The following is a 56,393-nucleotide window of genomic DNA, read 5'->3' as shown; positions in this document are numbered from 1 at the left end:
CCGCGATCCAGATTTCCCGGTGCTGGACAAGGAAGTCGACGTCAAACCGGCCGAGTTGAAGATGGCCGGCCAGGTGGTCGAGTCGATGACCGACGATTTCAAGCCAGAACAGTTCCGCGATGACTATCAGGAACAACTCCACGAGCTGGTGCAGGCCAAACTCGAAGGCGGAGAAGCCTTTGCAGTCGAAGAGCAGCCCACCGAGCTCGACGAGACCGAGGACGTCTCCGACCTACTGGCCAAACTCGAGGCCAGCGTGAAAGCCCGCGGCGGCGCCAAGGAAGCGGAGAAGAAGGAACCCGCGAAGAAGGCGGCTGCCCACAAAACACCGGCCAAGAAGGCCCCGGCGAAGAAATCCGCGGCCAAGAAAGCTCCGGCGAAAAAGGCTGCCGCCAAGAAATAGCTCAGCGGCGGCAGTCGAGGTCGACGTACACCGTGGTGTACTGCAGGTTCTGTCCCGGGTTGAACGACGTGATGCTCGCCGCGCCCACCGGCACCTGCGGTCCGGTGACCGAACGCCCTTGCCGGACGGCACTCACCGCGCACTCGTCGATGGCCTTGGTACCCACCTTGCTCAATATCACCCGGTACCCCTGGCTTTCGAGGTCGCTGATGGTCTGACGCGCCTCCGACTCCGTGGGCGCAGCCACCGCAGGCGTCACCGCCACCGTTGCCAGCCCACCCAGCGCGGCGCCGGCGACACACAATCCCTTCACGTTACGTTTCACTGAATTCTGCCCGTCCTTTCGGTTTCGGCGAGGTGGGCTAAACCGTAAACGGCCGAATTCCGTTGTCGGACAGACTCATACTGAATCCATACCGGTTAATACGCAGCCAATACCGCCGAAACACGGCGTTAACATAGGGCTCGGAGAACGCCGCTAAACGCCCACGTCGACCCGCAACGCCTCATGCTCGTCGAGCAGGCGCCGCAACGCGGCATCCATCGGATGAGCGGACTCCAGATCATGGCTACACCGACGATCGACCGCGACCACCGTGCCCGGACGCAAGGCCGTGTGCTCGATCTGGTCGACGAGCGCGTCGAACATCGGCCGCGGAGTGGCCAGGTAGTAGTGGCCCTGCCGGGCATCGGCGAACCGCGCGCCGTACATCAGGCCGCACTGGGTGAAGACGAACAGTTCCGACGCGGCGTGGCCGGCATGCCCCAGCTCTTCTGAGCCCCACACCTCGGCAGCCAGACGAGCCTGAGCCAACCGGTCTTGCACGTCGTCAGTGCAGGCCAGCAGGCGATGCACGAGCGTGGTCGCCGTCAGCGGGTACCGATCGATCGCGGGCCGGAAATGCCGCGCGAAGAGGTCACCGAAGAAGTCATATCGTTGCTGGGTCATCACGACTCCCCACATTGAACCGACCTCTTTATTGTGCGCTTGTGACGGCGGCCGCGGACAGGCTTTCCCGTAGCCCGATCGACTAGAACATGTTTCAGAATTGCGCACCTAGGCTGACTAAGTACTGCTACGGTGGCGCCCAACAAGGGAACGGAGTGTAGGTGATTCTGGACAGATTCCGACTCGACGACAACGTTGCGATCGTCACCGGGGCCGGGCGGGGACTGGGGGCGGCGACTGCGGTCGCGTTCGCCGAGGCGGGTGCCGACGTGCTCATCGCGGCCCGCACCGAGACCCAGCTCGAAGAGGTCGCCGCCCAGATCGCCCAGACCGGCAGGCGGGCACACATCGTCGTCGCCGATCTGGCCCATCCCGAGGCCACCGCGGAACTCGCGGCCGCCGCAGTGGACGCCTTCGGGAAACTCGACATCGTGGTGAACAACGTCGGTGGCACCATGCCCGCGCCGTTGCTCAACACCTCGACCAAGGATCTGCGCGATGCCTTCACGTTCAACGTGTCGACCGCGCATGCCCTGACGTGTGCGGCGGTCCCGCTGATGCTGGAGCACTCCGGCGGGGGCAGCATCATCAACATCACCTCCACGGTGGGGCGGCTGGCCGGCCGCGGGTTCGCTGCCTACGGCACGGCCAAGGCCGCGCTCGCCCACTACACCCGGCTGTCCGCGCTGGACCTGTGCCCACGCATCCGCGTCAACGCCATCGCGCCGGGCTCGATCCTGACCTCGGCGCTCGACATCGTCGCCTCCAACGACGCGCTGCGCGATCCGATGGAAAAGGCCACGCCACTGCGCCGGCTCGGCGATCCGGCCGACATCGCCGCCGCGGCGGTGTACCTGGCCTCCCCGGCGGGCAGTTACCTGACCGGCAAGGTGCTCGAGGTCGACGGCGGCCTGAACATGCCCAATCTCGACCTGCCCATCCCCGACCTCTGAGGAGAACTGTGACCATCCGTGTAGCGGCGATCGGTACCGGCAACGTCGGCAGGCACGCCCTGGCCCAGCTCGTCACCAACCCGGACTACGAACTCACCGGGGTGTGGGTCTCCTCGGCGGACAAGGCCGGCAAAGACGCCGGAGAGCTTGCCGGCCTTGATGTTTCGACAGGCGTGCAGGCCACCGACGACCTCGATGCGATCCTGGCCGACAAACCGGACTGCGTGGTCTACACGGCGCTGGCGGACAACCGGCTGCCCGAGGCGCTCGAGGATTACCGGCGCATCCTGGCGGCCGGGGTCAACGTGGTGGCCAGCTCCGCGGTGTTCCTGCAATACCCCTGGCAGGTCCTGCCCGCCGAGCTGATCGAGCCGATCGAAACCGCGGCCCAGCAGGGCGGGGTGAGTCTGTTTGTCAACGGCATCGATCCGGGTTTCGCCAATGACCTGCTACCCCTGGCCCTGGCCGGTACCTGCCAGCAGATCGAACAGATCCGCTGCATGGAGATCGTCGACTACGCGACGTACAACAGCCCGGCGGTGATGTTCGATGTGATGGGTTTCGGCAAGCCGATCGACGAAACGCCGATGCTGCTGCAACCGGGCGTGTTGAGTCTGGCCTGGGGTTCGGTGGTGCGTCAGCTCGCCGCGGGTCTGGGTGTCGAACTCGACGAGGTCACCGAGGAACACACCCGGGTGCCGGCTCCGGAGGACTTCGACATCGCCGCCGGGCACATCACCGCCGGCACCACTGCGGCACTGCGGTTCGAGGTGCGCGGCATGCGCGACGGCAAGCCGGCCGTGGTGCTCGAGCACGTGACGCGTCTGCGCGACGACCTGTGTCCGGACTGGCCACAGCCCGCCCAGGAAGGTGGCTCGTATCGCGTGGTCGTGACGGGTGAGCCGTCCTACACGCTGGACCTGTGCCTGAGCAGCCCCAACGGTGACCACAACCATGCCGGCCTGGTGGCGACGGCGGCGCGGGTGGTCAACGCGATCCCGGCGGTGGTGGCCGCCGAGCCCGGCATCCGCACCACGCTCGATCTGCCCCTGGTCACCGGTCGCGGGCTTTACGTCGGGTAGGCCGAAGCGCACGGTGCCGACATAGACTGGCTTCGACGATCGGAGCAGTCATGGTCGACGTGAGTCGTTGCCTGGCGGTGTTGCTGGCCCCGCCGTGCTTGGCCATGCTCACGGTGCCGACGAGCGCCGCCGCGCCGAGGTGCACCGACCTTGCGCCGCGCACCACGCAGTGTCAGACCGGCGGCAGCACGCAGATCGTCACCTCACCGCCCGGGATGGATTACGTTCCCTGGTACGGAAACGACATCTTCGGCTCGGGAGGCGTACCCATCGGATGATGAAACTTGTTGTGGGCGCGGCAGTTCTGGCCATCACCGCCGGACTGGCGGTCGCTGCGCCGGCGTCGGCCGATCCGGAGTGCACGGATGTCGGCGGTGCGACGCGGTGCTCGAACCCCGGCAATGTGCAGATCAACGCGACGCCTCGGCAGACCGGGCCGGCCTTGCCGTATGGCTGTGATCCGGCGTATGCCGCGCTCTGTTACGACGGCATCCCCGGCATCGCGATCGACATCGGCGGCGGCGGGGACCACCACGACGGCGGCGGCGGACGTCACCCCCGCCGTTAACAATTCCCGAGGTTTCGGCTACCCTAACTTTTCTATTCGCATACCCGGATAGGAAGCTGGGTCGTTGTTGGACATGAAACCGCGCACGTCGCCGAGCTGGTTGCTGCTCGGTCCGGCCTTTGTCGCCGCGATCGCCTATGTCGATCCGGGCAATGTCGCTGCCAATGTCAGCGCCGGCGCCCAGTTCGGCTACCTGCTCGTCTGGGTGATCGTGATGGCCAACGTCATGGCCGGTCTGGTGCAATACCTTTCAGCCAAGCTGGGCCTGGTGACCGGCCGCTCCCTACCGGAAGTGGTGGCTGACCACACCCGTACCCCAACCCGGATCGTCTACTGGCTGCAGGCCGAATTAGTCGCGATGGCAACCGATCTCGCCGAAGTGGTGGGTGGGGCGATCGCTCTGCACCTGCTGTTCGACCTGCCCCTGCTGCTGGGTGGCGTGATCACCGGAGTGGTGTCCCTGCTGTTGTTGGGGGTGCAGAACCGCCGGGGCCAGCGCATGTTCGAGCACGTGATCTCCGGCCTGCTCATGGTCATCGCGGTCGGGTTTCTGACCAGTCTGTTCGTCGAGACTCCGCCGCCGGGCGAGGTGGCGGCCGGTCTGATCCCCCGCTTCGAGGGTGCCGAGAGCCTGCTGCTGGCCACCGCGATGCTGGGTGCCACCGTGATGCCGCACGCCGTCTACCTGCACTCCGGCCTGGCCCGGGATCGGCACGGCCACCCCGAGCCGGGACCCCGCCGGCGGCTGCTGCTGAAAGTGACGCGCTACGACGTCGGCCTGGCCATGTTGGTGGCCGGCGCGGTGAACCTGGCCATGCTTCTCGTCGCGGCCACCAACCTGCAGGGCCGTGACAACACCGACTCCATCGAAGGCGCCCACGCCGCCGTCCGCGACACCCTCGGGCCGACAGTGGCCCTGCTGTTCGCCATCGGTCTGCTGGCCTCGGGGCTGGCATCCACGTCCGTCGGCGCCTATGCCGGTGCGATGATCATGCAGGGCCTGCTACGGCGTTCCTACCCATTGCTGTTGCGGCGGTTGGTCACTCTGATTCCGGCCCTGGTGGTCCTGGCCATCGGCGTCGACCCCAGCCGGGCCCTGGTGCTCTCACAGGTCGTGCTCTCGTTCGGCATACCGCTGGCCCTGATCCCGCTGGTGCGGCTGACCAGCAACGCGACTCTGATGGGTGGCGACGTCAACCACAAGGTCACCACGGCACTCGGATGGGCCGTGGCCGGGTTGATCAGCGTGCTCAATGTCGTGCTCATCTATCTGACCGTCACCGGGTGAGCCCGGCGACCGTTGCCGACGCCAACTCGCTTATCACGTCGGCGATTTCGCCTCGGCGCCGCCAGGCCCGGCGCTGACGCATCGCGCCGTTGCCCTCGGTGACGACGCGGCCGAGCTCGTCGGTCACCATGTCGTAGTCACCCAACTCCTCAAGCGCCGGTCGCACCGTCTCGACGAAGCGGCCCAGCAGTTCCCGGGCCGGCAGCACCGACGGCTCCCCCAGCAGATACAGACCCTCACCGTCCAGTCCGTCATGCGCCGCCTTCCAGTGTGCGACGCGGATCTCGCAATCGGTCAGGCGCCGAGGGGTTTCCCCGTCATCGTGGGCGCGTACCGCCGTCATCACCCCGGCGCGGATCAAGGTGGCGAGCAGCACCGTCTCGTCTACCGTGGCCGGCACGTCGGACACCCGCACCTCGACGGTGGGAAAGTTGGCCGACGGGCGGACATCCCAATAGATCATCCCGTCGTCCAACGCTGCGCCGGACCGCTCCATCATGGCGACAATGGCGTCGTAGTGGTCGGCCGAATCGAAGTGTGGCGGCGGTCCCGCACTCGGCCACCGCGACCACAGCACACTGCGGAAGCTGGCATGTCCGCTGTCGGCCTTGCGGTAGATCGCCGAATTGGCCGTCAATGCCACGAACACGTGCAGCCATGGCCGCAGCCAGTTGCTGACGTAGATCGCCACATCCCGGTCGGGCACCGCGACGTGGACATGGCACCCGCAGATGCCCTGTTCATGGGCGATCATGCCGAAGCGGTCGGCGATTCGGCGGTAGCGCGGCGTCGGCGTCACCGGGAACTCGTGCGGCACGGTCGGCGGCAGCCCCGCCGCCAACAACTGCGCCCCGTTGGCCACGGCAGCCTCGGTGGCCACGCGACGCAGCCGCAGCAGCTCGGAGCGCAGCGCACTGCTGGTGTCCATCACTTCCGTGGCGGTCTCCACCTGACAGCTGGTCAGCTCCAGTTGCAGCTCCACCCCGTGCTCGGCGGCAGTGGCGGCAACCTGCTTGTTGCGGGCGATCGGTTCGCCGCCGTCGGGCTGCACGAGAAGGAACTCCTCCTCCACACCCATCGTCGGATGACTTGTCACGGCTGAGAATTGCCCACCGCAGTCACTCCCAAACGTCAGGCGATGGTGCCTAAGATCGGGTGATGCCCAAGGATTTCCGCTTCGGCGTCAGCCTGCGCACCGCCGAGTCCCAGTCCCAGATCACCGAGGCGGCGCGCCGCGCCGAAGCCCTCGGGTTCGACGTGCTCAATGTGCCGGACCATCTCGGTGCCCCGGCACCGTTCCCGACGCTCACCGCCGTCGCCGCGGCGACCAGCACGTTGCGGCTCGGAACCTTCGTGCTCAACGCCTGCTTTTACAAGCCCGCGCTGCTGGCCCGCGACGCCACCGCGCTGAGCGATCTGTCCGGCGGACGGTTCGATCTGGGCCTGGGAGCCGGATACGTACGCGAAGAGTTCGAGGCCGCCGAACTGCCGTTCCCGAGTGCGCGCGAGCGCATCGACTACCTGCGGCACACCACCGAGTATTTCCGCGAGCACGCCGCCGACATCCCGATCCTGATCGCAGGCAACGGAGACCGGCTGCTGACCGTGGCCGCCGAGACGGCCGACATCATCGGCCTCACCGGCGGTGATCACGTCGACGGTGATCCGTTGGCCGAGCGAATCACGTTCCTGCGCAACGCCGCCGGCGACCGCTTCGACCAGATCGAGCTCAACATCGCCGTCACCGCGATGCCCGCCCCGGGCAGCGAGACGCCAAATCTGAAGATGCCCCGGCATTACCTGCCGGGTCTGAGCGACGAAGAGTTACTACGTCATCCCGGGGTGCTGTCGGGGTCGGTCAGTGCCATCGCGGATCATCTGCGCCGGCTGCGGCAGGACTACGGGATCAGCTACGTCATCGTGCAGGCCGCCCATGCCGAGGCGTTCGGAAAGGTGATCGCCGAGCTCCGTTGAGTGCCACCCGCCGCTTCAGCCGGGCGCTACGCAGAATCTGGATCGCCATGTTGGTCGAGGTGAGCATCGGGAACACTCCGAGAAACGTTCTCTCCGAAGGTGTGTGGCCATGCAGTTGCTCGAGGCTGCCGAACACGTAGAAGCACCCGATACAGAACAGGGTGGCCGGAACCGCGAGCGCCATGACGCTGCCACGGTCGGCAAGAACTTCTCGGGCCAGGCGCAATTCATCGTCGGTGAGGACCTCGCGCCGGCGCACTTTGCGCAGCGTCGCCGGCAGGGTACCGATGCCGAGTTCCGCGACGACGTGGCGGCGCTCCCTCATCCGCCTGGTGAACACGAAGGCCACCGCGGCGCACACCCAGATCAGCGCGAAGGAGACGATCGACAGGATGCCGAACAGGGTCGAGGTCGTCATGTCACACCGCCTGCCGCTGTGGTGACGGCTGGTGCCGTAACGGACGCTGACGGATGAACGTCGGCCACCAGAACCACGGCCCGAGGAAGCGCAACAGACACGGCACGACGAACGAGCGCACGATCAACGTGTCGAGCAGCAGCCCGATGCAGACGGTCGAACCCACCTGACCGATGGTGCGCAGATCGCTGATCAACATCGCCAGCATCGTGAACGCGAACACCAGGCCCGCCGATGTCACCACCCCACCGGTACTCCCGAGCGCACGGATCAGCCCGGTGTTCAACCCCGCACCTGACTCCTCCTTGACCCGGGAGATCAGCAGCAGGTTGTAGTCCGAGCCGACCGCCACCAGGATGATGAAGGTCAGCGGCAACACCAGCCAGTGCAGGTGAAGGCCGATCAGGTGCTGCCAGACCAGGATTGACAGCCCGAACGCACCGGCATAGGAGAAGGCGACCGTGCCGGGAATCACCATGGCCGCCACCAGACTTCGGGTCAGATACAGCATGATCAGGAAGATCAGGACGAAGGCGGCGATCGCCACGATGAGCAGATCGGAGGCGGCGTAGGCCTTGATGTCCTTGTTGTTCGACCCCGCGCCGCCGATGTAGATCTTCGAGCCGGCCAACGAGGTTTCCTTCAGCGCCGCCTTGATCGCGTCCGGGAATTGTTCGACGTGGTCGATCCCTTCGGGGCCCATGGCATTGCCATCATGCGTGACGATGAACCGGGCGGCCTTGCCGTCGGGCGACATCATCAATTGCATGCCGGTCTTGACGTCCTCGTTGTCGAACGCCTCCCTGGGGATGTAGAAGAAGTCGTCGCTGCGCGATTGGTCGAAGTCGTTGCCCACGTTGATCAGGTCGTAGAACGTCTGATCGGTCTGCGTGGCCTGCAGATGCGCGGGGCCGTAATTGTTGGTGATGACGCCCAGCAGTGCCCTGCTGTCAGACATCATCCGCTCCAGCTGCGAGATCATCTGTGGCAGCAGGCGATCGATAGCCTCGAAAGACGTGACGGCGTCGGCGATCTGGGCGTCGAGGCTGTCGATACCGTCGAGCGAGTCGAACAACGATCGCATCGCCCAGCACGCCGGGATGTCGAAACAGTGCGGCTCCCAGTAGAAGTAATTCTTCAGCGGACGCAGAAAGTCGTCGAGATTGGAGATCCCGGCGTTCATGTCATCGGTGACCTGTTTCAGGTTCTCCAAGGTGAGCACCGTCGAATGCAGTTCGTCGGCCATCTGCTGAGTCAACCCGATCACCTTCTGAAGCACTTCGACCGAACGCGCCTGGATCTCGGCCTGCTTGTCGGTGTTCTCGTTCTGCTGTTGGGTGAACGGCAACTGCTGACCGCTGCCGCTGCCCTGGGTGGTGAACAGATACGGAATGGTGGCGTGCTCCAACGGCCGGCCCAGCGGCCTGGTGATGCTCTGCACCATGGCCACACCCGGAAGCCGGATCAGGCTCTTGGCCGCCCGGTCCAGTGAGATGAAATCAGCGGAATTGCGCATGTCGTGATCGCTCTCGATCATCAGCATCTCGCTGAACAACTTGCTCTGCGAGAAGTGTCGATCGGCGGCCTCGAAGCCGAGATTGGCTGAGGCATCAGTGGGTTGGTATGTCCGATCGTCGTAACTGACCCGGTAGGTCGGCACGAAGACCGCGCCGATCATCACGATGGCGGCACTCGCCGCGAACACGGGTTTCGGCCACCGCACCACACTTGTGGCGATCCGCCGGTACAGATGGCCCTTGGTGACGCGTTTCGGGTCGAACAGGCCGAACAAGCTACCCAGCGTGAGCAGCGACGGCGCCAGCGTCAGCGCGGCAGCGATGGTGAACAGCATGCTGATGGCGACTGCCGGTCCCATGGTGTGGAAGTAGTCCAACCGAGCCAGGCTCAGGCAGTAACACGCGCCGGCGATGGTCAATCCCGAGCCGATGATGATGGGGGCGACGCTGCGATAGGCGGTGTAGTACGCGTCTTCGCGACTCTCGCCGGCCTGTCTGGCCTCCTGGTACCGCCCCAGCAGGAAGATGCCGTAATCCGTTCCGGCGCCCAGCGTCAGCGCGACGACGATGTTTACCGCGAACGAGGACAACGGGATGATGCCGAAGTGCCCCAACGTCGCGATGACCCCTTTGGCGACAAGCATTTCGATCAGCACGCTGACGAGCGGCACCAGCAGGTTGGGGACCGAGCGGTAGACCACCAGCAGCATGATCACGATGAGGATGATCGTCAGGATCGTGATGTTGTTGAGGCTGGAGTTGGCGATGGTCAGCGTGTCCGCCGCCAGCGGCGCCGCCCCGCTCACGTACACCTTGAGTCCCGGCGGCGGGGTGTCGTCGGCGATGATGTCCCGCACCGCGTTGACCGACTCGTTCGCCTGCAGCTGCCCGATATTGCCGGCGAGCCGCAACAGCACGAACGTCGCTTTACCGTCCACACTTTGGGCACCGGCCGCCGTGATGGGCTTGCCCCACAGATCCATCACGTACTGCACGTGGTCGGGATCCTGCTTGAGCCGGTTCATCAGGTCGTCGTAGTACCGATGGTCGCCGTCGTCGAGAGGGCGGTCGGCCTCGAACACCAGCATGGTCAGGCTGGTGGAGGTGGACTCCTGAAACTTCTCCCCGATGCGCAGCATCGCGACCTGTGACGGTGCGTAACTGGGGATCATCGAGCCCGCCAGTTCCTCGGCGACCCGTTCGACCTGCGGGATGAACGTGTTCGTCACGACGGCCAGAAGCGCCCAGAACACGATGATCGGCACCGCCAGCACGCGCACCGACCGCGCGACGAAAGGTCTTACCCGATGCGTACTCACGCGGACTTCACCCTGCACGTGACATCGGCTTCAGCGTGGGTGGACGACTGTTCATCGCGCACAATGTCATTCACCAACATCCGGCAGCCCACCTCTCCCCCGTCGACTTGCACGGAGATGCTGCCCGACACCACGGTCAGCGTCGTCGTCTCGGTGTGCGTCCAGGGCAGCTCGGTGAGTTCGACAGTGTGCGGGTGTCCGTCGATGTCGACATAGCTCAGCATCCCGCCGTCACCGACGGAGCCGAACACCTCATAGGTCAGCGATTTCGGCGTGAACTGCTCGGGTGCCTGCGCGGCGAGAACCGTCGGGACCGGTCCCGGCTCGGACATCTGATGCACCTTCCAGACCCCAAGCCCTCCCACGCCGAGCGCGATGACGGTGACGAGGGGAAGCCATCCCTTCGCCAGCGCCGTGAGGCTGCGTGGTCTGCGGTCGCCTCTGGGCTGCTCCCCGATCATGATCGACAGATATATCGCATACAGGATGCATCTATCAACCCGGCAGCCAAGGCCGTCTGCGCATTCACAGCAGATTGCCAGGCCGAGTAATGCGTTGCTGGCGTGATTTACAGTCGCTTCTCGCGCTCTTCAGCGCCCGGGCCGCCGTTGCACCGCAGCAACGGTATTCCAGATTACTTCCTATATCTGATATAAATAAGCGGTGCGCAGTGAGTCCGTCGACAGCAGTGTGGAAGCGGTTTCGGCGATGCTCGTGGCAAGCGCCGACCTGATGTGGCGACATCTCGCCGACCGCAAGGGGTTGAGCGCGAGCGCGACACTGGTTCTGGTCCGCCTCGACCGCGAGGGGCCCATGCGGGTCACCGCGCTCGCCGAGGCCGAGGGCGCGAGCCAGTCCGGCATGACGCAGCTGGTGCAACGCCTGGAAAGCCAAGGGCTGCTGGAACGTTGCAGCGATCCCGACGACGGCCGGGCGTGCCTGGTCAAGGTCAGCGAGGGGGGCCGTCGCCTGTGGGAGGAGCGCGCCGTCGTCCGCAAACAACGCATCGCCGCGCTGTTGGCCGACTTGCCCGAGGACGACCGCACGACGCTGTGGCTCGCGGCTCAGGTCGCGACTCGCCTCGTCGACCAGATGCGTGAGATCGCCGACAGCACCGCTGGCTAGGGTAAACCCGGAGACCGTCATACACCGACGATCACACCGGCCACCGTGGCGCCGAACCCCGGAAAACCCGTAGTCCCGGTCCACACCGGTGTTAGGTTGTCGCCATCGCCCCGAGGAGGCCGACGCAATGCCCATGGAAGGCTCGGTAACCGTGCGGATGTCTGCCCCGGCGGACCGCATCTGGAACCTCATCTCCGACGTCCGCAACACCGGTAAGTTCTCGCCAGAGGTGATGGAAGCCGAGTGGCTCGGCGGCGCCACCGGGCCTGCACTCGGCGCGCGCTTCCGCGGACACGTGAAACGCAACGAGATCGGCCCCGTCTACTGGACGACGTGTGAGGTGACCGCCTGTGAGCCCGGACGAGAGTTCGGTTTTGCGGTCTTCGTCGGTGACCGAGCCGTCAACAACTGGCACTACCGCTTGGAGCCGGCCGGTGCCGAGACCGACGTAACCGAGTCCTTCCGGATGACGCCAGGGGCCTTCACCACCGTGTTCTCGGTGCTCGGCGGTCAATTGCGCACGCGCCGCAATATTCGCGACATGCGCAAGACTCTCGAACGGATCAAGGCTGTGGTGGAGGACGGCGAGCAGTAGCCGTGCGTCACATCGGCCAGTTCTCGGAGGGATGTCCGATGTGCCCGCTTATTGGCGACTTTCCAGCGACAATCGCCACACTAGTGTCGTTGTGCCTCGCCAATCCCATTGTCGCTCGGCGATTTTGACACTCAGGCACCACGGGCCTCATGCGCATCATTCGTCCAATGCCCGGCTATCAGCGACTCTGTCGCTGGATGGTGAGACACGAACCGCAGTCCCACGCCCCCTCTCGTTCGCGAAGGCGCGTATGTCCCCAAGTGCATCCTCGGCCCGCCCACCCAGGACCGGATCGCCGAGCAACCCTTCGAGTCGACGGACCACGTCGGGGCTTGCCGCGCGATGAAGTCGCCCGATGTGTCCCATGCATGTGACAGCCAGCTCTTTCATCTCAGGATGCATGCCCGGCGACGAAAGTTGGCGCAAGAGGACGACTTCGACGGCTCGACGATCCGGATCGCCGTAGGTCAGCTCCAACAGCGCCCTGGTAGCCGCGGTCACGTCCGGCCCGTGCAGGTCGGACATGACCGCTGACCGCCATTCTTCGAGCTCCCGCTCTCTACCATCCACCTCAGTTCCTCCCTACAGGGCGCACCAGGTCCTGACAGCCCGCGATCGCCCCGATACCACCTATTCGGCACTCACCGACTACCATGAATCGTCCCTATGGGTTTTCGACACCTATTTCGATAGGTCCCGGCCCCCGTAGCTCAGGGGATAGAGCACGGCTCTCCTAAAGCCGGTGTCGCAGGTTCGAATCCTGCCGGGGGCACTCTTTATTTTTGCAGGTCAACATGGTTTCTCGTCGCTCCCTGTGGTCGGTGCTTGGTCGGTGTCTAATTGGTGTCAGGAGATTCGTACTGTTTCGCAATGGTCTGGCGAGCAGTCTGGTCAACGCGGGCAGCAACGTCATCGAGGTCGCTCGGGACGCGGCCGGTGAGGGGGACCCATTCGGTGGTTCAGTGGCGTCGCCTGTGCGACCCTCAATGGCCCGAGACCGAGAGGTAGATACGCGATTCTCCCGACGGGAGTTGCGCCGAAACCACGTTGAGGCCATCAGCACTCTTGAGCAGCACTGCCGCACGGTGCAAATCCTTCGCCATGCCGCAGTCCAAGCCGTCAGGCAGGTCATACCACCGCAGTTCCTGGCATGTCGTCAGCGTCATCTTTACAGGTGACGAATCGACCTCAATAGGTGCGGCCGGCGAAGGCGATTTGAACACGCCGTCATAGCTGGCTCCCCCTGAGCCTGGAGGCGGAGCCTTCGTCATCGACAGCTGCGTATAGTTCTCGGGCAACGTTATCCCCATGCCCTGCAACTCGGTTCGAGTCTGCCTCTCGTCCAGAGGGTTCTGCTCGAACGTAACCTCGTTCGAGCAGCCCGACAAGGCGAGCACGGCCAACACGAGCGCCGTGAGGATCAGCCGCACCGTCACCACCTATACCTCGATTTCCTCGCTAAGGGTACGTACGAATGCTGCTGGTCCCTGTGGTGTCGAAACCCCGCGCCCAACCGATGTCACGCAACGTCGCTAGGCCATCGATGGCCGATCGCTTAATACTCTCGATCGGGCCGCCGCCGCTTCCTTGTGGATGCGCATAGTCCGTGTAGTCGTATACAAAATAGCGTTGGCGGACCACTGGCTCCTGGCCGGGCGCTGCTTCCACCTGAGTCACGACTTGCACCGAGTAGCGGCCAAACGCGTACACATTATCGGGATCGCTAGTACCCACAGGATTCCAGCCCCGGCCCATCTGCTGGCTCATCGGGTCGCTACCAAGTACTTCGGTGTAGACGGGTTGGTTTGACTGCGCGGCATTCGCGATAGCCGTCTGCCTCGCATTCTCCAGGATCGTTGGCAACGACTTGTTGCCTTGATATCCGCTAGAAGCATCGTCGGCAAGAGCATCGGCCTGTGCAGTGCTCAATCGGAATGGCTTAGCCATTGATGGGTCGCGTCCCCCAGACTCATTCCCGAGGTAGTGGGTGATGACGTCAGCAGCAGTATGCCAACCACGTGCCCGCAAATAGAGGACTGCGGCCTCACCCTCTGCTCTGGCGTCAGTTCCCTCCAGAAACCGCTGAGCAGCATTCTTGTCAGAAGTGGCGAACTGTTCGTCGCGTGCCTTCAGATTCGGCGGAAAGACCGGTGATTCGCTATTGATCGCATCGTCACTCACCTCGATACTGCCACCAAAAGGCGCTGGTTCTAGCGGAAATGGGACCTCAAGAGGCGTTTCTTTAAACGGGTGGTTCACAAGCTGGACCGTTGAGTCGCCGACATGCTCCTCCGCAGAAAACCTGATCCCTTCCAACTCAAGCGCCTTCTGCTGAAGTCGCTGCCCGACGAAAGTGTCGGTCTGTACAAGCCGCTCGGCGTACCAGTGGATGTCAGCGGCATGTTCAGTGGCGGCCTTATTGCGCTCGATGATCGTGGTGATGTCGTAGCGACAAGCGTCGGTCACTGACAGGTTTTCGTGAACCGTGAACCCGGCCGCCTCGGCCGCGGTGATCGCAACGAGTGCTTCGCGCTTGGCCGCGTTGATATCGGCGATACCGTTCTCTGCGATGTCAGCGGCTTCCCGCAACATGTCCCCGTGACGGCGCACCACCGCCGCGTCGACCGTTGCCCGATCCATGGCAGCGTCCTTGGCGTCGCCTTCCCACGTCGTACCGCCGGGGGAGACGATGTTTTGTCGGTGCTGCTCGAATGCCTCCTCGCTTTTGGTCGCCGCTTGCCTCCACGCCGGTGACGCCGCGGACAAATCGGCGGTGCTCCACCCGTCGATCTTCGACCGACTGACCGCGTCAACGTCCCCGGATGGGACTGCGCTCACACCGAAACCGTCGCGATGGCAGCGGCGCTGGCGGCGTCCTCAGTGTCATACCTTGCACCGGCCACCGAGAGGTCGTCAGCCTGGCCAGTCATACGCCTCGACTGACGCGCCTGCACTCTGAACAGCGCAGCGTTGACCGCCGCCACGCCGGCGCTGCTGGGCTGCGACGCAGAAGGTCCGCCGAGACATGTTCCCGCGAGTGCCTCGGCCGTCAGATCACTACCGAACGCCGCTGACCGCAGACCGTCCGCATCCACTTCCAAATCGTTTGCCACGTTGATCCCCCAACTTGCCGACTTGCTGGCAGCGAGGTTACCGCAGCGTTGCTAACGCACACATCCCGCAAGCCGGGGGCGGGCGCCGATTCCTCTCCGGTCGCGGACTTCGCATCCGTGCGGCTTGGTGTGATCACGCACCGCCCCTGTTCGGAACGGCCCCGTCGTCGAGCGCCAACGACAGACTGGTCACGCGCGCAGGAACGGCGGTGGTTTTCACATTCGCTCGGTGATGGAGCCCCTGATTGCAGCCGGGGCTTCGCTCGTTTGTGAGAGGAATCGGACGCTGATCTGTGGTCGGTGCTTGGTCGGTGAATCCGCGACACGGAGCGGTATCGGTTGGTGCGAGATGGCGTTAAATAGCCAAACCAGAATACCTTTCGGGACCACGACGACGAGGGCTTGCAGGCTCTCCTAAAGCCGGTGTCGCAGGTTCGAATCCTGCCGGGGGCACTCACGACATCTTCGGCTTGAGTACCCAGCCCGGAACCCAGTGCGTGACGGTCTTGACCTCGGCGCCGTACCGGATGGGGTAGGTGACGAGGCCCCACCACTGGCCTTGCTCGCACAGCGCCCAGCACGTGAGCCTGCCTTCGACCACACGGCTCATCTGAATGCCGAAGGGGTGGTAGCGGCCGGCACAGTGCGGCTCCCGGGGGAACAGGGCGACCAGATCGACCAGCACCACCGCCGGTGGCCGAACGACGCGGAACACGTCGCGGACCGGCTGTCCGCCGTAGCCGATGGCTTGCATATCGCCCACGTATCGATCATATGTTCGAACCACCCGGCCGTGGACAAAAGGGGTCAGTTCCGGATGAGCGGACGACCACTGGCCTGCCAGGCCTTCATGCCGCCGTCGAGTTCCACCACGTCGGTGTAGCCCATCGACGTCAACGTCGCGGCTGCGGTTGCGCTCATGGGCCCGGTCCGGCAGTAGATCGCGATCGGCGCATCGTGATCTTTGGGCAGCAGGTCTGACTGCTCGGCAATCCGGTCGAAGGGAATCGACAGGTCCGTCCCGGCGATGTCGCCTTCGTAAGGCACGTGGACGTTGATTGTCAGCGTATCGGCTTCACCTACCGCGGCAGCGAAGTCCGCGGGTCCGACGAGCCGATGGTGCGCCGTGCCGGATTCGGCCGGGACGGGCGGCGCGTCCGTCGATGCGCCGCACGATGCCAGCGACACCGAGGCCATGACGGCCAACGCGGCCAGGCCAATCCTCGTGAACATGGCGACAGCATACCCCCAGGGGGTACTTGCGCGCCGATCACCGACGGTGTTACCTTCACGCCGTTCGATACCCCCAGGGGGTATACACACGAGAGGGAGCGACATCATGACCAGTTCGTCTACACCGGTCGATTGGCATTTGCGCGGAGAATGGTTCGACGTCTGCAGCTGCAAGTTGCCGTGCCCGTGCAGCTTCGCCCAGGAGCCCACGCACGGAGATTGTCTGTTCACCTTGGTGTGGCACGTCCGCGAAGGCCACTACGGCGACATCGATCTGGCGGGCCTGAGCGTGATCGCACTCGGTGAGTTCGCCGGGAACATGTGGATCGGCGATCCGAACGCGACGATGAAGTTGATGTTCTACATCGACGAGAAGGGCGACGCCGCCCAGCGGGATGCGCTGGAGCGCATCTTCACCGGCAAGGAAGGCGGCTGGCCGGCCCAATTCGCCAGCCTGATCTCCGAGATGCGCGGCATCGAATACGCCCCGATCAGTTTCGAGTCCGCCGAGGACCTTGCCTATTGGCGCGCGGAGATCCCGGGCAAGGTCGACCTGAAGATCGAGGCCCTGACCGGCCCGACGGCCGACCCGAACCGTCGGGTGACCACGATCAACGCCCCGGGCGCCGAGGTCGGCCCCGGCCAGGTCGCGACGTGGGGCGTGGTCAAGCAGGACCACGCCGTGGGCTTCGACTGGTCGCACGAGCACACCGGCGGGTCGAGTAAGCATTTTCCGTTCGACTGGCGCCCCAGCTCCGAGCCCACGGAGCCTGCCGAGACGAACGACCAAGCACAGTTTTCGGCGTCCTGCAGCTGCGGCTGCTGAGTCCGACGCCGGCAGCGAAACTCGCCACCGGAAGCGGACGTACCAGCAGGCCAGCGCCTCCCCCAGGGCAGCTGGCAACACTCCGAGAAACGGTCGGCGAGACCTGATCGATATGGCAAATGGATGCAATGCCCTGACCGGGAAGACTTCACCGAGAGCAAATTGGCTGCACGACGGGGTGACAGGCGGTTCTCAGGAAGATGATGAGATGCACTAATGTTATCTACAGACGGGGGTTCTGAGCACGTACTAGCAAACAACCCGGAGGTGAAAATGATCCGTTCGAAACTGATGAGGGCCGCAGCGGTCGGACTCGGTGCGTTGGCGGTACCGGTCGGCGTGGCAGTTGCCGGTGCAGCTCCGGCCTCAGCAGGTCCGAACATTTGCGCAACGGGGCCGTACGGCTATGTGCAGGCTTGCGTCGAAGGCCCCGGATGGGGCTGGTATGACCACGGCCCGCGTTGGCACGGTCGCGGACACGGCCACGGTCACGGTCACGACGACTGAGACGGCTTGATCACGGGAACGCCGTGACGGAAATCCGAGCCAGGGTTTTCGTCACGGCGTTTCCCGTTTCCGATACCCGCACGTCGACCGCCCGCGGCGTCCCGTTCAGCACGCCTTTGATGCGGTGAAACCGTCGAAAAAAGCATCGAAAATTTTCTGGCACTCTCCTGTGTCGAGTGCTAATGTCGGCGGTGCACAGTGATTGGCTGCCCGCCAGGGTGGCGGGCTCTGAGACGTTACGGGAGGTGAATTACTGTGCTTCGTTTTGATCCTTTCAGTGACCTTGACGTGTTGACCAGGAGTTTGCTGTCGAGTGAAACCGGGTCAACGCGCACACCCAGATTCATGCCGATGGACCTCTGCAAGATCGGTGACCATTACGTTCTGACGGCCGATCTCCCGGGCATCGATCCCGGCTCGGTGGACGTCAACGTCGACAACGGCACGCTGACCATCTCGGCGCATCGCACCGCACGCTCGGAGGAATCGGTCCAGTGGCTGGCCAACGAGCGGTTCTTCGGCCGTTATCGACGCCAACTGTCGCTCGGCGACGGGATCGATACGTCGGCGATCTCCGCCACGTACGAGAACGGCGTCCTCACCGTCACCATCCCAGTGGCCGAACGTGCCCGGCCCCGCAAGATCGAAGTTGCGCACGGCACCGACCGCAAGTCGATCGAAACCACCGTCGACGCGGAGTAACCGGTACGGCCAGGCTGGGGCCTCACTCTCAGGAGGCCCCAGCCACTCCCCTCCGCGCGGTCAGTGTTGTACGACAACCCGTTTCATCGCTGCGGCCCACGCTCTTGCGCCAGTGATCGAGCCAGCCTGAAATTGAGGTTGGCCCGCACCGCCGGCCATTCGATATCCAGGATCGAGTACACGACGGTGTCACGACGCGAGCCGTCCGGCAGCAACTGGTGGCTGCGCAGGATTCCGTCGAGCTTGGCGCCGAGCCGCTCGATGGCACCACGGCTGGCGAAGTTGAAAAAATGGGTGCGTAATTCGACTGCGACACAGTTCAACTGGTCGAAGGCGTGACCGAGCATCAACAGCTTGGTCTCGGCGTTGACCCCGGAACCGCGAGCCCCGGCCGTGTACCAGGTATGCCCGATCTCCAGCCGCCGGTTGGGACCGTCGACATGCAGGTAACTCGTCGACCCCACCAGCCTGCCGTCGAGCCTGCGCACCGCGAAACTGACGCCGTGATCGGCCGCACGCAGGTCGTGCATGTGCTGCACCCACTCGGCGGCCCGGCCGGGCCGCGGCGGCGTGGTGTACCAGAGCGAACCCAGCTCACCGTCGGCGGCGACGGCGTCGATCTCGGGAATGTGCTCCCGGGTCAAGGGCTCCAACCGCACCCAGCGCTGCCCGGTCAGCTCCACGGGCGTCACAAAGTCGCTCACGGCTTACCCACCGTCGACAGGAAGGACCACACTGAGCACACCGCGGCGAGCACCGCCATGACGCCGCCGACGTAGAGGCCATAACCGGCGGCCACCGGCGGTTTCACGTTGAGTGTGTAGTACCAGACCGTCAGCGCCAGCAGCGCCAGCGAAATCACCAGTGCGGCAAAGGAAGCCCACCGCCGGGACAGGCCGCGCCCGGCCATCGCCCCGGCCACGATCAGACACGAACCCAGCAGAACGATCATCTGCCCGGCACCGAAACGGTGCGGCAGGACAATGCTGCCCACTGCTCCACCGATGGCGTTGGCCCGTCCGCCGCCGTTGGCACTGGTGGTCAACCATGGCAGCCAGGCCACGACCACCAGAACCGCGGCACACAGCGCAACCAGCCAGCCTGGACGCAGACGAACCATAGCGACGAGACTATCGGGTGTGACCGAACTACCCGACTGGGCCAGGCAGCTGGACCTCGCTCCGCATCCCGAGGGCGGCTGGTACCGAGAGACCTGGCGCAGCGAACTGACGGTGAGCCAGGCCTCGCTTCCATCGGGCTACTCCGGGCCGCGCAGCGCCGGCACCGCGATCCTGTTCCTGTTGATGCCCGGCCAGCAGTCAGCCTGGCACACGGTGCGCAGCGCGGAGTTGTGGTTCCACCATCGCGGCAGCCCCCTGATCCTGGAAGTCGGTGCGGAAAAGGACACGGCCGCAAGCGTTCTGCTGGGTCCGGACATCACCGGCGGCCAGCACCCGCAAGTGCTCGTCCCGCCCGGGCACTGGCAGCGCGCCAGACCCCGCGACGACGAGCCCGTACTGGTCAGCTGCGTGGTGGTGCCGGGGTTCGACTTTGCCGACTTCGCCCTCAGCTCTGCAGGGACGACAGATTGAACCCGGCCCCGGTCGGGTCGGTCACCGCGGCCAAACGCCCGTAGGGAGTGTCCTCGGCGGGGCGTACCACTGAGCCACCGTTGGCCACGATCAGCTCGATGGTCTTGTCGACATCGTCGGCTCCGAAAAAGGTGGTCCACGTCGACGGGACGCCCTCGGGGATGAACGCCGATCCGTCCATCACACCGACGAGTGCCTCGCCGTCGAAGTTGGCCGTGCTGTACCGGAATTCGTCAGTGTCGGAAACAGTCTCGGTGTTCCAGCCGAACACCGTGCGGTAGAAGTCCAACGCCTTGGCATAGTCGCTCGTGGTCAACTGGTGATACACCGGCGCACCGGCCTCGTTGAACACCGCGAAGCCGTCGTGCCCGGCCGGCTGCCAGATACCGAAGAACCCGTTTGCGGTATCAGACAACATCGACATCCGGCCCTTGGCCGGGATGTCCATCACGCCACCGCAGTTCCCGCCGCCGGCCGCGGTGGCCGCCTGGACCGTGGCGTCGGCATCCGCGGTATGCAGGTAGGTGGTCCAGGCGTCCGGAGCGTTCCACTGCGGATCGTTGCGCATCAGCCCGGCGACCACGTTTCCGTCGACGAATGCAGTGACGTAGCCGCCGTACTCGGGGCCGCCGGTCTCGAACGTCCAGCCGAACACCGCACCATAGAACTGCTGGGCACGTTCAAGGTCCGACGTGGCCAGATCGATCCAGGTGGGGGCGCCCAACGGCGCGCTCTGACGGGTAACCACGATAGTTCTCCTTCACGGTGAGTGGTCGGTCATTCGTATCGACCGCCGGCACCGCAGAAACTCATCGCCGGCTCGCAGCAATCCTGGCGCGGTGTTCAGCTGGTGAGCCGAACAACGACCGGTTGAGCGCGGCCCGCTTGAGGTACACGTGCACGCCGCTCTCCCAGGTGTAGCCGATGCCGCCGTGCAACTGCATGGCCTTGCCGGCCACGTCGACGGCGGTCTCGGTCGCATAGGCCTTGGCCATGGAGACCGAGCGGGGCCCCGGGTCGGCGATGGCCGCGCTCACCAGTTGGCGGGCCACCGAAATCTGCACCAGCATGTCGGCGCAGGCGTGCTTGACGGCCTGGAACGAGCCGATCGGGCGGCCGAATTGGCGGCGCACGCCGGTGTAGGCCACCGTGGCGTCGAGCATGGCCTGCGAGACACCGAGGCTGTCGCAGGCCACCGCGAGCGCGGCCCGCTCGGTCAGCGGGTGCAGGCCGGTCTCGGCGTCGAACCGCCACACCGAGTCGTCGTCGACGTCGACGCCTTCGGCAGTGACGGTTGCCACGCTTCGGGTCTCGTCGAGCACCGGCTGCTCGGTGACGGTCAGCCCGGGGGTCCCGGCAGCCACGTCCACCAGCACGGTGATACCGTCGGCGTCGCGTGCGGGCAACAACAAGCGCTGGGCACCCATGGCGTCGAGCACAAAGGTGGCCTGGCCACGCACACGCCCGGCGGCCACCTCGAATGGCACGTCGCCGGCTCCGGACAGCGCGACCGCGGCGCGGGTGGTTCCGGCGACGACCGCCGACAGCAGTGCGTCACGAGATGCGCTTTCCTGCAACGCATTCAACGCACCGATCGCCAGTACCCCGCTGCCGAGGTAGCCCGTGGTCGCGGCGGCTCGGCCCAGTTCTTCGCAGATTACCGCGACCTCGGCGAAGGTGACGCCGGCACCGCCGGCCTCCTCGGGCGCATCCAGACCGACCCAGCCGGCCGAGATCAACAACGGCCAATCGACACTGTCCTTGGCCAGCAGATCGACGGCCACCGACCGCAATTCGTCGTGTAGTTCTGAAAACTGGCTCATCACACCGCACTAGGTTCTCGGGGCAGGCCCAGACCACGCTCACCGATGATGGTGCGCTGGATCTCACTGGCGCCGCCGGGGATGGTCCATTCCCACGAGCCGATGAAGTCGAGCATCCAGGCGCCGGATTCCCAGCCGCTGGAGGCCGGTTTGGCCAGCACGGTATGGGCGTCCAGGCCACCGATCTCCGCGCCGAACCCCGTCATCCGCTGCAGCAGTTCGCTGTAGTACAGCTTCACGATCGAGGCGTCTGCGGGCCCGGCCTTCCCGGCCTCGGTTCGCTCCACCAGATCCCGGCACAGTCCGCGCAGACCGGTCAGTTCGATCTCGAACTGTGCCAATCGGTCTGCCACCACCGGATCATCGATTGGCGCGGCGTCGAGCAACCACCGGAACCCCGCATTGCCCAGCCGCTCGGACAGTTCCAGCATGGTCATACCGCGCTCGGCGCCGAGGGTGGCCTGGGCGACCTGCCAGCCCTTGTTCAGCGGGCCGATGAGGTTGGGGGCCGGGACTGCGACGTCGTTGAGGAAGATCTCGCAGAAGTGCGAATCGCCCACCGCGTTGCGGATCGGCCGCACGTCGATGCCCGGTGTTCTCATGTCCATCAGGAAGTACGAGATGCCGTGGCGCTTGGGCGCTTCCGCATCGGTGCGGGCCAGCAGCAGACACCAGTCCGCGTGCAGGGCACCACTGGCCCAGAGCTTCTGGCCGTTGACGATGAAGTTGTCCCCGTCGGCCTTGGCGGTGGTGCGAAGTGCTGCCAGATCCGATCCGGCCTCCGGCTCGGAGAAGCCCTGCACCCAGATCTCGCCGTCGAGGATGGCGGGCAGGTGCTTTTTGTGTTGCTCGTCGGTGCCGGCCGCCAACAGAGTGGACGCGGCGTGGTGAATGCCGACGAAGGCCAGGACGAGTCGGGGTGCATCGTGGGCGGCCAGTTCCTGGTACAGCACGATCTGCTCGGCGACTCCCATGCCGCCGCCCCACTCGGCGGGCCAGTGCGGCACGGCATATCCGGCGGTGTGCAGTTCGGCGAACCACGACTTCTGGAAGGCCACGAACTCGTCGGCGTCGACGCCGGTCTGCTTGGCACGCCAGTCTTTCGGGACGTGCGCGGCGCACCAGTCTTTGACGGTGGCCCGGAACTCGTCGAGATCGCTCATGAGAACAGCCCGGTGAGTCCGCGTCGGCCCAGCCGCGCGGTCAGCGTGTCGCGGGTCTTCGACACCCCGAAGGGCAAGCGGCGCAACGGCTGGCTGTAGCGCGACAGCCAAGACAATGTGGTCTCGTCGCAGAAGCCGACGGCTCCGTGCAGTTGATGGCACACCCGGAACACCACCTCTGCGGCCTCGATCGCGGCCAGCCGCAAGGCCAACGCGCCGTTGATCGCTTCGTCGGGCCCGTGGGTGGCCAGGCTCCACAAGGCGTATTTCGCGAGCATGTCGACCCCGCTGCGCTCCACCTCGGCATCGGTGAGCTGGAACTGGACCCCCTGGAAGGCCGACAGTGGTTGGCCGAACTGCTTGCGCAGGCTGACGTGGGCGACGGTCAGGTCGATGGCCCGGTCCAGCATGCCCAGCAGCGTCCATGACGGCAGTACCAGGGCCAGCGCCACATCATCGAGGCCGTCAGAATCGAGCGCGGCCAGCTCCAGCGCCGTGGCGAACGACGGGCCCGAAGCGGCGGTGTGGGTCACCGTGCTACGTTGCCCGTCCAATGTCACAGTGGCCCAGCGATTGTCGAGTCCCTGCAACGCGGCCTCGGGCACGTCGGCATCGATGACGACGAGCCCGTCGACCTCCACGCCCGCCGGTCGTGCCAACCGCTCGGCCACGGGGTACGGCAGCGCCCAATAGCCCGCGCTGCGGCACACCGCCGCCGCGGCCTCCAATGAGTCGGCGTCACCGCGGGGTTCGAGTTCGAAGACCCCCAGGCCCTCCAGCACAGGCACGACGAGTCCGGCGCGGGTATCGGGCTTGGCGTCGGCCTGTGCCAACAACTGATCGCCACCGGCGGCCTCGAAAGCCTTGAGCGCCTGGCGGCCATATTCCTTGGCGTCCTCGCCGAGATCGAGAATCATCGTCGTCACGCCTTCCCGGCCAGCATGGTCCGCGACAAGAGGATGCGCTGCATCTCGATGCTGCCCGAGGACACCGTCGACGCCTGCGAGTACCGCCAGTGGTCTTCGACCTCGGCGCGGAAGTAGTCAGCGCTTTCGGTCCCGCGCGGGATCGCCGCGACAATCTCCATGAGCACCTCGGCGCTCTCCTGGTCCAACCGCGTCACCGCAATCCGATATGCCGCGGAGTCACCGGGATTCACCCGACCGGTGGCCTGCATCGACACCACCCGGTAGGCCATCAGCCGGGCGCGGCGGCAGTGGGTGAGCATCCGGGTCCACCGACCGCGCAACTCGGCGGGCAGCTGCTCCCACGTGTCGCCGAGTACCTCGGGTGCGGCCTGCAACAGCCGTTCACACCGTGCGTACCGGGCAATGCCGACGCGCTCGAAGGACACCACGTCCTGCACGATCGACCAGCCCTGGTCCACGGTTCCGAGCACGTCGGCCTCGGTGACCTTGAGGTCATCGAAGAACACCTCGTTGAGATGGTGCGGACCCATCATAGTCCGGATCGGACGCACCGTGATCCCCGGGGAGTCCATCGGCACCAGGAAGATCGTCATGCCCTGTTGTTTCTTCTGGGTTGCGCCTTCTCCCACCTTGGAAGTCCGGGCCAACAGGAAGATCCACTGTGCCATGGTGGCGTAGGACGTCCAGATCTTCTGACCGTTGACCCGCCAGCCGTCGTCCTCTCGGCGCGCGTAGGTCCGCAGCGAGGCCAGGTCCGAACCGGACTCCGGCTCGGAAAACCCTTGGCACCAGATCACTTCACCGTTGGCGATCGGCGGCAGATGTTTGCGCTGCTGTTCTTCGGTCCCGTGGCGCATGATGATCGGCCCCACCCAGTTGACACCCATGTACTGCGCGCCGCGCGGCTCGTGGTGGGCCCACATCTCCTCGCGGACCACGGTCTGCTCCCACACCGAGGCATCCCCGCCGCCGAACTCCTTCGGCCACGACATGCACAGGAGATGCTTCTGCGCCAGGGTGCGGCAGAACTGTTGAGCCACCGCCAGATCGGCGGGGTCATCGGTGAACGCCCCGAGAAAATCGGCGGGTACCTCGTCGGCGATCAACGCACGCAGTTCACCGCGTAACGTGTCGGCCGCTTCACCAAAATCGAAATCCACTCCTGACCTTCCTATCGCGGCCCGAGCTCGGCCAGCACCTCGTCGGTGTCGGCGCCCAGTTCCGGTGCGTACCCGGCGATCCGGCCGGGCGTGCGGGAGAACCACGTCGGCACCCCGGGCATCCGCACCCGGCCGTGCGGCGTGTCGACGGTTTCGAACAACCCGACCGCGTTGAGGTGCTCGTTCTCGAACAGGGCGTCGGGGGTAAGCATCGGCGCGGCCGGAATCTCCAACTCCGCGAACAGATCCAACCATTCGGCGGTGGTGCGCTCCTTGAGCGTCTGCGCCAACAGCCCGTAGACCGTGTCGATCTGGCGAGCCCGCTGTTCGAGGGTGTCGTACGCCGGGTTGTTCCAACTCGGTTGCACCCGGTCGATGAACGCGTTCCAGTGCTTGTCGTTGTAGATCAGGGCGGCGATGTGGCCGTCCTTGGTCTCGTACGGCCGGCGGTTGGGGGTGACCGCCCGCGGGTAGACCGCAGGCCCGAGCGGGGGGTCGAACATGGCGCCGTTGGCATGTTCGACCAGCATGAAAGAGGCCATGGTCTCGAACATGCTGACCTCGACCTCCTGGCCCTCACCGGTGCGCTCGCGGTGGAACAGCGCCATGGTGGTGGCGTAGAGCGCGGTCAGTCCGGCCACCTTGTCGGCCATGATCGTGCCGACGTAGGAGGCCTCCCCCGTCAATTGCTGTTGCACGGCAGGCAATCCGCACTCAGCCTGGATGGTGTCGTCGTAGGCGGGCCGGTCGGCGTCCGGACCACGACGGCCGTAGCCGTAGCAGTTGGTGTAGACGATGCCCGGATTGATCGCGGCCACCTCGTCGTAACCGAAACCGAGCTTGGTGATGGCCTTGGCCCGCATCGAGTGGATGAAGACGTCGGCGTCGGCGATCAGGGCCCGCAAGGTCTCCTTGCCCGCGTCCGACCGCAGATCCAGCACCACGCTGCGCTTGCCGCGGTTGACGTTGACGAACACCCCGCTCATACCGGGCGCCGGGCCCACCGAGATGTAGCGGGTGTTGTCCCCCGCCGGGGTTTCGACCTTGATGACGTCGGCGCCCATGTCGGCCATGATCTGTGTGCAGTACGGACCCATCACCATGGCGGTGAGGTCGACGACCCGAACACCGTGCAGTGGACCGGTTGTCATGACGCTGCCTTACTGAAGCTGTAGCGGATGTGGTCGGCATGCCCGTCGGGAACCACCGGGAAGATCACCGGCGCGCAGAGGTCACGGATACCGTCCATCTGCTTCCCGACCTCCTCGACGGTCCATGACGGCTGGTATACCCCCGGCGACTCCGCGATCGCCGCCCGCGCGATGCGCCCCGCGATCGCCACGAAGTATTCCCCGGTGACTGAACAGGATTCATGGGCCAACCACCCGACGGTCGGCGCCACCAGGTCCGCACCCATCGGCGGGTACGCCGAGGTGTCCAAGCCCTCGGCCATCCGGGTCACCGCGCCGGGCACGATCGCGTTGCACATCACCCCGTCGGCGGCACCTTCCAGTGCCACCACATTGCACAGCCCGAGGATGCCGGCCTTGGCCGCGGCATAGTTGGCCACCTCATGGTTGCCGTAGAGCCCGCCGATCGAGCTCGTCAGCACCACCCGGCCGTACCCGGCGTCGCACATCAGCGGAAACGCCGGGCGCACAACGTGGAATGCACCGCGCAGGTGCACGTCGAGAACGGCTTCGAAATCGTCGTAGCTCATCTCCTTCAGCGAGCCACGGCGCACTGTGCCGGCGTTGTGGATCAGGATGTCGAGCCGGCCGAATGCGTCGATGGCTTTGCCGATGATCGCCTGGCCACCTTCGGGTGTGGCCACCGAATCGGTGACAGCGACGGCTTCGCCACCCGCCGTGATGATTTCGTCGACCACTTGCTGCGCCGGGGTGGTGTCGGTCCCGTCGCCGGTGAGGCTGGCGCCGGGGTCGTTGACGACGACCTTCGCTCCCCGCGACGCCAGCAGCAGCGCGTATTCCCGGCCCAGCCCCCGCCCGGCGCCGGTGATGACGGCGACGCGATCGTCGAATCGCAGAGTGCTCAAGCGAAGGGCTCCTCGCCCTCGAGCTTGGTGCGCTGCAACAGCCGGCCCGATGCGGGGTCATACGGTGTGGCCCGGTGCATGGTTCCGGTGTTGTCCCAGATCACCAGGTCGCCGACGGTCCACTTGTGCCGGTAGGTGAAGTCCGGCTGAGTGGCCCAATCCCGCAGCCGCACCAGCAGTTCGGCGCTCTTCTTGAAGTCCACAGCGGTGATGTGCCGCGCGGTAGCGCCGAGCACCAGCGACTTACGACCGGACTGATGCGTCCACACCAGCGGCAGTTCCCGGTCGCCGATGGCCATCATGCGACGCAACGTCTTGGTGTCGGGTTCGGGGTCGTAGTAGAACAACGTGTTCCACGCCGAGTGCATCACCCGCAGGCCCTCGATCTCGGCCTTGTCCGCATCCGACAGCGCGTCATAGGCGGCGTAGGTGTTGCAGAACTCGGTGTCGCCTTCGTCGGGGTTACCCAGCGCCACGCTCTGCAGCAGTGAGGCGAGGATCGGGACCTCGTTCATGGTCCCGTCGATGTGCCAGTACAGCGAGCCTTTGAGGTAGTCCGCCTGCTTGTTCACCTCGGTGTCCAGCGACACCTTGTACAGCTTCTCGCCCTGGTGTTCGGGGGCGAAGGTGCCCAGCGTTTCGGTGAAGGCGATCTGCTCGTCATCGGTGAACCCGATCTGCGGGAACACCAGCACCCCGCGCTGCTCGAGCAGTTCGCGAATCCGGCCGGCATGCTCACCGGACAGCAGCGCAGCCTTGTCGGACCGGATCTCGGTTCCGATGTGGGGCTTGATATCCCGGGTTTGCAGAGCAGTCGAGGTCGTCATGAGGTGAGCTCCAGACCCTCCAGGTCACCCTTGTCCCGCCATTCGGCAATCAGCTCGTCGAAGGCGTAGAAACCGGGCGAGTAGAAATCGCCGAGGAAGGCACCGTTACGTTCCGCTCCCCCGCGGCCCTCGTTGTTGTAATAGCCCGGCGTGCAGGACAGTTCGAACGCCGAGTTGTCGATCGACAGTTCACGGACCGTGGCCACCCAGGCGTCCTGACCCTCCTGGCTGGGCTCGACCGTGGTGGCGCCCCGGTTCTGCGCCTCGGCGATGAGGTAGGCGATGTGCTTGGCCTGCTGTTCGAACATCGCCGTGGTGTTGGCCGATACCCCGCCCTGGATGAAGCCCATGAAGAACTGGTTGGGGAATCCGCGGCTGGTCATGCCGTGCAGGGTCTTGTAGTCGTTCTGCCAGTAGTCGAACAACGACAGCCCATCGCGGCCCACGATGTTCTCGATCGCGAACCGGCGGCTGATCTCGGTGGAGATCTCGAAGCCACTCGCGAAGATCACGCAGTCGACCTCGTATTCGACGCCGTCGGCGACGATGCCCTTCTCCGTCAGCCGCTCCACACCCTTGGAGGCCGACACGTCGACGAGCGTCACATTGGGGCGGTTGAAGGTTTCCAGGTAGTGCTCGCTGGACGTCGGCCGCTTGCACATGAATCGGTAGTACGGCTTGAGCGCCTCGGCCGTCTCGGGATCCTTGACGATCTCGGCAACATGGCGGCGCAGCCGCTCCATGATCTTGAAGTCTTCTTCCTCGCGGAAGGCCATGATCTGCTCGATGGTGACTTCTGCGGGGTTCTCCGTGGCCGCGATCCGGGCGGTCAGGTTCCGCCCGAGCTCAGTCCAGAAGTCGCACACCAGGTCTGGTTCACCGAACACCACGCCGACGAACGGCGACCAGTTGTGGAAGTTGCGCTTGCGCTCTTCCTGCCAACCGGGCTGCAGCGACGCGGCCCATTCTGGGTCGGTGGGCGGGTTCGTGCGCGCATCGACCGACGACGGGGTGCGCTGGAAGACGAACAGTTCTTTGGCGTCGCGGCCCAGGTGCGGTACCAGTTGGATACCGGTGGCGCCGGTGCCGACGAGTGCGACGCGCTTGTCGGCCAGTTTGTGCAGGCCACCGTCGGCATCACCGCCGGTGTAGTCGTAATCCCAACGGGCGGAGTGGAACACGTGACCGGTGAAGTCCTTGATTCCCGGGATGCCTGGGAGCTTGGGCCGGTTGTAGGAGCCTTGAGCCATCACCACGAACCGGGCCCGGATGTCGTCACCCCGGTCGGTGCTGATCTGCCAGCGCTGCGTCGCGTCGTCCCAACGCAGTTCACGGACCTGGGTGGAGAACAGCGCACCGTCGTACAATCCGAAGTGCTTGCCGATGTTGCGGCAGTGCTGGAAGATCTCCGCGCCGTCGGCGAACTTCTTGCTCGGCATGAAGTCGAGCTCTTCGAGCAGCGGGATGTAGCAGTAGGCGTCGTTGTCGCACTGGATTCCCGGGAAGCGGTTCCAGTACCACACCCCGCCGAAATCGCCGGCCATCTCGATGACCCGGATCCCTTCGACCCCGGCCTTCTTCAGGTAGGCCCCGGCGAGCAGGCCGGCGAAGCCACCGCCGAGGATGACCACGTCGGCGTCTTCGACGATCGGGTCCCGCTCGGTCACCGTGGTGTACGGGTCGACCTCGTAGAACTCGGCGTATTCACCTTCCAGTTCCAGGTATTGATCCCCGCCCTCGGGCCGGAGCCGCTTGGCCCGCTCGGCGGCGTACTTCTCCCGGATCGCATCGATGTCGATGTCGGTGGGGACGTCGGTGGGCCCACACGGTTGGTTCATGCGTTGGCCTTTTCGGGGAGCGCACCCGGATGCAGCGGGGCTTCCATATCGTGCACCGCGGGCAGCACCTCGGCGGCGAACAGCTTGGTGGACTCCATGGCCTTCTCATACGGCATGGTGCCGAACTGCGGAACGATGGTGACCTCGCAGAACGAACAGGCCTCCTGCGCGGCCTTGAGCTTTTCGAACACCGTCTCGGGGGTTCCGATGAGCAGGTTGGAGGCGTGGTATCCGGGCGGGCCGCCCTTCTTCTGGTTGCCGACCTCCGAGGCCAGCACGGCCGTCGCGCTGGCCTCGCGGGCGGCGTAGGCCTCATAGCCCTTGACGCCCTTGAAGTTCGACGCGTCGGCGAAACCGTAGTGCACGTTGACGTCGCGGTTGGCGGTCCAGATCCATTCTTCGGTTTGGGCGACCTCGTCTTCGGAGCCCACGCAGTACATGAACATCACGTTCTTGGGCTGACACGGTCCCAGGCCCTCCTCGGCGCGGAAGGTGTTGACCTTGCGCACCTCTTCACCGGCATCGGTGATCGGCTTGTTGCCCACGAACAACGGCACCATGCCGCGCCGGGACAGGATCTCCAGTGACTCGGCGGTCGAGGACGAGCTGTAGATGCGGTCGAACAGGTCGGTGCTGATCGGCTCCGGGCGCAGCGACATCTCCGGGAAGCTGAAGATCTTGCCCTCGTAGGAGAACCGCTCACCCGAGAAGGCCAGCTTGAGGATGTCCAGGGTCTCGTTGAACCGGTCGCGGCTCTCTTCGCGCGGCACCCCGACCGCAGCGAACTCACCCTTCGACACCCCACGGCCCAGGCCGATCGTGGTGTAGCGACCGTTGGAGACGATGTCGAGGTAGGCGATCTGGGTGGCCAACCGGATCGGGTTCCACCACGGCACCACCGCCACGAACGTACCGAGGCTGACCCGCTCGGTGCGTCCGGCGAAATAGGTCAGGGCCTGAATCGGGTTGGGCGTCATGCCATATGGCGTGCCGTGATGCTCGGGGAACCAGATCCCGTCGAAGCCCAGCGGCTCGGCGAGATCACCGAGGGCCAGCGCGGCCTGCACGCACTTGTAGTCCGGCGTGGCCGGCGGGGTGCTGAAATCACCGGCGAGCACTCGCTCCCAGTCCTGGGAGTTCTGCGCTCCGGTACCCAGATTGACCTTCATGTTGTCTCCTTACTCGGCGATTTGGGTGCGTCTGGTAACGCTGAGCGTTACTGGATGCACCCAAATCACTGGATGTCTCGGGGCTCTCCGGTGCCCATGTACTTGGAAAGTTGGTAGTGCAGGTTGACCGTGCTGCGTTCGCGGTAGGGATTCGGCAGAGTTCCCGGGAAGCCCGCGGATTTCATCCCCTGTTGCACTGCGGCCATGTTCGAGAAGTCCTGCGGCAGCACCGACAGCCAGTTCGGGGAGTCCTTCGGGGTGTAGGCCCACTCGGTCTGCGGCTCCTCCCCTTTGGGATACAGCTCGAAGACGGCGACCTCGAAGATGCACTTGTCCGGGTTGTAGCTCGGATCGGGGCGGGCGCTGTAGCACAGTGCACTGGTCAGGCCCTGTCCCACTTGGAAGTTCGGGAAGATCTGCCAGGCCGTGCCGCTCTGTCCCAGGATGTCCGGCGGGATGGTCGGCCAGATCACGCCGCGCGCCTCGTCATCACGACGGGCCGAGGCCAGCCAGTGCTGCAGCACCTCGTCGGCCGGAGTTCCCTCGGGCAGTTCGTCGACCAGCCGTTTGGCGGCGTTCACCAGGGTGTTCGTCGTCGTCGCGTTGGTCTCTTCCATGGTGTACACCTGCATCTCGGCCGTCGAGATGCGCGGATCACCGGTTCCCAGGCGGATCTTGGACTTGGTCTCGTCCAGACCCTTCGGCGCGTCGTAGCCGATGTTGCTGTGCTTGCCCTGCGCCTTTGCCCAGCCCTTGAACTCGCCGAACTGGTTGAACTCCGGGTGCGTGGTGAACACGTGGTAGGTCTCGTTGAAGGCCTCCATCGCGACCTTCCAGTTGCAGTCGAAGTACAACCACTTGCGCCACTTGTAGCGCATGTTCTCCAACCCGAACGGGTCGAGGATCTTGGCCGCCGGGTACAGGTAGTCGATCAACGGCTCGCAGTGCGGGTCCATGTTGATGAACAGCCAGCCGCCCCACGTGTCCACCTGCACGGGCGCCAAATGCGTGTTAGCCGCGGTGAGTTTGCCCTGCCAGTCGTCCTGTTCGCGGATGTGGGTGCAGGCGCCGTCGAGACCGTACGTCCAGCCGTGGAACCCGCAGACGAAGGATTTCCGGGCCCGGCCGTTCGCGTTCTTGGCCCCCTCGGGGTTGTCGATCAGCTTGCGCCCACGGTGCATGCAGACGTTGTGGTGGGCGGCAAAGGTTTCTGCGCCGGTCCGCACGATGATGATCGAGTCGTCGAGAATGTCGTAGGTGAGGTAGTTGCCGACCTCCGGAATTTCCTCGACCCGACCGACTTGCTGCCATACCTTGCGCCACAGCCGATCCCGTTCCGCGCGTGCGTAATCCGGACTGATATAAGCCTCGACCGGGATGGTCATCGGCTCCGACAGGTCCTCGGCGATGATCCCCGTCGAGTCATCCGGTTCGGCGTCGACCTCCAGCGCGGCGTCGAGATGTGATTCGGTATGGGCCATTAGATCCTCCTGATGGCTTCGCGGAAGGATTCGTCCTTGAGGAACAGCGAGGTGTTGTCCCCGCCGAGGTGGGTCCACCGCAGGTTGAGACCGCCGTCGACGAGGATCGTCTGGCCGGTGATGTAGCTCGACAGATCGGAGAGCAGAAACAGGATCGCTTTGGCCTGCTCCTCGGGAGTGCCGCGCCGGCCCATCGCGATCGCCCGCTGGTCGCGCTCCGGGTCGGCGTCGACATACGTTGCCGAGGCGGCGGTTTCGGTCACCCCGGGAGCGACGGCGTTGACCCGGATACCCTCAGGCGCCAGTTCCACCGCCATGGTCCGGGTGGCTGCCACGATCGCAGCTTTCGCCGTGCCATAGGCGATGTGGTAGGGCGCGGTGTTCATTCCACTGATCGAGGACACCGACACGATGGAGCCCGGATTACCTTGGGCCCGAATCTCACCCGCAACGGCCTGGCTCATGAAGAACATGGTTTCCAGATTCGCGGTGAACAGCTCGCGCCAGTCGGCCCGGGAGACCCGGGTGGCCGGCATCCAGGTGGACGGTGCCGCGCCGCCGGCGACGTTGACCAGACCGTACAACTGCCCGTCCGCCCGGCGCGCCGCGTCAAGCACGGTGGCGATGCCCTCGTCGGTGGACGCGTCGGCCGCCACCGTCACCACGTTCAAGCCCTTGTCGGCCAGCGGGGCGACGTGGGTGTCGAGGTTGTCCTGCGAGCGGCTCACCGCCACCACGGTGGCGCCGGCCTCGGCCGCCATGCGCGTGACGGTGGTGCCGATGCCGCCGCCACCGGCGCCCGACACCACCACGACCCGGCCGTCCAGGTTGACTGAACCATCCATGCGCGGCCCTATTTGTCCGGACAATAAATAACGATCTTCATATTGGAGAACACTATTCCCCAGGGCTTATTCAGCCGTCAAGGCCTGATCTTGGTCGATGGGCAGCTATTGTCTGGACTACGGCAAGTTGCTAACGTCCGAGGTCATGAGCGCCGCTTCGGTATCTGACGCGAGGTACACCGCAAACCCGACCGCAGCCGGGGACTGGACGTTGGAGCAGGTCACCGCTGCCAGCCGCTTGTTCGGCGCGAACGGCCTGCGCACTGGACCCGACGGACGTATCTACGTCGCACAGGTGACGGGCAGCCAGATCAGCGCCCTGGACCTGGCCACCGGACGGCTCGAGACCGTCAGCGCCAAGGGCGGCGACATCATCGCCCCCGACGACGTCGCCTTCGACGCCGACGGCAACCTCTATGCCACCGAGGTGATGGACGGCCGGGTCAGCGTCCGCGCCACCGACGGCACCACCCGCGTGCTGCGCGATGACATTCCCTCGGCCAACGGCATCACTTTCCACGCGGGCCGGCTGTTCGTCGGTGAATGCCGCGAGGGTGGCCGGCTGATGGAGTTCGACCTCGCCGGCGGTGCCCCGCGGGTCCTGCTGGAGAACGTGCCCTCCCCCAACGCGATGGAGGTGGGCCCCGACGGACTCCTCTACTTTCCCGTGATGGGGGCCAACGAGATCTGGCGGATCGATCCTGACGGGGGGTCACCCGAGGTGGTCGCCGGCGGACTCGGCGTGCCCGACTCGGTAAAGTTCGACGCCGACGGCCACATCGTCTCCACGCAGGTCGCCAGCGGCCAGGTGCTGCGCATCGACCCGCGCAACGGCGAGCAGACACTGCTCGCGCAGCTGACCCCCGGCCTGGACAACTGCACGTTCGTCGACGGGCGGTTGTTCGTCTCCAACTTCACCGGTGAGATCACCGAGATCCTGTCCGGCGGCACCACAGCGGTGTTGCCGGGCGGGCTGAACTGGCCGCTGGACCTGACCGTCGGGACCGACGGCAACCTCTATGTCGCCGATGGCACGTACTTCTACCGCGTCGGGCCCGACGGGGCGCTGCAGACCGTCGCGATGCTGTTCTCCCCCGGCTATCCCGGCTTCTTGCGCGGGGTGATCGCTTCGGGCCCAGGGGAATTCATCGTCACCACCGCAGCCGATACCGTGGCCCGCTTCCGCCCGGGCGGCCCCGAAAGTTCTGCGGACGAGGTGAGCCAGGTGCTGGCGGGCGGCATCGACCAGCCCTACGGCGTGGCCCTGGCGCCCGACGACTCGGTGCTGGTGGTCGAACAGGGTGCGGGACGGCTTCTTTCGGTACGCGACGGGGTTGTCGACGTGCTGGCGTCCGGGCTGGACACCCCGGTCGGTGTGACACTCGGGCCGGACGGCGCCCCGCTGGTGTCGGTCGCGGGTGCGGTGGTCCGGGTACATGGTGGATCGGCCGAGCCGCTGGTGGATGGACTCCACACCCCGCACGGCATCCTGGTGCGTGACGGCGCGCTCTACATCGTCGACTCCGGCAGCAAGGAGGTGATCGAGTACGACCTCGACACCGCCGCGCGCACGTCGATCGCTACCGGGCTGCCGGTCGGCCCGCCGCCCGGCGTCACCCCCAAGCCGCTGAAGGGTATGCCGCCGTTCTCCGGACCGCAGGGCCCGTTCGCCGGAATCACCGCGGGACCTGATGGCACGCTGTATGTCTCCGGTGACGGGGACGGCAGCGTGCTGGCGCTGCGTCGGGGTTGAGAATGACACTCACCCCCACCGAACACCGTTACCTCCAGGTGGCGCGCACCCTGCGCAAGGAGATCGTCGACGGGGTGTACCCGGTGGGCTCGCAGTTGCCCACCGAGCACGAGCTGTGTGAGCGCTTCGAGGTCAGCCGCTACACCGTCCGTGAAGCGCTACGTCGGTTGCGCGACGACAACCTGGTCACCTCGCGGCCCCGCGCCGGGACCACGGTGGCGCCGCGGGCATCCACGAATACCTATGCCCAGGACGTGGTTTCGATCAACGACCTGCTGGCGTTCGCCACCGGCGCGCAGTTCACCATCGAGTCCAACGCCATGGTGACGATCGACGCCGAACTGGCCGACCGCACCGGGCTCCCGCTCGGTGAACAATGGTTGGCGGTGCGCGGCTACCGGCAGGCCGACGACGACACCGCCCCGGTCTGCCGCACCGAGTACTACATCAACCGCAGCTTCGCCGCCGTCGGCCGGCTGCTGCAGCGACACTCCGGTCCGATCTTCCCGCTGATCGAGGATCTGTTCGGTGTCAGCATCGTCGAGGTGCACCAGGTGATTTCCGCGATCTCGGCGACTGATGAGCTGGCTGCGGCCCTCAAGGTGGCCGCCGGATCGGCAGCCCTGCAGATGCAGCGGACCTACACCACCTCCGACGGCGAGGTCGCCCAGGTGACCGTCAACACCCACCCGTCGGACCGATTCCGGCACGCCATGACGATGCGTCGGGTCAAAGGCTGATGCGACACGATCAAGCCCGCACCGACGATGCCTACGCGCGCGGGCTGTGGGTTTCCACCACCTTGGCCGATGCGCTGGCCGACGCGGCACGCGACACCCCGGATCGGGCGCTCGTGATCGACGGCGACGTCACCCTGACCGCCGGTGAATTGCATTCTCGGGCCCGGGCTCTCGCACTGCGCCTGGCCGAGTGGATGCCGCCGGGCAGCGTGGTGTCGTTCATGCTGCCCAACTGGCATGAGGCCGCGATCATCTACCTGGGCGCCACGCTGGCCGGCATGGTGGTCAACCCGATCCTGCCCTCATTGCGCGACCGCGAGCTGAGCTTCATCCTCGCCGACGCGCAGAGCCGGGCGATCTTCATCCCCGCCGAATTCGGCAGCCACGACTACGCCACCATGCTCATCCGGGTCTGTGCACAGTTGGACACCCCACCGGAGGTGGTGGTGCTGCGCGGAGATCCCGGGCCACACCGGGCATTCGAGACGCTGGGCGAGGCCGCCGAGGGCGAGCTGCCGGCCCTCGACCCCGACGCCGTCCGGATGATCATGTACACCTCGGGCACTACCGGGCGGCCCAAAGGCGTGCTGCACAGCCACAACTCGATCCACGCGTTGATCCGCCAGCTCGGCCAGCATTGGATGGTCGACCCCGGCGACACGTTCCTCGTGCCCTCGCCCATCGCCCACATCGGCGGTTCCATCTACGCCTTCGAATGTCCGTTGCTGTTGGGCAGCACCGCGGTGCTGATGCAGCGCTGGAACGCCGAGGACGGCGTGGCACTGATGACCGCCCACGGGTGTACCCACATGGCCGGGGCGACACCGTTTCTGGAGCAGCTCCTCGGCGCCGCCGAACGGGCCGGCACCCGACTGCCCGACCTCAAGGTGTTCATCTGTGGTGGGGCCTCGGTGCCGCCGTCGCTGATCCGGCGGGCGTCGTCGTATTTCGAGCGGGCCGTGGTCAGCCGGGTGTACGGCTCCACCGAGGTACCGGTGACGACCGTCGGTTCACTGGCACCCGGTGACGTCGAGCATGCCGCCGAGACCGACGGCCGGCCGGGCTTCGCCGAGGTCCGGCTGGTGTCCGGCGAAATCCGAGCGCGCGGGCCGCAAATGCTGCTGGGCTATCTGCACGCCGACGACGACATCGAATCCTTCGACGAGAACGGCTCTTTCCGCACCGGAGACCTCGGCCGTTGGGTCGACGGCGACTATCTGCAGGTGACCGGGCGGGCCAAGGACCTGATTATCCGCAACGGCGAGAACATCTCCCCCAAGGAAGTCGAGGACATCCTAATCGGCAAACTCGGCATCACGGAGATCGCTGTCGTCGGCCTGCCCGACGAACGCACCGGCGAGCGCGCCTGCGCGGTGCTCGTGACGGCCGACGGTCACCGGCCCGATGTGGCCGATCTCGGCCGGGTGCTGACCGAGCACGGCCTGGCCCGGTTCAAAACCCCGGAGCGGGTGGAGATCTGGGATGCGCTACCGAAGAACGACGCAGGCAAAGTCTTGAAACACCACATCCGAGCGACGCTGGAGGGTTGACCAGTCATGCAGGTTGCGATCGTCACCGGGGCCAGCAGCGGCATCGGATTCGGCTGTGCCACCACGCTTGCCGCGGCGGGGATGGCCGTCGTCGGCGCCGGCCGGGATGCGGACCGGCTCGCCGAACTGGAGCGTGCGATCGGTGATCCGGACCGGGTGCAGACCGTCACGGCCGACCTAACCGCCGACGACGGCCCGGCTCGTGTGGTCGAGGCCGCCGTGCAGCGCTGGGGGCACGTCGACTTCCTGATCAACAACGCCGGTATCGGCAGCCCCAAGCCGTTGCACGAGACCGACGACGAAACCCTGGATTACTTCCTGGGGATCATGCTGCGGGCACCGTTCCGGCTGGCCCGAGATGTGCTGCCGCACATGGGTCCGGGCTCGGCGATCATCAACGTCACCTCCACGTTCGCCGTCGTCGGCGGCTTGCGCGGCGGGGCCTACTCGGCGGCCAAGGGTGGTTTGACGGCGCTGACCACCCACATCGCCTGTCAGTACGGCGCGCAGGGCATCCGGTGCAATGCGGTGGCCCCTGGCGTCACGGTCACGCCGATGGTCGAGCACCGGTTGGAGAACGAAGGGTTCCGCAAGATGCAGACCGAGATGACGCCGCACACCCGGCTGGGGCGGGTGGAGGACATCGCCGCCACGGTGGCATTCCTGTGCTCGGAGGGCGGCAGTTTCATCAACGGCCAGACCATCGTCGTCGACGGTGGGTGGAGCTCGACGAAGTACCTGTCCGACTTCGCGCTGAACTCGCAATGGATTGCCCGATGAACGTTTTCGCGGTTCTCGACCAGGCCGCCGCCCGGTTCGGCGACCGCGGTGCGGTGTTCCTCGGTGAACAGCAGGTACATACCTGGGCGCAGCTGCGCGACCGGACACTGCGGTTGGCCACCGCACTGAAGTCTCTCGGTGACCGCGGCACCCGGATCGCCGTCGCCAGCGAGAACCGGCCCGAGATCGTCGAGTTGATGTTTGCGATCTGGGCGGCCGAGTGCGTGTTCGTGCCGATCAATTACAAGCTGCACCCGCGCGAGATGGCCGACATCGTCGCGGATTCCGGTGCCAGTCAGGTGTTCGCCTCGGCCAAGATCGCGGCCGGGTTGGAGTTGGACATCCCGGTCGAGACGATCGGTGGGCCGGACTACGGCCGGTGGTTCGACTCTGCCCCTGCCGTCGCCCCGACCACCGACCCCGGTGCCCTGGCCTGGCTGTTCTACACCAGCGGCACCACCGGAAAGTCCAAGGGCGCCATGCTGTCCCATCGCAACCTGATGGCGATGACAGTGTCCCACCTGGCCGACTTCGACGACCCCGACGAGAACTGCAGCCTGATCCACGGCGCCCCGATGTCGCACGGCTCGGGCCTGTACATCCCGCCGTATGTGTTGCGTGGTGCCCGCCAGGTGATTCCGGAATCGGCCGCGTTCGAGCCCGACGAGTTTCTGGACCTGTGCGATCACCATCCGGGCAGCAGCGCCTTTCTGGCCCCGACCATGGTGCAACGGCTCATCCAGACCGGCCGGCCACGTCCGGAGAACCTGAAAACCGTTGTCTACGGCGGCGGCCCGATGTATGTCGACAGCCTCAAGAAGGCGCTGGCCGCCTACGGTCCGATCTTCGTGCAGCTCTACGGCCAGGGCGAGGCGCCGATGACGATCACCGGGCTGCGCCGCGCGGACCATATTGCGGCTCTGGAAACCGGAGACGACGCGACGCTGGGCTCGGTCGGTTACCCGCGGTCCGGCGTCGAGGTTGCCGTGCTCGGCTCCGGCGGCGTGCCCGCAGCCGTCGGTGAGATCGGCGAAATCGTCTGCCGCGGCGACGTCGTCATGTCCGGCTACTGGAACAACCCCACCGCCACCGCCGCCACCCTCAACGACGGCTGGCTGCACACCGGCGACATGGGCTCCTTCGACGCCCGCGGCTACCTCACCCTGCGCGACCGCTCCAAGGACGTCGTGATCAGCGGGGGCAGCAACATCTATCCCCGCGAGGTCGAGGAAGCCCTGCTCGAACATCCCGACGTCATCGAGGCCGGCGTCGTCGGCGCCCCCGACGCGGACTGGGGCGAAGTCGTCGTCGCATTCGTGGTGGGCGACGTCGACGCCGCGGCCCTCGATGCACATCTGCTGGAACGCATCGCTCGGTTCAAACGGCCCAAACGGTACGAATTCATCGATGCGCTACCGAAGAACAGCTACGGCAAGGTGCTCAAACGGGAACTGCGGGAGCGGCTAGTCACACCTAAATCCGACCATTAATGACAGCCAGTTCCGCCCCGGTGATGAAGCTGCTCTGATCCGAGGCCAGGAACAGCACCGCGGAGGCGATTTTGTCGGGGTGACCCAAGCGCTTCACCGGCACCTCAGCCGCCGAGGCGTCCAGCAACTCATGCTTCGGTTCGGCGGGTACCAGGCCGGTGAGTCCCGAGGTTTCGATCGGGCAAGGGACGAGGGTATCGACCCGAATCCTTGCAACTCGGATGTCACCTACTCGTACAGCAAACCGACTCTCCGGACATGCCGGGTCGGTTCTTCCCGTACGATGATCGCACGCACTTTGCCGGTCAGGAACCGGATAGATGCCTCGGGGGGTCATTGCGATGTGGGACGTCATTGACCATACGGCGTCGGTTCTGGGAATCATCGGATTTGTTCTTGCGCTCGTCGGCGGTTCCAGATTCTTGAAGGGCGCAAAGTCGACCGCGCAATGGTTCATAGGCATTTGGTCGCTGCTGCTATTCGTATGGAGTTGCTTACTTGCCGCCCACATCGACTGGGTTATGGAACGCACTTGGCAGTTCCTCAGTTCGTCGTTTGCATATGTAGAAAATTTTACAGGATTGTCATCGTCGGGGGGATGGACACTAACATTCATGATCTTCGGCGCAGTCTTGGCGGCTTCTCTCGCGCCGCTCAGGATCAGTGGTCTGCGTAATGATCGACTTACACAGATCTCACAGCCAATCATTAAGAAGATCCAAAAGAAATATGGCAAAGATCGAAATAGATTAGCGCTCGAGTTTCAACGATATATAAAAGACACTGGATTAAATCCGACGCTAGCCTCAGCGTCCTACATTGGGATAGGCGTTATCGCTACTATCACGTCGACCTACCTCCAGGCCGTCGGCCTGAACTATGCAAACGTACACTACGGAAAACTATTCACTAGTCCGGTGCTACCTTGGTTACTGGTTGCAGTAATTGCACTAATGCGAACTGCGGTGCAAATAATTTCTCAGAATTATGTCACTACAAATTTCGGCTCGCCGCCCGGGAGTGGCACCGCCGCACGCGTAGTAGTGACAATCTGTGTCGTGGGAAGCGCGGTATTCTCAATCAACGATGGACGAGCGCTGCTATCCTTCATCTGTTACTACTTCGTTCAATTGGTCATTCTGTGGGTTTTGACAAAAGAACCTGTAACGATTGACCCGCAGATCGAATTGAAGTGGACCAAGCACTACTCGTAACCGGCGACGGTTGGCCCACACACGCCGCTTCCGTCCGTCTTAGCTTAAACCAACTGACTGTCCCATGAACACCGGCGTCTGACTGAGATCGGATGGGCTGACACTTCCGACCCGTCAAGACCCAACGCACTCGAAGATGCCCCATTGCACCTTAGCGTAAAGCGTCACCACATCAGCCCACGAATCAACTCCGTCGGCGGAATATCCTCGGCGGCAATCAATCCCGCAGGCGCCTGACACACCCAGTCGATCGCATTGACCACCCGCGCCGCCGTGGAGAGGCAGCCGGCGTCGGTCACGTCGAGCACCGGGTGGGACAGTTGCGTGCTCACCTCGATGCGGGGCTCACCCGCCACGATCACCGTGTGAATCCCGGATTGGCCCTCGGGCGGATATTCCCACTCCGGCGCGGCCGCCGGGGTGAGCCGGGTGGTGTGTTCGACGGTGATGATCGGGATACCGCCGCGCAGGCCTTCGGCGGCAAAGCGCACCCCGGCCAATTGCCCGGGCTCGACGGTCATCATCGTGCTTTCGATGCGCTCGGTGGCGTACCACGGCTCGAACCGTTGGCCGACCTCGTCGAGTTCCACCCCGAGCCGGTCGGCGAGGTTGCGAACGAGGCCGCCGAACATCGCCGTGATCACCCCGGGCTGAAAGGCCATCGGCAGATCGTCGTCCGGCGTGGTGCCGAAACCCATGGCGGTGCCGGTGTATTCGTAGTCGTCGTAGTTGCCGTAGTCGAAGATCTCCTTGACCGTCACCGACTCGGCACGGGTGACCAAACTGAGTGCGGCGTAGACCGCGGTGTCCCCGGAGTAGCCGGGATCGATGCCGTTGACATACAGCGACGCGTCGCCGGCCGCGCACGCCTCCTCCAGCGGCACCCGCAGCCAGTCGTCGGCCTGGCGCGGGGTCACCAGCCACACCATCGATGTGCCGACGACGTTGATCCCGGCACGCAGGAATCGAGACATCTGCTCGATGGCCTCCATCGGGCGGGTCTCCCCCAACGCCGTATAGACCACGCAATCGGGCCCCAGAGCGATGAGCGCGTCGATGTCGTCGGTCGCGATCACGCCGGTCGGCTCATCGAGCCCACACAGCTCGGCGGCGTCGCGCCCGATCTTGTCCGGACCGGACGCATGCACACCGACCAGCTTCAGATCGGGCCTGCCGATGATCGCCCTCAGTGAGTGTCGTCCGACGTTTCCGGTGGAGAACTGCACCACTCTGCGCATCCTGACAACCTATATCGCTGACTTCAATCAGTTAACAAATAGGTCCGGAAGCAGCGCGAACAGACGCAAACCCACGTGTTTTCCCTGGATAAGGGCGCGGTTTTGCGTCTGCTCGCGAGGGGAATTACGCCGAGGGCGCGTAGAGGGCCTTGAACTTGTTCAGCGACTGCTGGATGTCGCCCTTGAGCGCGGCGGCCACCACCATGCCGATCGGCCCGAACAGGGCCGGCCCGCCGAGGTGCACGTCGAAGGACACCGTCGCACCGTCGGCGCCATCGACCTGGGCCGGCTTGATCTTGCCGATCAGCTTGACCTTGACCCCGCCCCGGCCGTCACCGTTGAGCGTCAGGGACTGCGGCGGTTTGTAGTTGACCAGCGTCCACTTCACCCGGTTCAACATGCCCTTGACCTCGACGATCGAGTCGATCACCGTGCCCTTTTCCAGGGTCTCGGGCAACTTCGAGCGCCAGGCCCGGTGGATGCTGAGCCATTCGTCGTACCGGGACAGATCAGAGGCGTACTCCCACGCCTTCTCCGGTGGCAACGGAACATCAACGGAGACAGACAACTTGGCCATGGGTTACTGCTGCGGATCTGCCTTGTTGATGGCGTTCTTGGCAGCTTCCTGCGCCTTGTCGACGGCGCCGGAATACTTGCCCTGCGTCTTCTCGTCGACGATGTCACCGGCCTTGTCGATGGCCTGCTCGACCTTGTCGGCATTCTGCGACAGCAGGTCTTTGGCCTTGTCCAGGAATCCCATCAGCCCACCCTATCGTCGTGCCAGTTATCTCCACAACCGCCGCTTCTCGCCCAGCACCAGGCCCTGAATCCACCACAGCGCCTCGATCAGCGCCGCCCCGATCAGGCCGATACCCAGCGCGATCCCAGTGACCTTGAGATTCGACGGATCCAACATGAACAGGCGCTGCGCCAGCGGCAAACTGAAGATCAGCACATACGCCAGCGCCGAACACGCCACCAGGATCACGCGCCACCATTCGTAGGGCCGCGCCACCACCGACAGCACCCACAGCGAGGACACCAGCAGCGTGATCAGCGCCGCCGTGGAGGCCTGCGTCTGCTCCACCGGGCTGGCCGCACGCCCCTGGTAGGCCACCAGATAGGAGATGAACGTGACGGTCCCGACCACCAGGCCCGAGGGCAACGCGGCGGTCATCACCCGACGCACGAACCCCGTGTGGGCCCGTTCGTTGTTCGGGGCCAGCGACAGGATGAACGCCGGGATACCGATGGTGAACCAGGCCGCGATCGTGACGTGGATCGGCTGGAACGGGAACAGCAGCGGATCGGTGTCGAACCATTCCGACGACAACCCGGCCAGCCCGACCAAAATCGCCAGCAGCACCGAGTACACGGTCTTGGTCAGGAAGAGGTTCGAGACCCGCTCGATGTTGCCGATCACCCGCCGGCCCTCACCGACCACATACGGCAGGGTGGCGAACTTGTTGTCCAGCAACACGATCTGGGCCACGGCCCGGGAGGCCGAGCTGCCTGAGCCCATCGCGACGCCGATGTCGGCGTCTTTGAGCGCGAGGACGTCGTTGACGCCGTCGCCGGTCATGGCCACGGTGTGCCCGCGTGACTGCAGGGCATGCACCATCGCCCGCTTCTGATCCGGACGCACCCGGCCGAAGGTGGTGTACTCGTCGAGTGCCTCGGCCAACTGGTCGGGTTCGTGCGGCAGCTTGCGGGCATCCAGCGCCTCACCGTGCAGGCCGAGCTTGCCCGCCACCGCGCCCACCGAGACCGCGTTGTCACCGGAGATCACCTTGACCGAGACATGCTGGGAAGCAAAGTAATCGAGGGTGTCGCCGGCGTCGGGACGGATCCGTTGCTCCAGCACCACGAGCGCCACCGGGGTGACGGTGCCGGGCGCCTGCGGAGCGTCGACCGGCAGGTCTGAGGAGCCCACCAGCAACACCCGCAGCCCCTGGGCGCCGATCTGCTCGGCCTGCTCGGCGATCGGAGAATCGGAGTCCAACAACACATCCGGCGCGCCGATCACCCAGTTGCCGTGCTCGCCGTACGACGCACCGCTCCATTTGGTGGCGGACTTGAACGGGGCCGTCGCGGTCGCCGTCCACCCCGGCGGCGTCGCGAAGGCCTCGGCGATGGCCAGCATGCTGGCGTTGGGCCGGGCATCGTCGGCGGCCAACTGCGCCAGTACGTCGGCCGTATCGCTTTCACCGAACGCCTTGAGATCACTGACACGCATACCGTTTTCGGTGAGCGTGCCGGTCTTGTCGGCGCACACCACGTCGACGCGGGCCAGGCCTTCGATCGCCGGCAGTTCGTTGACCAGGCACTGACGCCGGCCCAGCCGCACCACGCCGACCGCGAACGCGATCGAGGTCATCAGGACCAGGCCCTCGGGCACCATCGGCACCAGCGCACCCACCATGCGCAGCACGGCGTCGCGCCAATCGGCACCAGTGGTGAACAGCTGCGTGTAGATGGTGAGCAACCCGGCCGGCACCAGCAGGTAGGTGATGAACTGCAGAATCTTGTTGATGCCGTTGCGCAGTTCGGATTTCACCAGGGTGAACTTGGAGGCCTCTTCAGCGAGCTTGGCGGCGTACGCCTCATGGCCCACCCTCGTGGCCCGGTAGGCACCCGAGCCGGCCACCACGAAACTGCCCGACATCACCGCGTCGCCGGCATCTTTGGCGATCGGATCGGCCTCACCGGTCAGCAGGGACTCGTCGACCTCAAGGTTGGACTCCTCGATGACCTCGCCGTCCACCACGATCTGGTCGCCGGGCCCGAGTTCGATGATGTCGTCGAGCACCACCTCGCTGGGCAGTACATCGCGGGTACCGGACGCCCGGCGCACGGTGGGTTTGGCCTGACCGACGATGGCCAGCTTGTCCAGGGTCTGTTTGGCCCGGATCTCCTGGATGATGCCGATCGCGCTGTTGGCGATGATCAGCAGACCGAACGCACCGTTGATCAACGACCCGGTGGACAGCACGATCAGAAACAGCACACCGAGGATCGCGTTGATGCGGGTGAACACATTGCCGCGGACGATCTCGGAGACGCTGCGGGCCGCGCGCGTCGGCACATCGTTGCTCTTGCCCTCGGCAATCCGTTGTGCCACTTCGGCATCGGTGAGGCCGACGGCGTTGATCGTCGTCACAACTCCCACCACGGATCGACCGTGGGTGATCCGGAATCGACCCGCTGCCCCGGCCGCGGCACGGCGATCTGGACGCCCGCCGGATCGGCCGCCGTCAGCAGGCGCCGCACCGGCTCGGCCCAGGGATGCGGTGCCAGCCGGAACGTCGCCCAGTGCACCGGCACCAGCAGACCGTTGTCGGTGACATCCAGATGCGCACGTACCGCCTCCTCGGGATTCATGTGGATGTCCGGCCAGGCCGGGTGATACGCGCCGACCGGCAACAGGGTCAGATCGAACGGCCCGTGCTCCGAACCGATTTCGGAAAAACTCTTGGTGTAGCCGGTATCCCCGCCGAAAAACGCCCGGTGTTCGGGTCCGACGATCGCCCAAGAGGCCCACAGGGTGGTGTTGCGCTGGAACAGCCGGCCGGAGAAATGCCGGGCCGGCGTGCACACCAGGGTGAGCTCACCGATCCGGTGGCTCTCGTTCCAATCCAGCTCGATGATCCGGCTTTCGGGGATCTCCCACTTGCGCAGGTGCGCACCGATACCCAACGGCACCAGAAACGGCGCCCGTTGGGTGCGGGCCAACCCGAGCACGGTGTCGATGTCGAGATGGTCGTAATGATCATGGCTGATCAGCACCGCGTCGACGGCGGGCAGCGCCTCCAGCGGAAGCGGCGGCTCATGCAGGCGTTGCGGGCCGACGAGACGCGACGGTGAGCACCGGTCACTCCAGATCGGGTCGGTCAGCACCCGGTAACCGTCGATCTCGACCAGCGCGGTGGAGTGGCCGTACCAGGACACCGCGCAGGCGGCGGCTTCTCCGTCGGCGGGCTCGGCCAGGGGGATCGGCCCGGGTGGACGACTCGCCGCACGCGAACCGAACATCTCGGTGATCAACATGCGCTGCTCTTCTCGGCTCATGCTGATACCGGGTGAGGCCGGCTCGATGTTGACGAAGACCCCGTTGGCGTATTGCGGGGAGCGCTGCGCGACGGGGCGAATATCGCGGGGCAGTGCACCCACTGAGGCGTACGTCCCGTTCAGTGCGCGCAACAACCACCCACCGGCCAGCAGCGAGGCCGACCTGGTGGCCACCCGCAGCGCAGCCCGCAGCATGTCAGGCCCCGGTGAAGTTGGGCGGCCGCTTCTCGACCCGCGCCACCTGCGCCTCGATGACGTCGGGGCTGGCCCACGCCTTGTCGAACAGTTCCTTGTGGGCGGGCCACGGCTCTTCGTAGGCACCGTCGTCGTTGAGCACGCGCTTGGCGTGCTGCAGCGCCAGCGGCGCAAACCCGGCGATCTCGCCGGCCCACTTCTGGGCGTCGGCCAGCGTGCCGATGCGGTTGGCCATCCCGGTCTGCAGCGCGGTGTCGGCGGAGAGCTTCTCCGCGGCCAGCAGCATGCCCCGCGCCCGGCCGTAGCCGACCAGCGAGGTCAACCGCCGGATGCTCCAGTTATCCAGGGCCAGGCCATATTTCGCGACCGGGAACTGGAAGTAGGCGTCGGGTGCGACGACCCGCAGGTCACAGATCATGGCCAGGATGACGCCCGCGCCGATCGCCGGGCCGTTGATCGCGCCGATGACCGGAACCGGCGTCTTGTCGATCGCCAGGTTCAGCGCCAAAGCCTTGTCGGGCAACTCGGCGGCGAATGCGTCGCCGGACAGATCCGCACCGGCGCTGAACACCGTGCCGGCGCCGGTGAGCACGATGGCCCGGACATCCTCGGATGCGGCGTTCTCCACCGCCTCCCGCAGGCTGTCGACAAGCTCGCAGTTCAGCGCGTTGCGCCGCTCCTCGCGTTGCAGTTCCAGGGTCAGGACATTGCCGTCTCTGCTGACACCAATCATGTGGGCCAGCCTATATAGGGTCGAGCTGTGAGTCGGATCGGCGCCCGCGCGCTACGTGATGCAGTTCTGGACGAAGGTTCCTTCCGCAGCTGGGACGCCCCGCCCCTGCAGGTCGCCAGCAGCGAGGACTACCGCCGTGAACTGGCCGAAGCCACCGCCAAGACCGGCCTCGACGAATCGGTGCTGACGGGTGAGGGCACCATCTTCGGCCGCCGCGTGGCCGTGGTGGTCTGCGAGTTCGACTTCCTTGCTGGGTCGATCGGCGTGGCCGCGGCCGAGCGGATCACCGCCGCGGTGACCCGGGCCACCGCCGAGGGCCTGCCCCTGCTGGCCTCGCCGAGCTCCGGCGGCACCCGCATGCAGGAAGGCACCGTGGCGTTTTTGCAGATGGTGAAGATCGCCGCCGCCGTCGAGCTGCACAAACAAGCCCACCTCCCCTACCTGGTCTACCTGCGCCACCCGACCACCGGCGGGGTGTTCGCGTCCTGGGGATCGTTGGGCCACGTCACCGCCGCCGAGCCCGGGGCGCTGATCGGCTTCCTCGGGCCGCGGGTGTACGAGCACCTCTACGGCGAACCGTTTCCGTCCGGCGTCCAGACCGCCGAGAACCTGCACGCCCACGGCGTCATCGACGGCGTGGTGCCGCTGGCGCTGCTGCGCGAGACCCTGGACCGCACCCTGCGGGTGGTCGTGGATCCCCCGGGCCCGCCGCCGGCCGCCGCGGCCGCCGAGCCGATGCCCGACGTGCCGGCCTGGGACTCGGTGCAGGCCTCCCGGCGGCCCGACCGCCCCGGCGTCGGTCATCTGCTGCGGCACGGGGCGACGGACCGGGTGCTGCTGTCCGGCACCGAACGCGGCGAGGCCGCCACGATGTTGCTGGCGCTGGCCCGGTTCGGCGGGCAACCCGCGGTGGTGCTGGGCCAGCGGCGCGTCGTCGGCGGTCTGGTCGGACCGGGCGCGCTGCGCGAGGCCCGACGCGGCATGGCATTGGCGGCCGGGCTGCAGCTACCGCTGGTGCTGGTCATCGACACCCCCGGGCCGGCCCTGTCGATCGAGGCCGAGCAGGGTGGGCTGGCCGGTGAGATCGCCCGGTGCCTGGCCGAACTGGTCACCCTCGACACCCCGACGGTGTCGGTGCTGATGGGTCAGGGCAGCGGCGGGCCGGCCCTGGCGATGGTGCCGGCCGACCGGGTGCTGGCCGCGGCGAACGGCTGGCTGGCCCCACTGCCGCCGGAAGGCGCCAGCGCGATCGTCTACCGCGACACCGACCACGCTCCGGAACTGGCTGCGGCACAAGGAGTCCGGTCCACCGACCTGCTGCGCCACGGCATCGTCGACGTGATCGTGCCCGAGCATTCCGACGCCGCCGACGAGCCGCGGGCCTTCACCGAGCGGTTGTCGACCGCGATCGCCGGTGAACTGTCCGCGTTGCGTACCGTGCCCGGCGATCAGCGCCTGCAGACCCGGCTGGAGCGCTACCGGCGTATCGGGTTGGGCTGATTTGGGTGCGTTTGGTAACGGTCAGCGTTACCAAACGCACCCAAATCACCGGCCTCACACTTCGATCGGCGGATGCAATCGATCCATGGTGTACTGCCGGTTACGTCTGGCCGCCCACGAACTGGCGGCCAGGGAGACGGCCAGCACGCCGGACAACACCGCGATCGCGATCCACAACCGCGAATCGATGCCGCCGACGATCAGCTGCCGAAGCCCGTTGACCGCGTACGTCATCGGATCGACCGGGTGCAGGATCTGGAACGGCTTGGCCGTCGTCTCCACCGGATAGATGCCACCGGCCGACACCAGTTGCAGCATCAGGAAGGCCAGCGTCACCACCCGGCCCACCGACACCCCGAACAACGCGTTGAACGCCTGGATGAGCGCCAGGAACGTGCCCGCCACCAACAACAGGAACGCCACCGTGGCCAGCGGATACTTGGCCTGCAGACCCACCCCGAAATGCACCACCGCGTACATCACCACCACTTGGCACAACACGATCAGCAGCGCAGGCCAGTAGGACGCCAGCACCACCCGCAGCGCCCCCAGTCCGTTGACCACGGGGCGGGACTGCAACGGCTTCAACAACATCCAGATGATCAGGGCACCGATGAACAACGCCAGCGGCAGGAAGAACGGCGCGAAACCCGTGCCGAACGTGGCCGCCGGATTGTGGGTCTGGATGTCCAGGGCCACCGGAGCGGCCAGGGTGCGTGCCACATCGGTGCGCTGCTGCGGGGTCCAGGACGGCACCTGCGTCGACCCCTGCTCGAGCGCCGTGGCCAACTGCTGATTGCCGGCCGCGAGCTGGTCGGTGCCGGCAGCGAGTTCCTGTGCGCCGCTGGACAGTTGACGGCCGCCGTTGGCCAGCTGCACCAGGCCGTTGTTGAGGGCGTGGGCGCCGGTGTTGAGCTGCTGCGCACCGTCGCGCAGTTTGACGACGTCGGAGCGCAGGCCACCGTCGAGTGCCCGCGTGATGAACGTCCGCAGCTTGCTGTTGGGGTCACCGAGTTCGTTCTCCAGCTGAGCGGCGTTGTCGCGCAGCCGGATCAGGCCCTCGTCGGTGGTCGGGTCGATACCGCGGGCCTTGAGCAGCCGTTGCGCGCCGGCCAGGAATTCGCCGGTGTCACGCACCGTGGGATCGGGGCTGTTGCGCAGGAAGCCGACCGCCTGGTCGACGATCGCGGCCGCCTGGGCCTGGTCGATGTTCAACGCCGCAATGCGGTCGGTGGTCGAGCGCACCGCACCGGACAACCGCTGGGCGGCCATGCCGACCTCGTTGGGGTCCAGACCCAGACCGCCCACACGATCGAGCACCGTCAACAGCGGATCGGTCGCGGTGGTAACCGCCGTCGACAGCTGCTTGGTGCCCGCGGCCAACTGAGCGGACCCGTCGCGCGCGGTGATCAGCCCGGCCGTCAGGGCGTCGGCGCCCGTCGACAACCGGTGCGCCCCGTCGTTGGCCGCAGCACTGCCGGTGGCCAACTGCTGCGCACCGTCAGCGGCTTTCTTCAGGCCCGCGCCGGCGTCGGTCAACCCCGTCAACACCGTGCCGACCGTGCGCTCGCCGACCTTCGCGTTGATCTGGTTGATCACCTCGCGGGCGGCGTTCTGGCCGATGACCGAACCCAGGTAGTTGTTGGCGTCGTTGAAGGTGAACACCACGTCGGCCTGGTGCGGCGAACCACCGGCCGGCGACGAGATGCTGGAGCTGAAATTCTTCGGCAGGGTGATCGAGAAGTAATACTTGCCGCCAGCCACCCCGTCGGCTGCCTCCTGCGCCGAAACCCGGTGCAGCTGAAGCTGTCCCGAGTCCACCAACGCGTCGGAGACCTCGTCACCGGCCTTGATCTGTTGACCTTCGACGACCGTCCCCCGGTCCTCGTTGACCAACGCCACCGGAACCTTGCTCACCTCGCCGAACGGGTTCCAGAACGCCCACAGGTACATCGCCCCGTACAGCAGCGGCAGCAGGATGACCGTCACCAGCGCAATCCGTGGCATCGTGCCGCGGGAGAAACGCTTGAGGTCGGTGCCCAACGACATTCCGGCCAACATGACTACTTGCCGCCTTTCTGCGCACCGGCCAGCTCGGCCGGGGTGGTGTTGGGCACGGTGATCTGGGCTCGCACCGCCGAGGCCAGATGATCCGGCACCCCGTTGACCGTCGCGGTGACCACGGTTTGGTTCTCTCCCAGTGCGATCAAGCGCTCCAACAGAACATCTCGATTACGGTCATCGGTCAGATGGTCGAGATTGCCGACCACGAGCAACGGCGGGGTCGCGGTGTTGGCCAGCGCGATCCGCAGCAGGATTTGATCGAGCTCGGTCAGCCCGTCGAAGTACTCCGTCAGCGACGGCAAGGGCAGATCGCCGAACACCGGGGCGCACAGCGCGGCCAGGTCCTCTCGACGGGAGCGGGCCACCAGGGTGTACCAGGGTGCGTCCCAACGGCGTTGCTCGGTGACCAGATCGCGGACCGTCACCGACTCCGACACGGTGTCGAGCTCGTCGATCCCGGCGAGCGCGGCGGACCGGAAGATATCGGTCGCCCGAGTGCGTCCGAACACGCTCAGCTGACCGCTGACCGCTTTCATCCGGCCGGCCAGTGTCATCAGCAACGCGGTGCGGCCGGTGCCCGCCGGCGCGACCAACACGGTGACGCCGCCGTCGGCGATGTCCAGATCGATCGGACCATAGACCGGACCCCAGGGTCCACGCATGGTAATCCCACGCGCGGTGACGGCAGGCTCGGGACTTTGCTCAGGCATGAGCCAATCTCAGCACATCGAGGCAACCAACTGTGCCAACGGCGACCTATTCAGCGCGGCACCGAGCCACACCCCGACGGCAAGGAACCGATCAGCGGGAACCGCCAAGTCGAGCCCGGTGAGCTCGACGATCTGCTGCAACCGGTAGTGCAGGGTTGTGCGGTGCACGTGCAGAATCTCGGCCGGACTCTGATCGCGTCCCGAACACAGCACGGCGCCGACGGTGTCGAAGGCGAAGCTGTCCGGGTCACGAAGCAACGCGGCCAGGGCGGCGGTGGGCCCGGCCGCCGGAGCGGTTTGGTTGAGCAACAACGCGAACGGCTGGACCTGCGCCCAACTCAGTACGCTTTCCGCGCGATACAGCTGCAGACACAGAAATGCGGCCTGCCCCGCCCGGGCGAACAGCTGCCGCACCTGGCTCAACTCTCCGAAGTCGCTGACTCCGCAGGCCGACCGCCCGGCTGCGGGTACGACGAAACGCCTGGTTTCGTCGAGCAACCAGTCAGCCAAGCGGGTGAGACCGTCACTCGACTCACTCTGGAAGACCCCGACCGAACAGCCGTAGAGCTCGGTGGTTGCTGCCAGGCTCACCCCGAGATCGGTTGTGGCACCAGCGATCTGCCGATAGACCCGGATCAGGTCGAAGTCTTGACCGTCGCACGGGTAGTGGGCAACGACGGCGTACCGTCGCCGCTGCAGGGCCGGGTCGACGTCGGCCAAGACATCGCGCCGGCCAGCCAGCAGCTTCTGGATCAGTGCCGCCGACGGCTGCGCGGACGGCGCCTCGCGTCCGCGCCGTTGCGTCAGCACCCGCGCCAGCCGGGTGCAGTACCGCTCGATGAGCTCCTGCGGCAGCACCTTGTCGAGGTCCAACAGCCACATGAACGCCACGATCTCGGTGTCATCCCGGATGGGGAAACAGATGCGGGCGGCCAGCGACAGGGCGGGATTGGGCGGGATCTTGATGGGCTCGGTGGTGGCGTCCCTGGTGTACGAGTTGAAGTAGTCGCGGTATTCCCGCGGGATGCGTCGATCCAGCATCAGCCGAACCCGGTACGGATCAGCGTCACCGAAGTGCCGGCTGACCACGATGAGATTGCCGTCCGGGTCATCGACCGCCACCGACTGCCGGAGTTGCGCGGCGAGACGGTCGACCAACTGTTGCGCCTCGTCGACCAGGCTTGTCTGCACGACTTCATCCTCTCGTAGGTCGCCAATCGGACAAATGAAGCAGCGAGCCCGGCCGACTTCCAGCAGCTGCTGCATGACTACAACATGTGACGCAGATCAAACTGAACCATGCCCACAGCCGAGTCGAGTCCGACGAGACCGACCACATCAATGGACGACGCCAGGTGGAATCGTCTGCACACCCTGGCGGCCGTCTGCACCCTGGGTGGAACTGCACTCGACGGATACATTCTCGGCGTGGTCGGCGGTGCCATCAACGCCGCGACCGACGAGATGGAATTCTCGCCGCTGAGCCAAGGGTTGGTCGGGGCCAGCGCCTTGATCGGCATCTTCATCGGCGGTTTCTTCTTCGGGCGGGCCGCCGACCGGTGGGGCCGGCGCGTCGTGTTCCGATGGAACCTCGTCGCGTTCCTGGCGCTGTCCCTGTTGCAGCTGGTGACCTTCAGCACCTGGGACCTCAGCGCTTACCGGATCCTGCTGGGCGTGGCGATCGGGGTCGAGTACGCCGTCGGCGCCGCACTGCTGTCAGAGTTCGTCCCCACCCGCATGCGCGGGCCCTTGTTGGCCACCCTGCAGACCACCTGGTTTATGGGTTTTGTCAGCGCCAACTTTGTAGCCCTGGCGTGGGCGGATGACAACTGGCGCGTGGTGCTGGCCAGTAGCGCTCTGCCCGCCCTGGTGATCGCGACGGCGCGGATATGGCTGCCAGAATCGCCTCGGTGGCTCCAAGCGCAGGGCCGGATTGCCGAAGCCCAGGCGATCGTCGACAAGCACTTCCCAGCCGGCACCACCCTGCCCCAGGTGCAACCCACCGAAGAATCCGGCAAGTTCTCCGAACTGTTCAGCAAGCAGCACTGGCGCAACACCGTCTACAGCAGCCTGTTCTGGGCGTGCCAGGTCGGCCCCTTGTTCGCCATCTTCACCTTCATCACGCCGGTCCTCGACGACATCGGGCTGCCGTCAGGCTTCTCGCGCGACTTCATCATGAACATGCTGCAGTTCGCCGGTGCCGCGGTCTTCATCTGGGTCGTCGCGATGAGCCGACGTCGCTCGTTGGCCATCTGGACATTCGCCGCCACGCTGGCAGCCCTGCTGGTCCTCGGCGTCTTCCCGAACGCCCCGCTGACCGTGCTGGCGATCGCGACCGGGCTCTACCTCTTCATCGCCTCGGGCGCATCCAACCTGCAGTTCGTCTACCCCTCGGAGATGTTCCCGACGCAGTTGCGTACCTCTGGTGTCGGCTTCGCAGCATCGATGAGCCGGGTCGGCGCGGCCATCGCGACTTACCTGTTGCCGGTGTTGATCGCCACCGTCGGAATCAACGCCTCATTGCTCATCCTCGCGCTGTTCCCGTTGGTCGGGTTGCTCGCCTCGATCGCGTGGGCTCCCGAGACCAGCAAGTCCGCTATCCACTGATCTGAACCAAAAACCCAAGAAGGGAACGTTTTACGTGACTGCGATCGTCAAGGGCCAAAACCTGCTCTACCTCTCCAAGGCCGAGGTTGTCGGCCTCGGGGTGTCCCGGCAGACCATCTTGGAGAAAGTGGCCGAGGCACTCATCGAGCACGGCCACAAGCGCTACGAAATGCCCGCCAAGATCGGGGTGCATCCGTATGAGGACGTGTTCTTCCACGCCATGCCCGCTTATCTGCCGGAGATGAATCTGGTGGGGGCCAAGTGGATCGAGTGCTATCCGCGCAATCCCCGCGAATTCGGCCTGCCCCAGACCACCGGCCTGTTGTGCATCAACGACGTCGAGACCGGCGTGCCGACCTGCGTCATGGACAGCAGCTGGCTGACCGCGATGCGCACTCCGGCCGTCACGGTACTGATGGCCAAGAAACTGCATCCGGGAGCCAAGAAGTTCGGCATGTTCGGCGCCGGAGTGCAGGGCCGCGAGCACGTGCTGTTCGCCGCCGAATACCTCGACAGTCTCGACGAGATCCTGATCTATGACCGCTACCCCGAGGTCGCCGAAAAGTTGGTGGCCGATATCGCCGGCAGCATCGACACCCCGGTGCGGGTCGGTAGCTCCGTCGAAGAGGTGGTCAAGGAGTGTGAGGTACTGAGCTCAGCCACCATCGTTGTGCGCGAACCGATGTCAATCGCCCAGGATGAATGGGTGTCAGCGGGTCAAACCATCATTCCCTGCGACCTCAACACATTCTGGGCCCCGGAGATCTCCCGCCGCGCCGACGCCTACATCGTCGACTCCACCGACGAACACGATCTGTTCGTCGAAATGGGTTACTACCCGGGCGGGAGCCCCACCATCACCGCCGAGACCGGTGAGGTGCTCGCCGGCCTGAAGCCCGGACGTACCTCGGCTGACCAGTTGATCGTGAACAGCAACATCGGAATGGCGGTGTGCGACATGGCCGTTGCCTCAGCGATCCACCAGGCTGCGCTGGAAGCGGGAGTCGGGGTGACCCTCGATCTGTAAACGGTTGCGGGTGCAGTAGCACAGGACTACCCCGGCGATGACGACCTCCACGAGGGCCAGCAGCATCGTCAATGTCATCACTGTGGACTGCGCCGCACCCGCGACCGGGCCGACCGTGTGCTGATGCGCAGGCATCGGACTGTGCACCGCAACCATCGCCAGGTTCATCAACGCGACGGCACACCAGATCCTCGGGGTACCGCGCTGCCAGAGGTCACGCGCACAAAACAGGCAGCCGACGATCATCGCCGCGAGCAGGCCCCAGACCGCCGGGTTGACGGTGTGAGTCAGCATGACGACATGCAACGCCGCCGAACAGGCCGCGAGGACCGCACAGGCCCGCCGTCCGATGACGGAGGGCCTGCGTGCAGCGGTCATCCCGCAATCGTCGCAGGGACGAGGTGCGTGCGCTGACGAACGAGGTGCCGCTGAGGTGGTGAAACCGCTGTGGTTGTCGGTCGGTGGTGGCATAATCGAACATGTGTTCGACATTGATTCTGATGCGGCTCTCATCGACGCGATGAGCGCGGCGGCGCGGGCAGAGTCGAGCGCGATCGCTCACCGGTTGGCGGCGATCGGGGAACTCGACACCCGCCGGGAACGCGAACTGGCCGAGACGGTGTATTGGCGCACCGACCCGTTCGAAGCGGTCGCCGCCGAAATCTCGGCAGCGTTGAACATCAGCCGCCACCGCGCCGGTGAACAGATCCGCCACGCCCGCGTCCTGCGCGATCGACTTCCCCAGGTGGCGGCCCTGTTCGCCTCCGGGGCCATCGACATGCGCATGGTGTTGGCCATCATCAACCGCACCGACACCGTCGACCCCACCGCCTGGGCCGCTGTCGACGAAGCCCTGGCCGCCCGCGCCGGAACCTGGATGCGGTTATCGAAACGCAAACTGCGTGACCGCATCGATCAATGGGTGGCCCGGCTGGATCCCAACGGTGAGCGGGTGCCCCCGCAGATCGATGAGGGCCGGCATTTCAGCGTCGAGGCCGGCACCATCCCCGGCATGGCGACGGTGTGGGGCAATCTACGGGTCGGTGATGCCGCCGCCCTCGATCAACGCCTCGACGCCCTGGCCGCCACGGTCTGCCCCGACGATCCCCGCACACTGGATCAGCGCCGCGCTGATGCCGCCGGGGCGTTGGCCCGACTGCAAGATCACCTACCGTGCCTGTGCCGCACCCCGGACTGCCCGGCAGCAGGCACCCGGGCTGCTGCCGATGCCGCGGTGGTGCACCTGCTGGCTGAGCAAGCCACCCTCGG

57 protein-coding genes and 2 tRNA genes (1 of these 59 running past the window's edge) are annotated in these 56,393 nt (G+C 65.6%); 24 read left to right on the top strand and 35 right to left on the bottom strand.

Translation table 11 applies throughout. The features are described 5' to 3' along the window. Positions 1–403, top strand: partial view of a Ku protein gene (locus A5699_RS16555; protein WP_067771096.1) — the end only. 518 nt of this gene lie to the left of the window's left edge; the window shows 403 of its 921 coding nt (coding positions 519–921); the start codon falls outside the window, past its left edge; its stop codon occupies positions 401–403. A gap of 1 nt (position 404) precedes the next feature. On the opposite strand, the gene A5699_RS16550 is transcribed toward A5699_RS16555, so the two are convergent. Together A5699_RS16550 and A5699_RS16545 are read right to left on the bottom strand one after the other, a co-directional pair. Continuing rightward, on the bottom strand, positions 405–728 hold the full coding sequence (locus tag A5699_RS16550; protein ID WP_142254041.1) for a hypothetical protein: 324 nt from the start codon (positions 726–728) through the stop codon (positions 405–407). A gap of 153 nt (positions 729–881) precedes the next feature. Further along, positions 882–1,352 carry a glucose-6-phosphate dehydrogenase gene (locus tag A5699_RS16545; protein WP_067771092.1) on the bottom strand — a complete coding sequence of 157 codons (471 nt, stop codon included), beginning with the start codon at positions 1,350–1,352 and terminating at the stop codon, positions 882–884. 161 nt (positions 1,353–1,513) lie between these two features. On the opposite strand from A5699_RS16545, the gene A5699_RS16540 reads away from it, so the two are divergent. The 5 genes from A5699_RS16540 to A5699_RS16520 all read left to right on the top strand — a co-directional run bounded on the left by A5699_RS16540 (position 1,514) and on the right by A5699_RS16520 (position 5,243). Further along, entirely contained in the window at positions 1,514–2,305 is a 792-nt protein-coding gene (locus tag A5699_RS16540; RefSeq protein ID WP_067771090.1) for an SDR family oxidoreductase, read from the top strand. A gap of 8 nt (positions 2,306–2,313) precedes the next feature. Further along, a complete protein-coding gene (locus A5699_RS16535; RefSeq protein WP_067771089.1) occupies positions 2,314–3,387 on the top strand; it encodes a Gfo/Idh/MocA family oxidoreductase in 1,074 nt (357 codons plus the stop codon). A 50-nt stretch (positions 3,388–3,437) separates the two neighbouring features. Continuing rightward, positions 3,438–3,665 carry a hypothetical protein gene (locus A5699_RS16530; RefSeq protein WP_067771087.1) on the top strand — a complete coding sequence of 76 codons (228 nt, stop codon included), beginning with the start codon at positions 3,438–3,440 and terminating at the stop codon, positions 3,663–3,665. Beyond that, on the top strand, positions 3,665–3,955 hold the full coding sequence (locus tag A5699_RS16525) for a hypothetical protein (RefSeq protein WP_067771086.1): 291 nt from the start codon (positions 3,665–3,667) through the stop codon (positions 3,953–3,955). Before A5699_RS16530 ends, A5699_RS16525 begins: the two co-directional genes overlap by 1 nt. 73 nt (positions 3,956–4,028) lie before the next feature. Continuing rightward, on the top strand, positions 4,029–5,243 hold the full coding sequence (locus A5699_RS16520) for an Nramp family divalent metal transporter (RefSeq protein ID WP_067771085.1): 1,215 nt from the start codon (positions 4,029–4,031) through the stop codon (positions 5,241–5,243). Here A5699_RS16520 and A5699_RS16515 read toward each other — a convergent pair. Then, positions 5,233–6,321, bottom strand: coding sequence for a glutamate--cysteine ligase (locus A5699_RS16515; RefSeq protein ID WP_369806707.1), 1,089 nt, complete (start codon positions 6,319–6,321; stop codon positions 5,233–5,235). The genes A5699_RS16520 and A5699_RS16515 overlap by 11 nt on opposite strands. A gap of 80 nt (positions 6,322–6,401) precedes the next feature. On the opposite strand from A5699_RS16515, the gene A5699_RS16510 reads away from it, so the two are divergent. Next, positions 6,402–7,217: an LLM class F420-dependent oxidoreductase gene (locus tag A5699_RS16510; RefSeq protein ID WP_067771082.1), complete on the top strand. Its 816-nt coding sequence runs from the start codon at positions 6,402–6,404 to the stop codon at positions 7,215–7,217. On the opposite strand, the gene A5699_RS16505 is transcribed toward A5699_RS16510, so the two are convergent. Genes A5699_RS16505 through A5699_RS16495 form a run of 3 tightly spaced genes read right to left on the bottom strand, consistent with a single transcriptional unit; the run spans position 7,159 to position 10,932 of the window. Continuing rightward, positions 7,159–7,635 carry a hypothetical protein gene (locus A5699_RS16505; protein ID WP_231965741.1) on the bottom strand — a complete coding sequence of 159 codons (477 nt, stop codon included), beginning with the start codon at positions 7,633–7,635 and terminating at the stop codon, positions 7,159–7,161. The genes A5699_RS16510 and A5699_RS16505 overlap by 59 nt on opposite strands. Position 7,636: 1 nt before the next feature. After that, positions 7,637–10,489: an RND family transporter gene (locus tag A5699_RS16500; RefSeq protein ID WP_067771080.1), complete on the bottom strand. Its 2,853-nt coding sequence runs from the start codon at positions 10,487–10,489 to the stop codon at positions 7,637–7,639. Further along, positions 10,468–10,932 (bottom strand): MmpS family transport accessory protein, encoded by a 465-nt coding sequence (locus A5699_RS16495; protein WP_067771079.1) that lies wholly within the window; start codon positions 10,930–10,932, stop codon positions 10,468–10,470. The genes A5699_RS16500 and A5699_RS16495 overlap by 22 nt, the downstream gene beginning before the upstream one ends. 202 nt (positions 10,933–11,134) lie before the next feature. On the opposite strand from A5699_RS16495, the gene A5699_RS16490 reads away from it, so the two are divergent. The 3 genes from A5699_RS16490 (at position 11,135) to A5699_RS16475 (ending at position 12,963) form a co-directional block, all read left to right on the top strand. Then, positions 11,135–11,596 (top strand): MarR family winged helix-turn-helix transcriptional regulator, encoded by a 462-nt coding sequence (locus A5699_RS16490; RefSeq protein ID WP_231965740.1) that lies wholly within the window; start codon positions 11,135–11,137, stop codon positions 11,594–11,596. A gap of 133 nt (positions 11,597–11,729) precedes the next feature. Then, on the top strand, positions 11,730–12,191 hold the full coding sequence (locus tag A5699_RS16485) for an SRPBCC family protein (protein WP_067771077.1): 462 nt from the start codon (positions 11,730–11,732) through the stop codon (positions 12,189–12,191). 699 nt (positions 12,192–12,890) lie between these two features. Further along, positions 12,891–12,963: transfer RNA gene (locus tag A5699_RS16475), tRNA-Arg, on the top strand. Between the two features lie 211 nt (positions 12,964–13,174). Here A5699_RS16475 and A5699_RS16470 read toward each other — a convergent pair. Further along, the gene (locus A5699_RS16470; protein WP_067771073.1) at positions 13,175–13,627 is read right to left on the bottom strand and encodes a hypothetical protein; all 453 of its coding nucleotides are present in this window, start codon (positions 13,625–13,627) and stop codon (positions 13,175–13,177) included. 22 nt (positions 13,628–13,649) lie between these two features. Beyond that, the gene (locus A5699_RS29625; protein ID WP_231965739.1) at positions 13,650–14,831 is read right to left on the bottom strand and encodes a hypothetical protein; all 1,182 of its coding nucleotides are present in this window, start codon (positions 14,829–14,831) and stop codon (positions 13,650–13,652) included. A gap of 835 nt (positions 14,832–15,666) precedes the next feature. On the opposite strand from A5699_RS29625, the gene A5699_RS29215 reads away from it, so the two are divergent. Next, positions 15,667–15,757: transfer RNA gene (locus A5699_RS29215), tRNA-Arg, on the top strand. Position 15,758: 1 nt separating this feature from the next. Here A5699_RS29215 and A5699_RS16455 read toward each other — a convergent pair. Beyond that, positions 15,759–16,058: a hypothetical protein gene (locus tag A5699_RS16455; RefSeq protein ID WP_369806706.1), complete on the bottom strand. Its 300-nt coding sequence runs from the start codon at positions 16,056–16,058 to the stop codon at positions 15,759–15,761. Between the two features lie 53 nt (positions 16,059–16,111). Further along, positions 16,112–16,537 carry a rhodanese-like domain-containing protein gene (locus A5699_RS16450; RefSeq protein WP_067771068.1) on the bottom strand — a complete coding sequence of 142 codons (426 nt, stop codon included), beginning with the start codon at positions 16,535–16,537 and terminating at the stop codon, positions 16,112–16,114. A 106-nt stretch (positions 16,538–16,643) separates the two neighbouring features. Here A5699_RS16450 and A5699_RS16445 point away from each other — a divergent pair, with 106 nt between their 5' ends. Both A5699_RS16445 and A5699_RS16435 read left to right on the top strand, forming a co-directional pair. Further along, positions 16,644–17,363 (top strand): DUF1326 domain-containing protein, encoded by a 720-nt coding sequence (locus A5699_RS16445; RefSeq protein WP_067771067.1) that lies wholly within the window; start codon positions 16,644–16,646, stop codon positions 17,361–17,363. 762 nt (positions 17,364–18,125) lie between these two features. Further along, positions 18,126–18,572, top strand: coding sequence for an Hsp20/alpha crystallin family protein (locus tag A5699_RS16435; protein WP_067771063.1), 447 nt, complete (start codon positions 18,126–18,128; stop codon positions 18,570–18,572). Between the two features lie 83 nt (positions 18,573–18,655). Here A5699_RS16435 and A5699_RS16430 read toward each other — a convergent pair whose 3' ends face one another. Continuing rightward, positions 18,656–19,276 carry a GNAT family N-acetyltransferase gene (locus A5699_RS16430; RefSeq protein WP_067771062.1) on the bottom strand — a complete coding sequence of 207 codons (621 nt, stop codon included), beginning with the start codon at positions 19,274–19,276 and terminating at the stop codon, positions 18,656–18,658. Continuing rightward, positions 19,273–19,692 (bottom strand): hypothetical protein, encoded by a 420-nt coding sequence (locus tag A5699_RS16425; protein ID WP_067771060.1) that lies wholly within the window; start codon positions 19,690–19,692, stop codon positions 19,273–19,275. The genes A5699_RS16430 and A5699_RS16425 overlap by 4 nt, the downstream gene beginning before the upstream one ends. A 19-nt stretch (positions 19,693–19,711) precedes the next feature. Between A5699_RS16425 and A5699_RS16420 the strand changes: the two genes are divergently transcribed. Further along, positions 19,712–20,164, top strand: coding sequence for a cupin domain-containing protein (locus A5699_RS16420; RefSeq protein WP_067771059.1), 453 nt, complete (start codon positions 19,712–19,714; stop codon positions 20,162–20,164). Here A5699_RS16420 and A5699_RS16415 read toward each other — a convergent pair. From A5699_RS16415 to A5699_RS16360, 12 genes are all read right to left on the bottom strand, one after another. Continuing rightward, a complete protein-coding gene (locus A5699_RS16415) occupies positions 20,139–20,912 on the bottom strand; it encodes a VOC family protein (protein WP_067771057.1) in 774 nt (257 codons plus the stop codon). The genes A5699_RS16420 and A5699_RS16415 overlap by 26 nt on opposite strands. A gap of 61 nt (positions 20,913–20,973) precedes the next feature. After that, positions 20,974–21,987, bottom strand: coding sequence for an acyl-CoA dehydrogenase family protein (locus tag A5699_RS16410; protein ID WP_067771056.1), 1,014 nt, complete (start codon positions 21,985–21,987; stop codon positions 20,974–20,976). After that, on the bottom strand, positions 21,987–23,150 hold the full coding sequence (locus A5699_RS16405) for an acyl-CoA dehydrogenase family protein (protein WP_067771054.1): 1,164 nt from the start codon (positions 23,148–23,150) through the stop codon (positions 21,987–21,989). Before A5699_RS16405 ends, A5699_RS16410 begins: the two co-directional genes overlap by 1 nt. Beyond that, positions 23,147–24,067 (bottom strand): acyl-CoA dehydrogenase family protein, encoded by a 921-nt coding sequence (locus A5699_RS16400; protein WP_067771191.1) that lies wholly within the window; start codon positions 24,065–24,067, stop codon positions 23,147–23,149. The genes A5699_RS16405 and A5699_RS16400 overlap by 4 nt, the downstream gene beginning before the upstream one ends. 5 nt (positions 24,068–24,072) lie before the next feature. Then, positions 24,073–25,239, bottom strand: a complete 1,167-nt coding sequence (locus A5699_RS16395; RefSeq protein ID WP_067771052.1) for an acyl-CoA dehydrogenase family protein — start codon at positions 25,237–25,239, stop codon at positions 24,073–24,075. Positions 25,240–25,250: 11 nt separating this feature from the next. Beyond that, complete coding sequence (locus A5699_RS16390) at positions 25,251–26,390, bottom strand: CaiB/BaiF CoA-transferase family protein (RefSeq protein WP_067771051.1); 1,140 nt, start codon at positions 26,388–26,390, stop codon at positions 25,251–25,253. Beyond that, entirely contained in the window at positions 26,387–27,295 is a 909-nt protein-coding gene (locus A5699_RS16385) for an SDR family NAD(P)-dependent oxidoreductase (protein ID WP_067771049.1), read from the bottom strand. The genes A5699_RS16390 and A5699_RS16385 overlap by 4 nt, the downstream gene beginning before the upstream one ends. Continuing rightward, complete coding sequence (locus A5699_RS16380) at positions 27,292–28,122, bottom strand: TauD/TfdA family dioxygenase (protein WP_067771048.1); 831 nt, start codon at positions 28,120–28,122, stop codon at positions 27,292–27,294. The genes A5699_RS16385 and A5699_RS16380 overlap by 4 nt, the downstream gene beginning before the upstream one ends. Continuing rightward, positions 28,119–29,960, bottom strand: a complete 1,842-nt coding sequence (locus A5699_RS16375; RefSeq protein WP_067771046.1) for an NAD(P)/FAD-dependent oxidoreductase — start codon at positions 29,958–29,960, stop codon at positions 28,119–28,121. The genes A5699_RS16380 and A5699_RS16375 overlap by 4 nt, the downstream gene beginning before the upstream one ends. Beyond that, on the bottom strand, positions 29,957–31,129 hold the full coding sequence (locus A5699_RS16370; RefSeq protein ID WP_067771045.1) for an LLM class flavin-dependent oxidoreductase: 1,173 nt from the start codon (positions 31,127–31,129) through the stop codon (positions 29,957–29,959). Before A5699_RS16370 ends, A5699_RS16375 begins: the two co-directional genes overlap by 4 nt. 65 nt (positions 31,130–31,194) lie before the next feature. Continuing rightward, complete coding sequence (locus A5699_RS16365; protein WP_067771043.1) at positions 31,195–32,610, bottom strand: SRPBCC family protein; 1,416 nt, start codon at positions 32,608–32,610, stop codon at positions 31,195–31,197. Next, positions 32,610–33,455, bottom strand: a complete 846-nt coding sequence (locus A5699_RS16360) for an SDR family NAD(P)-dependent oxidoreductase (RefSeq protein ID WP_067771042.1) — start codon at positions 33,453–33,455, stop codon at positions 32,610–32,612. Before A5699_RS16360 ends, A5699_RS16365 begins: the two co-directional genes overlap by 1 nt. Positions 33,456–33,600: 145 nt before the next feature. On the opposite strand from A5699_RS16360, the gene A5699_RS16355 reads away from it, so the two are divergent. Genes A5699_RS16355 through A5699_RS16335 form a run of 5 tightly spaced genes read left to right on the top strand, consistent with a single transcriptional unit; the run spans position 33,601 to position 39,768 of the window. Continuing rightward, a complete protein-coding gene (locus A5699_RS16355) occupies positions 33,601–35,208 on the top strand; it encodes an SMP-30/gluconolactonase/LRE family protein (RefSeq protein ID WP_067771189.1) in 1,608 nt (535 codons plus the stop codon). Positions 35,209–35,210: 2 nt separating this feature from the next. Continuing rightward, a complete protein-coding gene (locus A5699_RS16350; protein WP_067771040.1) occupies positions 35,211–35,948 on the top strand; it encodes a GntR family transcriptional regulator in 738 nt (245 codons plus the stop codon). Continuing rightward, positions 35,948–37,498 (top strand): AMP-binding protein, encoded by a 1,551-nt coding sequence (locus A5699_RS16345; protein ID WP_067771039.1) that lies wholly within the window; start codon positions 35,948–35,950, stop codon positions 37,496–37,498. Before A5699_RS16350 ends, A5699_RS16345 begins: the two co-directional genes overlap by 1 nt. Before the next feature lie 6 nt (positions 37,499–37,504). After that, a complete protein-coding gene (locus A5699_RS16340) occupies positions 37,505–38,278 on the top strand; it encodes an SDR family NAD(P)-dependent oxidoreductase (protein WP_067771037.1) in 774 nt (257 codons plus the stop codon). Continuing rightward, positions 38,275–39,768 carry a long-chain fatty acid--CoA ligase gene (locus A5699_RS16335; protein ID WP_067771036.1) on the top strand — a complete coding sequence of 498 codons (1,494 nt, stop codon included), beginning with the start codon at positions 38,275–38,277 and terminating at the stop codon, positions 39,766–39,768. The genes A5699_RS16340 and A5699_RS16335 overlap by 4 nt, the downstream gene beginning before the upstream one ends. Here the strand turns inward: A5699_RS16335 and A5699_RS29965 are convergent. Beyond that, positions 39,752–40,105 carry an SDR family oxidoreductase gene (locus A5699_RS29965; protein WP_231965743.1) on the bottom strand — a complete coding sequence of 118 codons (354 nt, stop codon included), beginning with the start codon at positions 40,103–40,105 and terminating at the stop codon, positions 39,752–39,754. The genes A5699_RS16335 and A5699_RS29965 overlap by 17 nt on opposite strands. A 4-nt stretch (positions 40,106–40,109) precedes the next feature. On the opposite strand from A5699_RS29965, the gene A5699_RS30310 reads away from it, so the two are divergent. Beyond that, complete coding sequence (locus A5699_RS30310) at positions 40,110–40,982, top strand: hypothetical protein (RefSeq protein WP_369806710.1); 873 nt, start codon at positions 40,110–40,112, stop codon at positions 40,980–40,982. Between the two features lie 164 nt (positions 40,983–41,146). Here the strand turns inward: A5699_RS30310 and A5699_RS16330 are convergent, their stop codons facing one another. From A5699_RS16330 to A5699_RS16305, 6 genes are all read right to left on the bottom strand, one after another. Further along, the gene (locus tag A5699_RS16330) at positions 41,147–42,220 is read right to left on the bottom strand and encodes a dihydrodipicolinate reductase (RefSeq protein WP_067771035.1); all 1,074 of its coding nucleotides are present in this window, start codon (positions 42,218–42,220) and stop codon (positions 41,147–41,149) included. A 124-nt stretch (positions 42,221–42,344) separates the two neighbouring features. Beyond that, a complete protein-coding gene (locus A5699_RS16325; RefSeq protein ID WP_067771033.1) occupies positions 42,345–42,797 on the bottom strand; it encodes an SRPBCC family protein in 453 nt (150 codons plus the stop codon). A gap of 3 nt (positions 42,798–42,800) precedes the next feature. Beyond that, the gene (locus tag A5699_RS16320) at positions 42,801–42,980 is read right to left on the bottom strand and encodes an antitoxin (RefSeq protein ID WP_067771032.1); all 180 of its coding nucleotides are present in this window, start codon (positions 42,978–42,980) and stop codon (positions 42,801–42,803) included. 24 nt (positions 42,981–43,004) lie between these two features. After that, on the bottom strand, positions 43,005–45,380 hold the full coding sequence (locus A5699_RS16315) for a cation-translocating P-type ATPase (RefSeq protein WP_067771031.1): 2,376 nt from the start codon (positions 45,378–45,380) through the stop codon (positions 43,005–43,007). After that, entirely contained in the window at positions 45,377–46,483 is a 1,107-nt protein-coding gene (locus tag A5699_RS16310; protein ID WP_067771029.1) for an MBL fold metallo-hydrolase, read from the bottom strand. The genes A5699_RS16315 and A5699_RS16310 overlap by 4 nt, the downstream gene beginning before the upstream one ends. A gap of 1 nt (position 46,484) precedes the next feature. Further along, positions 46,485–47,216, bottom strand: a complete 732-nt coding sequence (locus A5699_RS16305) for an enoyl-CoA hydratase (protein ID WP_067771028.1) — start codon at positions 47,214–47,216, stop codon at positions 46,485–46,487. Positions 47,217–47,243: 27 nt separating this feature from the next. Here A5699_RS16305 and A5699_RS16300 point away from each other — a divergent pair, with 27 nt between their 5' ends. Further along, positions 47,244–48,716, top strand: a complete 1,473-nt coding sequence (locus A5699_RS16300) for a carboxyl transferase domain-containing protein (protein WP_067771027.1) — start codon at positions 47,244–47,246, stop codon at positions 48,714–48,716. Positions 48,717–48,770: 54 nt separating this feature from the next. On the opposite strand, the gene A5699_RS16295 is transcribed toward A5699_RS16300, so the two are convergent. From A5699_RS16295 to A5699_RS16285, 3 genes are read right to left on the bottom strand one after another with little or no spacing between them, the layout of a single operon-like run. Further along, complete coding sequence (locus A5699_RS16295) at positions 48,771–50,777, bottom strand: YhgE/Pip domain-containing protein (RefSeq protein ID WP_067771025.1); 2,007 nt, start codon at positions 50,775–50,777, stop codon at positions 48,771–48,773. Between the two features lie 2 nt (positions 50,778–50,779). Further along, on the bottom strand, positions 50,780–51,490 hold the full coding sequence (locus A5699_RS16290) for a hypothetical protein (RefSeq protein WP_067771023.1): 711 nt from the start codon (positions 51,488–51,490) through the stop codon (positions 50,780–50,782). Positions 51,491–51,499: 9 nt separating this feature from the next. Beyond that, positions 51,500–52,681 (bottom strand): CdaR family transcriptional regulator, encoded by a 1,182-nt coding sequence (locus tag A5699_RS16285; RefSeq protein ID WP_197508310.1) that lies wholly within the window; start codon positions 52,679–52,681, stop codon positions 51,500–51,502. A 150-nt stretch (positions 52,682–52,831) separates the two neighbouring features. Here A5699_RS16285 and A5699_RS16280 point away from each other — a divergent pair, with 150 nt between their 5' ends. Continuing rightward, positions 52,832–54,097, top strand: coding sequence for an MFS transporter (locus A5699_RS16280; protein WP_197508309.1), 1,266 nt, complete (start codon positions 52,832–52,834; stop codon positions 54,095–54,097). 34 nt (positions 54,098–54,131) lie between these two features. Further along, positions 54,132–55,124: an ornithine cyclodeaminase family protein gene (locus A5699_RS16275; RefSeq protein ID WP_067771019.1), complete on the top strand. Its 993-nt coding sequence runs from the start codon at positions 54,132–54,134 to the stop codon at positions 55,122–55,124. Here the strand turns inward: A5699_RS16275 and A5699_RS16270 are convergent. Continuing rightward, positions 55,068–55,418: a hypothetical protein gene (locus A5699_RS16270; RefSeq protein ID WP_067771017.1), complete on the bottom strand. Its 351-nt coding sequence runs from the start codon at positions 55,416–55,418 to the stop codon at positions 55,068–55,070. The two genes, A5699_RS16275 and A5699_RS16270, sit on opposite strands and share 57 nt — an antisense overlap. Here A5699_RS16270 and A5699_RS16265 point away from each other — a divergent pair. Further along, positions 55,417–56,393: DUF222 domain-containing protein (locus A5699_RS16265; protein ID WP_231965737.1), on the top strand; the 977-nt coding region annotated here is incomplete at its 3' end. The genes A5699_RS16270 and A5699_RS16265 overlap by 2 nt on opposite strands.

The organism is Mycobacterium sp. E802 (genome assembly GCF_001666875.1).
GTDB lineage: Bacteria > Actinomycetota > Actinomycetes > Mycobacteriales > Mycobacteriaceae > Mycobacterium.
The sequence above is the reverse complement of the archived record's forward strand: the minus strand, read 5'-3'. Positions and strand labels throughout refer to the sequence as shown.

What these genes read in the sequence shown, in the direction of transcription:
- A5699_RS16445 (WP_067771067.1), top strand. Translation starts at nt 16,644, where the DNA reads ATGACCAGTTCGTCTACACCGGTCGATTGGCATTTGCGCGGAGAATGG.
- A5699_RS16510 (WP_067771082.1), top strand. Translation starts at nt 6,402, where the DNA reads ATGCCCAAGGATTTCCGCTTCGGCGTCAGCCTGCGCACCGCCGAGTCC.
- A5699_RS16350 (WP_067771040.1), top strand. Translation starts at nt 35,211, where the DNA reads ATGACACTCACCCCCACCGAACACCGTTACCTCCAGGTGGCGCGCACC.
- A5699_RS16320 (WP_067771032.1), bottom strand. Translation starts at nt 42,980, where the DNA reads ATGGGATTCCTGGACAAGGCCAAAGACCTGCTGTCGCAGAATGCCGAC.
- A5699_RS16400 (WP_067771191.1), bottom strand. Translation starts at nt 24,067, where the DNA reads ATGATTCTCGATCTCGGCGAGGACGCCAAGGAATATGGCCGCCAGGCG.
- A5699_RS16375 (WP_067771046.1), bottom strand. Translation starts at nt 29,960, where the DNA reads ATGAACCAACCGTGTGGGCCCACCGACGTCCCCACCGACATCGACATC.
- A5699_RS16325 (WP_067771033.1), bottom strand. Translation starts at nt 42,797, where the DNA reads ATGGCCAAGTTGTCTGTCTCCGTTGATGTTCCGTTGCCACCGGAGAAG.
- A5699_RS16335 (WP_067771036.1), top strand. Translation starts at nt 38,275, where the DNA reads ATGAACGTTTTCGCGGTTCTCGACCAGGCCGCCGCCCGGTTCGGCGAC.
- A5699_RS16545 (WP_067771092.1), bottom strand. Translation starts at nt 1,352, where the DNA reads ATGACCCAGCAACGATATGACTTCTTCGGTGACCTCTTCGCGCGGCAT.
- A5699_RS29965 (WP_231965743.1), bottom strand. Translation starts at nt 40,105, where the DNA reads ATGACCCCCCGAGGCATCTATCCGGTTCCTGACCGGCAAAGTGCGTGC.
- A5699_RS16425 (WP_067771060.1), bottom strand. Translation starts at nt 19,692, where the DNA reads ATGGTTCGTCTGCGTCCAGGCTGGCTGGTTGCGCTGTGTGCCGCGGTT.
- A5699_RS16515 (WP_369806707.1), bottom strand. Translation starts at nt 6,321, where the DNA reads ATGGGTGTGGAGGAGGAGTTCCTTCTCGTGCAGCCCGACGGCGGCGAA.
- A5699_RS29625 (WP_231965739.1), bottom strand. Translation starts at nt 14,831, where the DNA reads ATGGATCGGGCAACGGTCGACGCGGCGGTGGTGCGCCGTCACGGGGAC.
- A5699_RS16270 (WP_067771017.1), bottom strand. Translation starts at nt 55,418, where the DNA reads ATGCTGACTCACACCGTCAACCCGGCGGTCTGGGGCCTGCTCGCGGCG.
- A5699_RS16290 (WP_067771023.1), bottom strand. Translation starts at nt 51,490, where the DNA reads ATGCCTGAGCAAAGTCCCGAGCCTGCCGTCACCGCGCGTGGGATTACC.
- A5699_RS16505 (WP_231965741.1), bottom strand. Translation starts at nt 7,635, where the DNA reads ATGACGACCTCGACCCTGTTCGGCATCCTGTCGATCGTCTCCTTCGCG.
- A5699_RS30310 (WP_369806710.1), top strand. Translation starts at nt 40,110, where the DNA reads ATGTGGGACGTCATTGACCATACGGCGTCGGTTCTGGGAATCATCGGA.
- A5699_RS16310 (WP_067771029.1), bottom strand. Translation starts at nt 46,483, where the DNA reads ATGCTGCGGGCTGCGCTGCGGGTGGCCACCAGGTCGGCCTCGCTGCTG.
- A5699_RS16345 (WP_067771039.1), top strand. Translation starts at nt 35,948, where the DNA reads ATGCGACACGATCAAGCCCGCACCGACGATGCCTACGCGCGCGGGCTG.
- A5699_RS16520 (WP_067771085.1), top strand. Translation starts at nt 4,029, where the DNA reads ATGAAACCGCGCACGTCGCCGAGCTGGTTGCTGCTCGGTCCGGCCTTT.
- A5699_RS16370 (WP_067771045.1), bottom strand. Translation starts at nt 31,129, where the DNA reads ATGAAGGTCAATCTGGGTACCGGAGCGCAGAACTCCCAGGACTGGGAG.
- A5699_RS16295 (WP_067771025.1), bottom strand. Translation starts at nt 50,777, where the DNA reads ATGTTGGCCGGAATGTCGTTGGGCACCGACCTCAAGCGTTTCTCCCGC.
- A5699_RS16380 (WP_067771048.1), bottom strand. Translation starts at nt 28,122, where the DNA reads ATGACGACCTCGACTGCTCTGCAAACCCGGGATATCAAGCCCCACATC.
- A5699_RS16340 (WP_067771037.1), top strand. Translation starts at nt 37,505, where the DNA reads ATGCAGGTTGCGATCGTCACCGGGGCCAGCAGCGGCATCGGATTCGGC.
- A5699_RS16330 (WP_067771035.1), bottom strand. Translation starts at nt 42,220, where the DNA reads ATGCGCAGAGTGGTGCAGTTCTCCACCGGAAACGTCGGACGACACTCA.
- A5699_RS16360 (WP_067771042.1), bottom strand. Translation starts at nt 33,455, where the DNA reads ATGGATGGTTCAGTCAACCTGGACGGCCGGGTCGTGGTGGTGTCGGGC.
- A5699_RS16405 (WP_067771054.1), bottom strand. Translation starts at nt 23,150, where the DNA reads ATGAGCGATCTCGACGAGTTCCGGGCCACCGTCAAAGACTGGTGCGCC.
- A5699_RS16355 (WP_067771189.1), top strand. Translation starts at nt 33,601, where the DNA reads ATGAGCGCCGCTTCGGTATCTGACGCGAGGTACACCGCAAACCCGACC.
- A5699_RS16525 (WP_067771086.1), top strand. Translation starts at nt 3,665, where the DNA reads ATGAAACTTGTTGTGGGCGCGGCAGTTCTGGCCATCACCGCCGGACTG.
- A5699_RS16530 (WP_067771087.1), top strand. Translation starts at nt 3,438, where the DNA reads ATGGTCGACGTGAGTCGTTGCCTGGCGGTGTTGCTGGCCCCGCCGTGC.
- A5699_RS16390 (WP_067771051.1), bottom strand. Translation starts at nt 26,390, where the DNA reads ATGACAACCGGTCCACTGCACGGTGTTCGGGTCGTCGACCTCACCGCC.
- A5699_RS16305 (WP_067771028.1), bottom strand. Translation starts at nt 47,216, where the DNA reads ATGATTGGTGTCAGCAGAGACGGCAATGTCCTGACCCTGGAACTGCAA.
- A5699_RS16280 (WP_197508309.1), top strand. Translation starts at nt 52,832, where the DNA reads ATGGACGACGCCAGGTGGAATCGTCTGCACACCCTGGCGGCCGTCTGC.
- A5699_RS16455 (WP_369806706.1), bottom strand. Translation starts at nt 16,058, where the DNA reads ATGCAAGCCATCGGCTACGGCGGACAGCCGGTCCGCGACGTGTTCCGC.
- A5699_RS16450 (WP_067771068.1), bottom strand. Translation starts at nt 16,537, where the DNA reads ATGTTCACGAGGATTGGCCTGGCCGCGTTGGCCGTCATGGCCTCGGTG.
- A5699_RS16485 (WP_067771077.1), top strand. Translation starts at nt 11,730, where the DNA reads ATGGAAGGCTCGGTAACCGTGCGGATGTCTGCCCCGGCGGACCGCATC.
- A5699_RS16410 (WP_067771056.1), bottom strand. Translation starts at nt 21,987, where the DNA reads ATGAGCCAGTTTTCAGAACTACACGACGAATTGCGGTCGGTGGCCGTC.
- A5699_RS16495 (WP_067771079.1), bottom strand. Translation starts at nt 10,932, where the DNA reads ATGATCGGGGAGCAGCCCAGAGGCGACCGCAGACCACGCAGCCTCACG.
- A5699_RS16365 (WP_067771043.1), bottom strand. Translation starts at nt 32,610, where the DNA reads ATGGCCCATACCGAATCACATCTCGACGCCGCGCTGGAGGTCGACGCC.